A 57,671-nucleotide genomic window follows, 5' to 3' on the forward strand; every position below is an offset into this window, starting at 1 on the left:
AACGGGTTCTTTCTTTAAGTATCTTATAAACAATATACCGCACATTTGGGTTAAAATCTGTATCGCAAGAACAATAAAAACGGAGAAGTTCGCAGTTGAACTTCTCCGTTTTTTATTTATGTTTGCTTGTCAATCTGTTTACATCATGCCGCCCATACCGGGGTTTGCAGGCATAGCCGGAGTTTCTTCAGGCTTATCAACAACGATACATTCTGTTGTGAGGAACATGCCGGCAATTGAAGCAGCATTCTCCAAAGCCACACGAGAAACCTTAGCCGGGTCGATAACACCTGCTGCACGCAAGTCTTCATACTTATCGCTACGAGCGTTGTAACCGAAGTCGCCCTTGCCTTCGCGTACCTTATTGACAACTACTGCACCTTCTCCGCCGGCGTTAGAAATAATCTGGCGAAGTGGTTCTTCGATGGCACGGCAGATGATATTGATACCTGTCTGTTCGTCAGGGTTCTCTCCCTTAATGTCTTTCAACACTTCCTGAGCACGAATATAAGTAGTACCGCCTCCTAAAACAACACCTTCTTCGGTTGCTGCACGAGTTGCACAGAGTGCATCGTCTACGCGGTCTTTCTTCTCTTTCATCTCAACTTCAGAGTTTGCACCCACATAAAGCACTGCTACACCACCGGCAAGTTTTGCCAAACGTTCTTGCAGCTTCTCCTTATCGTACTGACTCTTTGTGTTTGCAATTTCGCTCTTGATGGCACTTACACGCTCTGCGATATTCTCTTTAGAGCCTGCACCGTCTACAATCGTAGTGAAATCCTTAGAAACAGTAACCTTTTTAGCTGTTCCCAGCATTTCGAGCGTAGCCTTGTCGAGTGTCAATCCCTTGTCTTCGCTGATGACAACGCCACCTGTCAGCACAGCAATGTCTTCGAGCATGGCCTTGCGACGGTCGCCGAAACCCGGAGCCTTGACAGCGCAAATCTTCAATCCACCACGCAAACGGTTTACTACCAATGTTGTCAGAGCTTCAGAATCGACATCTTCTGCAATAACCAACAATGGGCGACCGCTTTCAGCAGCAGGCTGCAAGATAGGCAGGAAATCCTTTACATTGGAAATCTTTTTGTCGTAAATAAGGATATATGGGTTCTCCATAAGAACTTCCATCTTCTCGGTATCTGTTACGAAATAGCTTGAAAGATAGCCACGGTCGAACTGCATACCTTCAACAACATCGATGGTTGTGTCGCGGGTCTTGCTTTCTTCGATGGTGATAACACCGTCTTTCGATACCTTGCGCATAGCGTCGGCAAGCAGTTTGCCAATTTCAGGGTCGTTGTTGGCACTTACGGTTGCCACCTGTTCTATCTTGTCGTAGTTGTCGCCAACAATTTCGGCACTTTCCTTAATGAACTCTACAACTTTATTGACAGCCTTGTCGATACCGCGCTTCAAGTCCATCGGATTGGCACCGGCAGCCACATTCTTCAAGCCTTCGGTAACGATAGCCTGTGTCAGAATGGTTGCGGTTGTTGTACCATCACCTGCGTCGTCGCCGGTTTTGCTTGCCACACTCTTAACGAGCTGTGCACCGGCATTCTCGAAACTGTCTTCAAGTTCTATTTCCTTTGCTACCGTAACACCGTCTTTTGTGATTTGAGGAGCACCGAATTTCTTTCCAAGAACTACGTTTCTGCCCTTAGGACCTAATGTAACTTTTACTGCATCAGCAAGTTGGTCTACACCGCTCTTAAGCAATTCGCGGGCATCTTTGTTGAATTTAATATCTTTAGCCATTTTGTTTTTCCTATTTTATATGTTCTGTTTTTCTATATTCTGTTTGTTGCAATGTTCCCATACAGCCCACTCCCCTATATATAATAAGGTGTAAATGTACAGAGAACCCGCATTTTTATTTTTTATTCTACAATAGCAAGAACGTCGCTTTGACGCATCATAAGATACTTCTCGCCCTCGTTTTCGATTTCAGTGCCGGCATATTTGCCATAGAAAACTTCGTCGCCGACTTTCAAAATCATATCTTCGTCTTTTGTACCGTTACCAACAGCAACCACTTTGCCACGCTGTGGTTTTTCTTTTGCTGTGTCGGGAATAATAATTCCACCTACTGTCTGCTCTGCCTCGATAGGGAGAATAAGCACTCTGTCTGCTAATGGTTTAATTGTCATAATTGTTTATATTTTTAATTGTACATTTTCGAATATATTGGAACACGCTTTTTTGCGTATTCGTCAATCCATATACGAAAACCGTGCCAAAAAAGAAATAAGATGGAAATAGCACCGTGAAAATGTAATATATATTGTTTGGCGGTGTAAAAGCAGCGTTCTCGCTTTGCAAAACAGCCGCTTTCGGACGGTAAAAGAGCCACTTTTACCCTGCAAAAACCACGCTTTCGGAACGTGGTTGTAAATATTTGATTATCTGATAATTACAGAGACAATTTTTAAATAAATATTGCTTACGGAACTATACCTGCATTTATACCCTGTTAGAAGAATTAGAACACGGCATGAAAGCACAAAAGAGGAATATAGAAACAAAAAGAAGTATCGGACAAACAGGAACGGATAGCAACGAAAAAAGCTACTGACAGTATTGTCAGTAGCTATATGTCAAAATTGGCAGAAATAGCTTTTAATGCTGAAGGGGAACTACGATTTAGTGTTTTGGTAAACGTAGCTGCCTTCCATATATATGTACTCTTCGGCAATAAGTTCTTCTAAAGTTGCCCGCAATGTGTCTTGATTGGTTACCGAGGCATCGGTATCCATTCCTTTCAGTTCGGTGATGTGGTGCTTTTTGCCATCTGCCAACAAGCCGAGTATGGTTTCACGCAACGACTTTTTCAGTTGTTTGTTTTCGCCCTTATACGACAAGCAAACATCGCAGCAAGCACAATCGGTACTTCGGTCTTCGCCAAAATAGCGCAAAAGCTGCCGACTGCGACACGTGTAGTCGTTTTGCATGTAACTTATCATTGCAGCAATGCGTTCTTCAAACTTTTCCTTTCGGTCTTCGTAAACAGCTTTTGAAATAACCAATTCTTCGCTATCGACACGGTCTTGAAGATATTTTATGACGGGAATATTCTTGCGCGGAATGAAGTTTATGATACGTTTCCTGCTGAGATTTTGCAGTATATGGTAGGTTTCGTTTCTATCCAAACCTACTACATCGGCTATATAGCTTTCGTCGATATAGCGATAATCGGTGAACAAACCTGAATAGTTGCGCAGCAATGCCGATATTACTTTCTCTTCTTCGTCCGTTTGTTCGCCTAATCTGTATAGCTCGTCGCGCGAAAGAATGAAGTGTATGCGTGCCTTGCTGTCGGGGTCGGGGTCGTAGTCGATGTAGCCTGCGCGGTTCAATATCTGCAAGGCTGCATTGACTTGGATAGGAAAATGATGGAAATAGATGCAGAATTTGTCGATAGGAAACTCGAAAGTGGCATCTCTCCCACTCTCTACACCTATCTGATAGAAGTACGCCAAATGTTCGTAAACAGTACGAATTTCTTCTTTTGTAGGGAAATTTTCTTTTATTCGCTTTCGTAAATTACGCTCATCATTGCCCTGTGTGTGTAGCAAAATGGCATACGACCTTTTGCCGTCTCTGCCTGCTCGCCCTGCTTCTTGGAAGTAAGCCTCGATGGAACTTGGCGGGTCGAGGTGTATTACCAAGCGAACGTTGGCTTTGTCGATACCCATTCCGAAAGCATTGGTAGCAACAATAACACGGATTTCGCCAGATTGCCACGCATTCTGACGCTTGTTCTTGTCGGTGTTTTCCAATCCTGCGTGATACCACGTTGCAGAAATGCCGTTCGTAACCAAGAAGTCTGCCGCTTCCTTTGTGCGCTTTCTGCTGCGGCAATATACAATAGCCGAACCATCTACCGACTGCAAAATATGAAGCATTTCGTTGAACTTTTCTTGCGTTGTGCGCAGAACGTAAGAAAGGTTCTTGCGCTCGAAGCTCATTCGGAACACATTCTCTTCGACAAATCCAAGCCGAAACTGAATGTCTTTCACAACTTCAGGAGTAGCAGTTGCCGTAAGTGCAAGCACCGGAACAGCGGGAAGTAGTTTCCTGATGTTAATGATTTCGAGATAAGAAGGGCGAAAATCGTAGCCCCATTGACTGATGCAGTGGGCTTCGTCTACGGTGATGAAGCTCACCTTTATGTGTTTCAGTTTTGCTTGAAAAAGTTCGGAACTAAGGCGTTCGGGCGATATATAGAGCAGCTTTATACCGCCAAAGATGCAATTTTCGAGCGTTGAGATGATTTCATCGCGCGACATACCCGAGTAGATAGCTGCTGCCTTGATGTGTCGGTGGCAAAGATTGTCTACTTGGTCTTTCATCAACGAAATTAAAGGAGTGATGACAATGCACACTCCTTCTTTTGCCAATGCAGGCACTTGGAACGTAATGGACTTACCACCACCCGTAGGCATCAGGCCCAATGTGTCTTTTCCGGCACCGATGCTCTCTATAACTTTGCTCTGAATACCTCGAAAATCGGGATAGCCCCAATATTTATGAAGGATTTCCTTGTAAGTCATAACAAAACCGTTACGCAATCAAAACTGTTTACCTATTCGTTTTCCGAAGGGCGAATGCCTTCTATTTGAAGTTGAACAGCACCACGCTTGAACACATTATCTTCTACTGTGTAAACTATATCGAACGACCGTTTAGACTTGATATAGCGTGCCGAACGACTTTGTCCGAAAGCAATACCATTCATAACGTTGTTAGAATTTGAATCGACAAGCTCCAACTTAATGTGCTCTTGCTCTCTGCCCACGACCTTGCTGGTACCGAAATCAAAAACATCTTTTGTACAAAATAATGGTTTTACATTCTCCGGACCAAATGGCGCAAAGCGTTTTAAATCGTTATGGAACTTCTTGGTGATGTCTTTAAAGTCTATAACGGCATCAATATCTAAAGTTGCTTCCGTTTGATAAGGCTCAATATGTTCATCAACATACTTCTGAAAACGGTTTCTGAATTCCTTTACATTCTCCCATTTCAATGTCAAACCGGCTGCATAGGTATGCCCCCCGAAGTTAATAAGCAAATCGCTGCAACTTTCAATCGCAGAATATAGGTCGAAACCGGCTGCAGTTCGTGCCGACTGTGGCTAAATCGCCTTCACGGGTAATGACAATGGTGGGACGGTAATAAATTTCGGTAAGGCGGGAAGCTACGATACCGATGACGCCTTTCTTCCAATGCTCGTCGTAAAGCACTATGCTGTTCTGGTGTTTCTGGCTCTCAAGTCGCTCAACAATTTGGTTTGCCTCCTCGGTCATCTGCCTGTCTACGTCTTTTCGCTTATCGTTGTATTTGTCAATATGCTTTGCTTCCAACAGCGCAGTAGCCAAATCGCGTTCCACAAGCAGGTCTACACTTTCCTTTCCGCTTTCCATACGACCGCTGGCATTGATGCGCGGACCTATCTTGAAGATAATATCGCTCATCGAAATCTCTCTTCCACTGAGTCCGCAAATATCTACAATGGCTTGTAAGCCCACACTTGGATTTTGATTTAGCTGTTTTAAGCCGTGGAAAGCAAGAATACGGTTCTCGCCTACAACGGGGACAAGGTCGGCAGCAATGCTCACAGCGCAGAAATCGAGCAACGGAATAAGACGCGAGAACGGTATATTGTTGTTCTTGGCAAAGGCTTGCATAAACTTGAAACCTACACCGCAACCACACAAATCCTTAAATGGGAAACTGTCATCGGCACGTTTCGGGTTTAATATGGCTACTGCCGGAGGCATATTATTATCAGGGACGTGGTGGTCGCAGATGATGAAATCAATGCCTTGTTCCTTTGCATAGCTAATCTCTTCGACTGCCTTTATACCGCAATCGAGTATGATGATGAGTTTCACTCCACTTTCCTTTGCAAAGTCTATTCCCTTTTTGCTTACACCATACCCCTCGTCATAGCGGTCGGGAATATAGTATTCTATATTAGAATAGAACTGCCGCAGAAATTTATACACCAATGCTACTGCCGTGCAACCGTCTACATCGTAGTCGCCATAGACCATAATGCGCTCTTTACGACCCATTGCATCGTTCAATCTATCGACTGCAATGTCCATATCTTGCATTAGAAAAGGATTGATAAGGTCGGAAAGCTGTGGGCGAAAGAAGCGTTTTGCCGCACTTTCGGTTGTTATTCCGCGCCTTATAAGCAACGAGGCAAGGATAGGACTAATGCCGAGTTTCTCGCCCAATTCCTTTGCTGTATTTGTCTGTTCAGATGTAGATGGTGTGTAGTTCCATTTTAATTGCATCTTTATTGTTTTTATTTCTGCTTGTAAAGGTACAAAAAAAAGCGTAAGTCTCAAAAAGACTTACGCTTTTTTAAATCTATATTACCATATTAAAGTCTTGACGAAACTTTAACAAGGCAATAATGGTTGGCTTTAAATTACAAGCCCATCTTTGCGCGAATGTCTGAAGGAATGGCATTCTTATTAACCATATAGTCCATTGTGTTTGCAGCAATGAAGTCCTTGGTCATATACCAAATACCTTTGTATTTGCCTGTTTCGCCCCAAGAGTTCTTAACCATATAGTACTCTTTGCCGAATTGGTCCTTGGCAATACCGAAGATAAGCATACCGTGGTCGTCTGTAAGCTCCCAATTATCGAAACGCTCTTGACGCATCTCCTGTGTAGGAGTTACTTCCGGAACCTTTGCACCGAGTTCGTCGATGAGGCTGCGTTGCTTTGCAGGAGAAAGACCCAACCAACGTGCCATGTCGCTACCTTGGAGGCTCTGAACCTTATTGCCGTCTACCATGTATGCAAGACCGTCGCGTGTGAAGCCGGGTTCGCTAACGTCGCCGCCCCATGCTACACAGTAACCGTTCATTACTGCGTTGTCGATAATCTTCATCATTTCGTCCATAGGTACGTTATGAGAAAGTGGCAAACGCCAGTTGTCTTGTACTTCTACTGCAAATGAAGTATAGAATGGGTGGTGTGTATAAGAAGTAACGGTTACATAGTCGCTCCAATTTAAGCCGAGGCTTGCAGCAAACTGCTTCGGAGTGTATGTCTTACCTTCGTATGTGAACTTCTCCGGGCACTTGCCAAGATAAGCATCAAGGATTCCTTGGAGTCCTATCTTCCACTGATTAGAGATTTTGCTTGCTTTATTTCTTGCAATTGCATTTACGTATGGTTCCAGCAAAGAGAAGAATTCATTGAAGTTGAACAATGAATCGCCTGTCAAAGAACCGGGGAAAGGCATTGCATCTTCCGGGCAGATACCATAATGCTCAAGACAATAAAGAGGGTCATAGCAAGAACCACCTTGAGCGAACTGAGCATCACCGTGCAGACGAACTACCTGAACAGCACGATCCATATAAGTTTTGTTTGCAACAAAACTCTCGCAAAGGTCGTAAGTCTTACCTGTTGCTTTCAGGATTTCTGCTTCGAAATAGCTCAATGTAGAATAATCCCAGCACGTACCTGAACGGTTTTGGTTCTTAATGCTTGTGATAGGATTTTCCTTAATCACTGTGAAGACAGGACTGTTGTCTACTTTCTTTACAGCCTTCTTAGGAGCTGCGTTAGCACCAGCTGCAATAACAGCAAAAAGTGCGAGCACTAAAGTTTTTTTCATAATTCTAAAATGCTTGCCAGTTTAGTTTGTACTCTGGCTCTCTTTAAAAATTTAAGTTGTTAATAAATATTGATGTTGTTCTTTTTATTCTGCATTAAGCATTATCAAGCATTCATAAATGCTTCTATATCCTTTGCGTGATAAGGAATGCGGTCTTTACCTATGAAGCGGCAACCGTCGGCTGTGATGAGTATATCGTCTTCGATACGAATACCACCAAAGTCCTTATATGTGTCGAGTTTATCAAAGTTCAAGAACTCTGCACAGTGCTTCTTGGCACGCCATTCATCTATAAGAGCAGGGATAAAGTAGATACCGGGTTCGTCAGTTACAACAAAACCTTCCTGCAAACGACGTCCCATACGCAAGCAGTTTGTTCCGAATTGTTCGAGGTTAGGTCGAGTTTCTTCGTCGAAACCTACATAAATCTGACCAAGTGCTTCCATATCATGAACATCGAGTCCCATCATGTGTCCCAGACCGTGAGGCAAGAACATTGCGTGAGCACCTGCTGCAACAGCTGCATCGGTATCGCCTTTTGCCAATCCGAGTTCTTTCATACGTTCAAAGATGATACGACAAACTGCGAAGTGTACATCAGCGTACTTTACTCCGGGTCTTGATAACTCGAGAGCAGCATCGTGTGCTTCTACCACTACATTATATATATCAAGCTGACGCTGTGAGAATTTACCGTTTACCGGGAATGTTCGTGTGTTGTCGGAACAGTAGTGGCTCATCGTTTCTCCACCACAGTCGCACAAGACGAGTCTGCCATCTTCCAATTCTGCCATTGATGGATTACCGTGCATGATTTCACCATGCTGCGATAATATGATTGGGAAAGACACCATTGAGCCATAAGAATTGGCAATACCTTCTACCTGACCGGCTACATACTTTTCCGTAAGTCCGGGTTTTGTGATGCGCATTGCTGTTGTGTGCATCTTATAACCTATGACAGCAGCACGTTCAAGTTCTTCTATTTCTTCTGCAGTCTTCACAGAACGCATTTTTACAACTGCGTTGATAAGCTCAAGGCTTGCTTCTTCTTTCTGCTTATAAGGGTGAATGCCGAGCAAATCGCTGATCTGAATCATAATATCAGCACGGTAAGGTGGCAAGAAATGTATCTTTCTGTTAGATGCCTTTGCCTTATCGCAGATATTTTTCAGTTCGCTCATAGGTGCAGAGTTCACAACTCCTACCTGAGCAGCGAGGTCGCTGACGGCATCAACACTTCCAAACCATACGATGTCTTCGATGTCAATGTCATTTCCTATCAGCATTTCTTTGTCTTCATTGACGTCGATAACGCCAACAAGACCATCGCGTTGCTGACCGAAATAGTACAGGAACGATGAATCTTGGCGGAAAGGTGAATACCCATTCGCAGGTGAATTTACCGGAGACTCGTTGTTGCCAAACAAGATAATAATGCCGTCTTTCACAAGCTGCTTAAGCTCGGCGCGGCGGGCTATGTACGTTTCTTTATTAAACATATTGCTTTCATATATTAGTTTAGCTGCAAAGATAATAATTATTTCCATAAATTCAGTAACTTTGCACTGTTTTTATTAAGTTTTTTAATGGAAGTCGATATAAACACAGGATTAGTATTGGAAGGTGGGGGAATGCGAGGAGTATTTACCTCCGGTGTTTTGGACGCATTTATGAAATACAACCTCTACTTTAAGTATATCGTTGCTGTCTCTGCCGGAGCTTGCAACGGACTTTCGTATATGAGCCGACAACCACGCAGGGCAAGGATTTCCAACATCGATTTGCTCGCAAAGTACGACTATATAGGCTTCCGCCATCTTGTTACGCAAGGTTGTATTTTCGATCCGGAACTTCTCTACAAGCGTTTTCCTTATGAGATTATTCCTTACGACTACGACACTTATTTTGAGAGAACAAGTTTAGGCTATACTTTTGAAATGGTTACAACCAATTGCGAAACCGGCAAAAGTGAGTATTTGCAAGAGCACGATGGCAACAGGCACAGGCTCAACGAGATTGCACGTGCTTCGAGTAGCTTGCCATATGTCAGCAAGATAGTAGAGATAGATGGTGTGCCTATGCTTGACGGCGGTATTATAGATTCTATTCCGCTCATGCGTGCCATAGAGACGGGGCACAATAAAAATGTTGTTATTTGCACACGCAGCAAAGGTTGGCGTGATACAGGAAAGGATTTAAAAGTTCCAAAGTTTATCTATAAGAACTATCCGCGTTTGCGCGTTGTGCTAAGCCATAGACTGAAGGCTTACAATGAGCAATTAGATATGATTGATGAATACGAAAAACGAGGCGATATACACGTGTTACGCCCCATAAAACCTGTTGAAGTGGGGAGAATGGAGAAAGATGTTACGAAGCTGGAAGCCCTCTACGAAGAAGGATTTAATGTAGGCGAAGAGTTTTCTAAACGTGTTGGCGAAATTAAATAGTTGCGAATACTTTTGTTTTCAGAAATTGAATAAGAGTAAAGAAACTAAGGCTCGGAAAGGCAAAAACATAGAAAAACATATTTTGCAGAGCCTGAAAAAGCATTACAGAAATACGGTATTATTGAACCTTTCGTAAGTAGTTGATAGTCAAAAATTACGCTTTTACGTCTCAAAAGCGGCTGTTTTGCAAGGTAAAAGCGTATCTTTTGCAACGCAAAACCTACGTTTTTGAAATGCCAAACCGTAGCTTTAAAAAACAAATGCGAAACGGGGCTTTTTCTGTAATGCTTTTTCGCAGAAAGACAGAAGACTATTTCAGCAAATCGGGACGCAACCGTTTTGTTCTTTCCATTGCTTGGTCGAACTCCCATTGATGAATTTTCGCCTCATGTCCACTCAATAACACTTCGGGCACTTCCCAACCTTTATAGTTTCGCGGACGGGTATAGATGGGGGCAGAAAGCATGTTGTCTTGGAAGCAATCGGACAATGCACTCTGCTCATCGCCAATTACGCCCGGTATAATGCGTACCACTGCATCGGCAATAATGGCTGCCGGAAGTTCGCCACCCGTAAGAACAAAGTCGCCCACCGATATTTCTTTTGTTATCAGGTGTTCTCTTACACGTTGGTCTACTCCTTTATAATGCCCTGCTAATATAATAAGATTGCCACCCATGGATAGGTCGTTTGCCATTTTTTGGTTGAATTGCTCTCCATCGGGCGACGTAAATATCACCTCATCGTATTCTCGTTCTGCTTTCAAAGCTGTGATACAACGGTCTATGGGTTCTATCTGCATCACCATACCCGCCTGTCCTCCAAACGGATAATCGTCTACACGACGCCACTTGTCTTGGCTGTAATCGCGAAGATTATGCAATCGAATTTCTGCTAAACCTTTTTTTTCGGCTCGTGCCAAAATGCTTTCATGGACAAAGCCTTCAAGCATTTCGGGCAATACTGTAATTATATCTATTCTCATATTGTAAGTACAAAGTTACCAATATTTTCAGTAAAAGGCACAAGCATTAAGATTTTTTGTAGCTTTTGTGTAAAAGCTATCTATTTTATCTATTGTTGTCATTCTTTGAGAAACGCTCTCCAACAAAGCCGGTTCCCTCTGTTCCTTCGCGAAGATTGAAGTGTCGGAGTATGGGCGGTGTGGGGCGAAGGTCGTAGTAATCCATTTCTTCTATGGCGAGTGAGAAATAAACCAATTTGTCGTAGCTGCTGTAAAGCCGTGGCAACACGGGGTTGTTATTGTAAATCCATTGTCGGCATTTGTCGTCCACGTCGAAACTAACCTTTCCCGAACAACGCACCGAGACGTCGTTTGCCATCGTAAGGATTTCCACATGGGGATTTTTCTGCAACTGTCGGTAGACTTCTTTCTGCGAGGAAGTGGCAAAATAGAGTGTTGTTGCTTCCTGTCGCATGATTTGAAAGATACGTATCTTGGGTTGGTTGCCTTCGTTTGTGGCAAAGACAACCTCCTTGTTTTGTTTCAAAAAATCAAGTGCGGTCTGCATAGTCTTTTACTTTATTTTAGTCCGTTGAATTTACCATTCCGTTTCGATGGCTTTGAGCACAGCAACAGCTTTCTCCGTTACTTGAAAGTTCAGCCCCATTTGTTACCTTGTTTTTATTCTCTGGTTGAATTGTTTTCTGTTCCATCGTAGTTTGTTTTTAATCTGTTGATATTCTATTTTCTTCTTTACAATGCAAATTTACTCAATAAATGTAGAACATGCAAGAAGGTACAAAAATGTTTGATACTTACTAAAATGTAGGAAATGTGTGGATTTCGTCTTTTCGAGAATATGACTTTAACAAACATTAAATCAGCCTCGGTTGAGAACTAACTTAGTTTTTATTATCTTTGCTTCAAAACTTATCTTTTATGACAACGAAGAATATAGACCCGTCCTATTTGGCTTGTCCAATCCGTCAAGTTATCAGTCGCTTCGGCGACAAATGGTCAATGCTCGTGCTTTATTCCCTTTATTCCAGCAAAACGGGCATATTGCGCTTTAACGAGCTACACCACCACATGACAGATTGTTCACAGAAGATGCTTTCGGCAACCTTGAAGAACTTAGAACAAAACAATCTGATTTGTCGCAAGGTATATCCTGTAGTGCCACCCCGTGTAGAATACTCGCTAACCGATATTGGAAAATCTCTGATGCCCTCCATTGTTTCGCTTATAGAATGGGCCAGCTTGCACTTTGACGACGTGGTTACCAAACAAATTATATAAGCGAAATTCGGCAGGCGAAGGTGTTGCATCATATTTATAACGTCAATCAATGTGCATTAAACTTCGGTTCTTTTGCAAATATTACAGCGATTTTACGTAACTTTGCAGTCAAATTCTAATGCAAATTTAAAATACTGATGAAAAAAATCTTTTCCCTCGCCATTACTTTTATGGCAGCTTTTGCAAGTGTTCAGGCACAAAACATGCAACTGCACTACGACCTTGGTCATAATCTTTCGGACGATTTGAAGGGTCGTCCTGCCGTTACAACCACTGTAGAAATGTTCAAACCCGATAAATGGGGTTCAACTTTCTTCTTCACCGATATTGATTATAAAAACGACGGAGTGGTCGGTGCTTATTGGGAGATAGCACGAGAGTTTGCTGTTTCTAAGAATAAGCGTTGGGCAGCCCACATAGAGTATGATGGTGGATCAACCACAGGCGAACTCCCGGCGGGCTACTATGGCAGCCGTTTCCAACACGCTGCGCTCGTTGGCGGTGCATGGAACTGGGCTAACAAAGATTTTTCAAAGACTTTCAGTGTGCAACTGATGTATAAGTACACTTTCAAAAACAAGCATACCGGCGCACACCCATTCAATGGTTTCCAACTTACCGAAGTATGGGGCTTGAACTTTGCCAAGGGATTGTGTTCTTTCAGTGGTTTCTGCGACTTATGGTACGACCCGAATATCAGCGGCAAACTCATCTTGTTATCTGAACCGCAATTTTGGTTTAACTTAAATACACTGAAGGGTATGAACGGTGTAAACCTTTCGTTGGGTACTGAAGTAGAAATCAGCAATAATTTTGTTTGGAACAATAAAGGCAAGAATAATAAGTTCTACGCTATTCCTACCATTGCAGCAAAGTGGACATTCTAATTCCTTGTTCACATTTTTAACTATTTCTAATCTGCTAAAACTGTTTGCTTCAGATAGAATTTGGGCTGAGCTCCTTGCAAGGAACTCAGCCCTTTTAGCATTCGGTAAATAAACTATACTGCCGCTTTCACTACTCATTTTACAGACAAAAAGCGAACCATAAAAGTGTAAAGATTTTTAGCAAGCATATCTTCTGCTTAACCATCTCGTTCTCAACGCTTTACAAAACCTATTGTTTTGCATTGCAAAAGCGGCTGTTTTGCACGGTAAAACCGTAGGTTTTGCAACGCAAAACAGCCGCTTTCGCAACGTCAAAGTGCTTTTATCACTTTTTAAGGGAATTATATTTACAAAATCAAGGCTATTTTCAGCTATTTTGTTCGTCAAGAAAAAGAAAGACTTTTCATCAAAGAAATCTTTACTGAATCTGTTTTTGTTGCACTAAAAGGTTTTCTTAAGCGAATGCCAATACTTTCTAACGAAAAAGAAAAAGCCACCTTGGCAGAAAGTGCCAAGGTGGCTTTCTTATTGTTTACAGCATTCCCCTACCCTTTTGTTTCCTTGCGTCTGACGACTGCTGAAACTGTTCTTAGAAAGGAGGGTTTGCTGTTATTCTATTTGTTTCATTCGTCGTAACCTCATTACACTTGAGATTATAACTCCGTTACGACGAATGGCGTTGTTCTATTATTTGTTTTCGTTTCTTACTTCATTACTTTATGTGTTGTTCCGTCGCTCATGCGAACGATGTTCACACCGTGTTGTAATTCTGTCAGTTTCTTGCCGTCAAGTGAATATATAGCCTCTACGGTAGCGTTGGTTGCGGTGTTTGGATTAGAGATACCGGAAGGATTTTTCTTGGTGAAATATCCTGTTTCCGGGTTTGCCATTGATACGTCTATCTTATATTCGTTGAATGGAACTGCACCTTTAAGTTTTGCACAGTAAGCAAACATGTTCTCTGAATTAGCACACGCCCATGTGTTATTGCAATAGATAGTAGTCATTTCCTCGCAGAATGCGAACATTGAACGCATGTCGCTTACCTTTTCTAATTTGAAGTTTGTAAGGTCGAGAGAAGTAAGCGCATCACAAGAGAAGAACATTGTGCTCGTATTGGTTACGTTATCAGTATTGAAATGTGAGATTTCGAGTTTAGATAGTTTTCTGCAACCAGAGAACATTGAACGCATATTCTCTACCTTTTCTGTGTTGAACTTAGAAAGATCGAGTGTTTCCAATTCAGCGCAATACTTGAACATAGCACCCATATCGGTAACATTCTTAGTGTCGAAACTTAATAAATCGAGCGAAGGTAGTTTCTCACAATAGAAGAACATGAAAGACATATCTGTTACCTTCTCGGTGTTGAAGTTAGGTATTTTGAGCGAAGTAAGCTGCCCACAGTATGCAAACATTCCGTACATATTGGTTACGTTCGGTGTCTTAAAGCTTGAAAGGTCAAGTGAAGTAAGCGCATCGCAGTGGAAGAACATTCCGTACATATTGGTTACTTTCTCTGTATTGAAGTTTGGAACCTTAATAGAAGTAAGCCCGGTGCAACCTGAGAACATTCCATTCATGGTCGTAACCTCCGATGTTTTGAAGTTTGAGAGGTCGAGCGAGGTAAGTGCCTTGCTGTCTGCAAACATTCCGTACATATTGGTTACTTTCTCGGTGTTGAAACTTGAGAGGTCGAGTGTGGTAAGAACATCGCAGTGAGCAAACATTGAATTCATGTCTGTTACGTTCGCTGTGTTGAACTTAGACACATTGAGCGAGGTAAGTGCAGAGCAGTTTGCAAACATTCCGTTCATATCCTTAACCTTTGCTGTGTTGAAGTGTGAGAGGTCGAGCGTAGGAAGAGCCGTACAACTTGAGAACATTCCGTTCATGTCGGTTACGTTTGCAGTGTTGAATTTAGAGATGTCGAGCGATTTAAGCTCAACGCAACCGGAGAACATACCCTTCATAGTGGTTACTTTCTCGGTGTTGAACTTAGAGAGGTCGAGCGAGGTAAGTCCCTTGCAGTAAAAGAACATTACGCTCATATCGGTTACATTCACTGTATTGAACTTAGACAAATCAAGCGAGGTAAGTGCAGGACAGCAAAAGAACATTGCGCGCATGTCGGTTACATTCGCTGTATTGATGTTAGAAAGGTCGAGTGTAGGAAGTGCAGAGCAGAAATTAAACATTGAGTTCATGTTCGTAACCTTCTCTGTATTGAACTTAGAAAGGTCGAGCGAAGCAAGTGTTTGACACTCTGAAAATAATGAACTCATATCAGTTACCTTTGCTGTATTGAAGTGCGAAAGGTCGATTGAAGGCAAAACTTCGCAGTGAGCAAACATGTGAGACATATTGGTTACTTCAGTCGTATTAAGGTTTTCCATACCCTTAATTTCCTTCAGAACCGAATAATAGTTAAACCAATAGCCGGTGCTTGTTGGACGGTAGTCCTTGAACGATGCATCGAATACAGCTGTAACAGTTGTTTTTTCCTCGCTTTGAGAGGTTCCTGCCCAAACCGGAATTTCTATTCCACTGGCCATGGTCTGCTTTTCATCGATGCCATACGTGATACCTTTTCGGCTCGACTTTTGCGCATCGTAATAGAAAGTGATAGTCTTTCCTTCGAGATTTTTCTCAACATAGGCTTCTTTCGTTTGCGCCTGTGCCTGCTGTGGCAAAGCAAACATTGCGATGAACAGCGCAACAATGGCTGCATACATTTTCTTAAATAGATTGTTTTTCATTGTTCTTCATTGCCTCTCCATGACTCCCTTTCGCAGAGGGGGAACGCCTTACCGAGGCCGGGGCGTTAGGGTTATTAATTATTAACTATGTTCTTTTAATATCTTTGATAACCATGCAGAAAGCTCCGCCTTTATCTCCTTGTTACAGAGATACTGACAGAGCCTTTAGTAGATGTTTTAGTCGGAAATTGTTCCGTTGGTTCTTTCACCATTATTTATTTTTATTGGTTTGAACGATTGTTTATTATTCGGCTGCAAATATAAGCCTTTTCTCTGAAAGTTGCAAGGGATTGAGCAAGAAAACTTCAATATTGCATTCTCAATTAGAGTTTTACTTTCTTCTTCTTCCCCGTACTTTCGTTCCCCATACGGTCGAGTGCGGTTACTATATAAGTATATTTTGTTTTGCCATCATTATAATTTAACCTCAATGCGGGTTGATAAGTTATGGCTACAATCTTTGCCGGATTCTCCAAATCGATATTTTCATCGGGAGCAAATCTGTAAACAACATACTTATGTGCTTCGTCTTTCCAATCTTTTCCCTTAGGAGCTTTCCAATGCAATATACAGCCTTCTTCCGACCAAGTTACTTTCAGCGAACGCGGTTTCTTAGGTGCTTCGTCGTCAATGAAAGGCATTAAAGGTTGCAAAGCAGGATAACGCCAATAATCGGCTTGAAGCATTTTGGCGTAATTACCCGGGTTTTCAACAACCGATGCAGCATACCATAAAACCGTACCTTGAACATTCTCTGACCTTTCGTGCAGCCGATGCTTTGCAGGTAATTGGTGTGATTTCGGATTTTGTGGGTCAGCGTGCTTCACGGTGCGCAAGACGTCCTCGCCAATATATAGCGGACGATTTCCTGCATAACGGTTCCACCATGTAATAAGTTCTTTATAGTCGGCGGCTTTATTTCCTATTTCCCAATAAATCTGCGGAACACAATAGTCCACCCAACCATTATTTACCCATTTTAATACATCGGCATAAAGGTCATCGTAGTTCTGCAGCCCATTGGTTTTGCTGCCAATGTTTGGTGCACTCTTTTCATTTCTGTAAATTCCAAAGGGCGAAACACCGAATTTGACCCAAGGTTTCACCCTATGAATGGTTTCGCCAAGTTGCTTTATAAACATATCGACATTGTCGCGACGCCAATCTTGAATACGGCCGAAGCCACCACCATAAAGGCTAAACTCTTTCAAATCGGGAATGCGTTGTCCCGCAGCAGGATAAGGATAGAAATAATCGTCAATATGTAAACCGTCTACATTGTATCGTTGCAGAATATCCGTTACGATATTGCAAATGTAATTCCTGTTTTCAGGAATACCGGGGTTAAGTATTTTAAGCCCATCGTAGTCAAAAACTCGTTCGGGGTGTTGAACAGCAATGTGATTTGAAGCAAGTTGCGTGGTATTCTTTGTCTTTGCACGATAAGGGTTTATCCATGCGTGAAGTTCCATTCCACGTTTATGACACTGCTCTATCATCCACTGCAAAGGATCCCAATAAGGCATAGGAGCTGTTCCTTGCTTTCCTGTCAGGAACTTACTCCATGGTTCATACTTGCTGGGATAGAGTGCATCGCACTCGGCACGAACTTGAAATATAATGGCATTGACACCCATTTGCTGCAACTTGTTGAGCTGGGAAATGAGTGTTTGTTGCATTCGTTCCGTTCCAATGGCTTGAAACTGACCATTGACACACTGAATCCATGCGCCTCTGAACTGACGCTTCTTAGGAGAGCTTGCAGAAAAAGAATAACTGCTTGTAAACAGTAAAAACAAGATTAAAGCTGCTTTTACAAATTGCAAACGATATAATTTCATTGTAAATCTTATGTATAAAATCTAAATGGATTAATGAACTTTATTATTGCTGTTGAATAGAATTAGCTACCTTTTCTTTGCAGCATTGCGAAAATATTTCCGATGGAAGTGTCGTTCGGCTTTTAGAACTTCACTTAGTTTCATTGCAGAAATTACATTCAACATCTTTATATGGTAGTTTTTTTCTATTTGTTTTATCTGTATGTGCAAATCGTCTATCTCCAATATCGCTTTTTTAGCACTATTATTATTCGCCGGGTGGCTACTTTGCAATTTGCGTAACTGGTCGTGAAGTGCACGCTGTTTGGTCATCATCTCATCGTAAATCGGCAAAAGCTTTGCAGATTCCTGTTCAGTTAGCTTTGCCGAAGTTACAATGTATTGATGCAGCTCTGCCTTAAACTTCTCAGGGTCGAACTTGTGTTGTGCAAACAAACTTATTGCACAGACACACGCTATAGTAATAATAAATATTCTTTTCATTATCAGTGTTTTGCAGAATTCGGTTCTATTAATTAATTATCAGCCAGATAAGCATACACATCGTCTTTATCAAGCATCATATATTCAGCCGCTTCGTCTAAGTATTCGGTATCCGCAGATTCTTCTTTAGCGGTCGTAGCCGTCGGCGTAGCTGCAATATTATTGTTTTGCTGTATATGCTCATTTCCTTGGAAGAAATGTATTGTTGCTGCACCAATAACAATCAACCCGATAAAAGAAGCTGCTATCAGCAATGGGCGCAAGCGTCCGGCAAAGGCTATATTGCGTTTTTTACTAATTTGCTTGTCTTCGGTGGTTTCAGTTTCTTTTGCAGTTATTTGCGACATAATTCGCATTTCCAAATTGTCGAAGTAGCCATCAGGCGACTTAAACGGTCGTCTGTTTCCAAATTCTGAAAGTAATTGTTTTTCTAACTCCATCACAATTGATTTTCTTTACTTTAGCTTGTTACTGATAGTTTGACGCAAATACAGGACTTTGGTTTAACTTGGATTCAGAAATTTATTCGTGTTCTTTTATATATTGCGATATTTTCTTTACTGCAATGTGGTAAGATGCCTTTAAAGCTCCTTCGCTCGTACCAAGAATTTCATGTATTTCCGGGTATTTTAGTTCGTTGTAATATTTCATGATAAATACGGTGCGCTGAACTTCGGGTAAAGCTGAAATAGCTTCTTGCAGCACTGCTTGCCCTTTGTTACCATCGAAATAGCTATCTGCTAAAAGCATATTGGCAACACCATTATAGGCATTATCGGAACTTATGGCAACTGTTTCTTTCTTGTTTCTCAAAAAATCTAAAGACTCATTGATAGCAATGCGATACAACCATGTAGATATTTTCGATTTCCCCTCAAAGCTTTCTATGTTTTTCCATACTTTCAAGAAAGTGTTTTGCAGTATATCATCTGCATCATCGTGCAGCAAAACAAAGCTTCGTATTTTCCAATACAAAGGCTTGCTATATTCGTTTACCAATAGGGCAAATGCCTTATTGCGTGTTTCAGGCTCTGCTAATGCTTTTAAGAGTTCAGCTTCTTCTATTCGATGCACGACAGAGGAGAGAGATTGTCAATGATATAGTAGAGTTATCGTATTGATATTTTACGAACCACTTTTCCTACCTTTACAATATAACAGCCTTTTGGCAGATTAAGATTGTAGCGTTTATCTTGTCCGTCTATTCTAATACTCATAACGCATACACCTGTTACATTGTATATTTGCAACATCTCATCGTTTGCTCCTTCAATGCGAAGGACAGAGCCGTAAACAGAAATAGAAACGTTATGAACGTCTTGCTCAATCATCTCTAACGAGGTATGAGCTTTTACTGTTGTCGGCAATGCAAAACCTAAAAGGGTTATAGCTAACAGAAAAGTATATATTTTCTTATTCATACGCATTATATCTTTCATATGCAAAGATAATAATTTTATTTCAAAAAATAGTTTTTTTAGCTAACTAAATTGGGTTTTAATATTTATTAAACATCAAGAGTGAAGGGAAAGAGGCTATCTCCTGCCGCTTCTTATCATCATTGAAGAAAATACATACCGGTATCTACGTTTTTAACGCAAGGTTATCTATAAGTAACCAATATTTGCGATGATGAATCGTATAAGGTTCGGTTTTCTGAATAAAAGCACCTTTTTAGCTTGTTGCATTATTGTCTCGACAACCCGATTTTGCAAGCGAAAAAAGTGCCATAAAATTGTAAACGTTTTTCACAAACGTATCTGTCGTATAATTATCTCGTTATCAAGGTGTTGCAAAACCTATTGTTTTGCATTCCAAAAGCGGCTGTTTTGCACGGTAAAACCGTAGGTTTTGCATCGCAAAACCTACGGTTTCGCAATGCCAAAACAAAATTATCGTTTTTTCTTGAAATTATCTTTACAAAGTTAAGCTATTTTCAGTGTCTGGCGCAAGCAACGGAAAAGAAAACTATTTCTAAAGAACGTTCTACTTCTGCCAATCCATATACCATTACGAAAAAGGCGTTACACCGATGGTATAACGCCTTTATAAGCTATATTACGATATATTTCTTCTTTTAATCGACAGGGATATTCTTGTTTACATTCTTGCTGCCTATCAAAGCGTAGAAGCACATATAAGCCACGCCGACGAGCGGAACAAAGTATGAAACAAGATAGCCAGACCGGTCAGCTACAAAGTTTTGCAGCAACGGAAGCAAGCCACCGCCTACTACCATCATCATAAATATGCCCGAAGCAGGCTCTGTATATTTTCCAAGACCTTCGGTTGCAAGGTTGAAGATGCACGGCCACATAACGCTGGTGCACAGTCCGCAAAGTACAAGCAGCAATGCAGAAACCGGTACAATTACCATATTAAAGGCTGAACCCGTGAACACAGGCATCGAAACAGCCGCACTTTTTCCTAATATAATGGCGGTAACGATGAGCACCATTGCAAAAATAGTGGTGCACGACATTAATGTCTTGCTCGAAATCTTGCTGGCAATGAAACCTGCAACGAAACGTCCTACGAGCATTAAGAACCAATAGGTTGCGGCAACCGAGCCTGCTATGGCGGTGGCAGTAGCCTTGGGAAGTCCGCCGCCGGCAGCAGTTGTATCGGAAAGATAGTAAATAAGTGTTCCGGGAATGCCGACTTCTACGCCCACATACACGAAAATAGCGATTGCACCTAATACGAAATGGCGGAAGTTCCACGGAGAATGCTCGAATGTAAGGTTGGTTCCTGCCTTGCTGTTCTTTGGGTCTTGGATAGGAATAAACGATAAAATAATGAATGCTACCACGAATACACCCATAGCAATGTAAAGAACCGGGTTTACATCAATGATAGATGTATTTTTTGTTACTTCTCCTATCAACGACCCAACAAAAAGCGGCGTAAGCGTTCCGGACAGCGAATTGAGCGTTCCGCCTATCATATTGAGCTGATTTCCACGATTTCCACCGCCTCCGATAAGGTTCAACATCGGATTAACCACTGTGTTCAGCATGCAAACACAGAAGCCTGAGATGAACGCTCCTAACAGATAAATAACAAATCCTGTAATTTTAGCATCGGTAAAGAACCCTGAGCAGAACTGAGTCAGTACTCCCAAGAAACCGATACCTATACCAATAAGTGCTGTTTTCTTGTATCCTACACGCACAAGCATCTTTCCTGCAGGTATTCCCATAAAGAAATAGGCAAGAAAGTTCATGGCATTGCCAAGCATACCCACCGTATTGGCACTTTCGCCACCAAAAATATTCTTCCAAATAACTCCGATTGGAGCTGCAAGATTTGTTACAAACGAAATCATTGCATAAAGAAACATCATTGTAATAATCGCAATAATGCTTCCATTCTGTTTCGTATTATTCATTATTCAGCAATTTTATTTTCTGCAAAGGAAACAAAAATAAACGATAATGACAAACTATTTCAGAGCAAAAGGAGGTTTGTTGTGTGTTAAAAACAATTAAAGACAAGATTAAGAAATCTTGCCTTTAATAGAATTATATTGCGATTAGAAGTTGCTTAAACCCCTATCGTTCATTAGCGTCCTTGACTGATTTTGTTCGATTGTCGAGCAGATGTGCTGCCGTTTCATCGAAGGCGTAGCGGGCTACGGCGAGATGTAATGGCTACGCAGATGCCGGCAAGCGGACGAAACCGGTAAGGAAGCATGGCGGTAATAACAAAGATAAGCAAATGCGTCCTAATAAACGATTGGGGTTAGAAAGTCGGCAACGATGTAGCTTGAGCCACCTACAAATATAAAATCGTCGCTTTCTGCGTCGCTTAATGCTTGCCGGTAAGCCTCTGCAACATCTGCAAACGTTCTGCCTTCAAGGTTATACTGCTTGCCTATCCTTGCCACCTTCTCAGCCGAGAACGCACGTTTTGTGTTGGGTTGTGTCCAGTAATAATGGGCATTGTCGGGCAAAAGAGCCATAACAGCCTCTATATCCTTGTCGTCTACCATACCAAAGACGATGCGCAGATTATGGTATTCTTGACTTTTAATTTGTTGCGACAAGTCTTTCCAGCCTGCTTCGTTGTGCCCGGTGTCGCAGACTACGGTTGGATTTTGCTGTATTTGCTGCCATCTACCCATTAATCCTGTAGCTTCGCAAACGTTTGAAAATCCTTTTGCAACGCTGTCTATGTTTCTGATTATCCGGTTATTGTAAAGCTGCATCACTGCCGTCAGCAACGTATTGGTATTCTTGTCTTGGTAAATTCCTCCCAATTCGCCTTCAATCGTACCGAATAAGCGAGTTTGGTATATGCGTCCTCCCTTCGGATTGACACTTGCCGATTGTACCATCGGAATATCTTCGGCAAACACAATCATGGCGTCCATTTTCTGTGCCTTTGCTTCAAACACGATACGGGTCTCGGGTATGGCTTCCCCGATAACTACAGGAGTGTCTTGCTTAATGATGCCTGCCTTTTCGTATGCTATCTTTGGCAACGTGTCGCCTAAGAATTGGGTATGGTCGAGCGAAATGTTGGTAATAACGGAAAGCAGCGGATTGATAATATTGGTGCAATCCAAACGCCCGCCCAAGCCTACTTCTACAATGGCAAAGTCTACCTGTTGTTCGGCAAAATACTTGAAAGCCATTGCGGTAGTCAGCTCGAAGAACGATGGGTGCAACGGTTCGAAGAAGTTGCGATGGTTTTCAACAAAATCAATTACGTATTGTTCGGAAATCATCTTGCCGTTTACTCTGATGCGTTCCCTGAAGTCTACAAGGTGCGGACTTGTGTAAAGCCCAACCTTATAGCCGTCGGCTTGAAGTATTGCAGCCAATGTATGGGAGCAAGAGCCTTTTCCGTTGCTTCCTGCAATATGGATAGAACGGAAGTTTTGATGCGGCCGTCCAAAGTATTCGTCTAATGCGAGGGTTGTGGATAAACCTTCTTTATAAGCAGAAGCACCCACGTGTTCAAAGACGGGGGTGCTGTTATATAAGTATTCTGTGGTTTCCTTGTAAGTCATTTTTATTACTTTTCAGTCTTTACAACTTAGCTGAATAGTTTCTTGAAGTTATCAAAAATAGTACGTTTTGTATAGCTGTCTCCCTTGAAGTTGTCGCTTTCTTGAAACTCTTCAATGGCTTTGCGTTCCGATTGCGATAATGTTTTTGGAACATAAACACTTATTTGCACGATAAGGTCGCCCATTCCTCTGCCATAGCCCTGCACGGCAGGAAGTCCTTTGCCACGTACACGAGCTATTTTGCCAGGCTGTGTGCCAGATTCAATAGGTATTTGAATAAAGTTCCCATCTATTGTTGGAATTTTAACCTGACCACCCAAGACAGCCGTAGGGAAGTCGAGCAACAAGTTGTAGATAACATTCTGTCCATCACGAATAAACGTATCGTTGTCTTCTTCTTCGATATAAACTTGTATATTGCCCGTTATACCGTTGTGTTTGCCGGCATTTCCCTTGTTCGGAACGTTCACAACCATTCCTTCGGCAACACCTGCGGGAATGTTGATTTCAACAACTTCCTCGCCTTTCACGACGCCATCGCCATGGCAGTGTGTACATTTGTTTTTTATAATCGTACCTTCGCCACCGCATACATGGCAGGTTGTTTGTGTCTGCATCATACCGAAGATGCTTTGTTGGGTACGAATTTCCATACCGCTGCCGTGGCAATTAGGACACGTTTCGGTGCCACTGCCGCCTTCGGCACCCGTTCCGTGGCAATGTTCGCATGCTACGTCTTTGCGCACCTTAAACTTCTTGGTAACGCCTGTGGCAACTTCCTGCAACGAAAGTCTGACTTTCAGGCGCAAATCGGCACCTTTATATTTAGGAGCCTGACGGCTTCCACCGCCGAAACCTCCAAAGCCACCACCGCCGCCGTGCCCACCGAATACATCGCCAAACATAGAGAAAATGTCGTCCATTGAGAAACCACCGCCACCAAACGGATTGCCACCGCCAAAGTTTGGCCCGTCAAATCCGAACCGGTCGTATTGCTGTCGCTTCTGTGGGTCGCTCAATACGCTGTATGCTTCTGCTGCTTCTTTGAACTTTTCCTCTGCTTTTGCGTCGTCAGGGTTTCTGTCCGGGTGATATTTAATAGCGAGCTTTCTGTACGCCTTCTTTATTTCGTCGTCCGAAGCGTTTTTTTTCAACGCCCAGAACTTCGTAGTAATCTCTTTTTGCCATTCCTTGATTGTTGTGAGTTTGCAAACTCTTGAATTTCTAAAAACCTTAAGGCTGTTTATGTGTTATTGTCCTACTGCAACCTTAGCATGGCGAATTACTTTATCGTTCAGCATATAGCCGGTTTGTACGCAATCGATGATTTTGCCTTTCTTATCGTCGCCCATTCCCGGCACCATCGCAATTGCTTCGTGATAGTCTACATTGAAATCCTTATCTTTTGTCTCTATCTTGCTTACACCGATACCCTCCAAAGTTTTTAAGAACTTCTTGAAAATAAGGTCGAAACCTTCTTTAATGGCTGTTGCGTCTTCTGTCTTATCTGCAATGGCACGTTCAAAATCGTCGAGAATAGGAAGAATAGCCGTAATGGTTTTCTCGCCTCCATTGAGTATAAGCTCTGCTTTTTCCTTTAGCGTTCGCTTCTTGTAGTTTTCAAATTCAGCGTAAAGACGAATATACTTGTCTTTCCATTCTTCAGCTTCTGCATTGCCGTCTTTCTGCTCTGCTTTGCCTTCTTCGTCGGTTTCAGCTTCCGGAGTTTCTTCGTTATCGGCTTCTGACGACGTTTCACCCTCTGAAGAAGTGTTTTCCTCCTGCACGGTTTCTTCTTCCTGCAACTTTGCTTCTTCGCCTTCTATCTCTATTTTCTTATTATTTTTGCTCATGATAATGTATTTTTGTCTACTTCAAACGTTTACAAATAACGTGCCAATATAGCAGCGACTGCAAACAAAACCTATTTATAAGCAGTCCGAAAACAATTGGTTTGCTAATTTATACTTGATACATCTTGGCTTTTTGTTCCTTTATCTGCTCGTCGTGAATGTACTCGTCGTAGCTCATAAGTTTATCTATCGTACCATTTGGAGTTAATTCGATGATGCGATTGGCAACCGTTCCGATAAATTCGTGGTCGTGCGAGCTGAAGAGAATATTACCCTTAAAGCCAACAAGGTTATTGTTAAATGCCTGAATGCTCTCCAAATCAAGATGATTCGTAGGAGTGTCGAGTATCAGGCAGTTGGCATTCTGCAACTGCATGCGTGCTATCATACAACGCATTTTCTCGCCTCCCGACAGCACATTTACTTTCTTTTCCACTTCTTCCTGCTTAAACAACATACGACCAAGGAAACCTTTCATCACGACTTCGTTGCCCTGTCCGTACTGCGAAAGCCAATCGACAAGATTTAACTCGCTGTTGAAGTATTCGGTGTTATCGAGCGGCAGATAAGCCGTTGTAATGGTTATGCCCCAATTGTAAGTACCTGCTTGTGCTTCCCGTTCGCCATTTATAATATTGAACAAAGCCGTCATCGCCTTTGGATTGCGCGACAAGAACACTACTTTCTGCCCTTTCTCCACATTGAAGTTTACGTGGTCGAATAAAACGGTTCCGTCTTCATCGACGGCTTTCAAGTCTTGAACTTCCAAGATTTGGTTTCCCGGTTCGCGTTCCATTTGGAAGATAATGCCCGGATACTTACGGCTCGATGGGCGAATTTCCTCCACGTTGAGCTTTTCAAGCATCTTCTTGCGCGAAGTAGTCTGCTTGCTTTTTGCCACATTGGCAGAGAAACGGCGGATAAATTCTTCCAACTGCTGCTTCTTTTCTTCGGCTTTCATCTTTTGGTTCTGCGCCTGACGCAAAGCCAACTGCGAACTTTCGTACCAGAACGAATAGTTACCGGCAAACACAGTAACCTTGCCGAAATCAATATCGATGGTTTGTGTACTTACGGCATCAAGGAAGTGGCGGTCGTGCGATACGACAAGCACTGTCTGGTTTTCTTCTATTTCGCCAAGATAGTCTTCCAACCATTCCACGGTTTCAAGGTCGAGGTCGTTGGTAGGCTCGTCGAGCAAAAGGTTGTCGGGCTTTCCAAACAATGCCTTTGCCAGCATTACACGCACCTTTTCAGTGTTCGACAGTTCGCCTACTCGTTTTTGGTGTGCGTCTTCCTGCACGCCTAAGTGTTGTAACAGCTGGGCAGCTTCGCTCTCGGCTTCCCAACCGTTCATTTCGGCAAACTTCAGTTCCAAGTCGGCGGCGCGGTTTCCGTCTTCTTCGGTCATTTCCGGTTTGGCATAAAGTTCCTCACGCTCCTTCATATTCTTCCAAAGCGGTTCGTGTCCCATAAGTACGGTGTCCATTACTTTAAATTCATCGTACTTAAAGTGGTCCTGTTCCAATACCGACAAGCGTTCTCCTGTTCCTAATGTAATAGTTCCCTTGTTGGGTTCCAAATCGCCCGAAATGGCGCGAAGCAGTGTCGATTTTCCTGCACCATTGGCTCCGATAACGCCATAGATATTTCCGGGAGTAAACTTGATATTAACGTCCTTGTACAGAACTCTTTTTCCGAACTGAACGGCAATGTTTGAAAGTGTAATCATTGTTTATTTAAATTCCTGTTTTCTTATTTGGGCGCAAAGGTACAATAATAATGTGATACTTGCAAGAACAACCGTTCTTAGTAGCAGTCAGAACACAAGAAACATGCCCCTACGGCAGATAATCCTCAATCGTTCATCAGCGTCCTTGACCGGTTTTGTTCGTTTTTCGGGCAGATGTGCCGGCGTTGCTGCAAACAGTCATACAAAAGAAAGCCCCCGCTCCGTGGAGAGCGAGGGGCAGTGCTGTAAGCAGCAACACTTTATGGGTGGCTTGGCGTTCCGCTTTCGGGTTCTTTCTTTTCTTTCCCTTTTTCTTCGCCTTTCCATTCTTCCCACTCAATGTCCACATCCGACAGACCGCGTGTAGACACACGACCTTTGCCGTTACCGCGATAGCGGGTTTCGGGCAGGAAACGCACACGCACACTCTTAATTTGGTTTGCCGATACTTCTTTCTCGGTAGCTACGCCGTTCTTGTTCGTAACTGCCGTAAAGTAGAACGAGCCTACACCTTCGAGCTTCACCGAGCGTCCTTGTGCCATAAAGTCGCCCATCACGCCGCCTAATGCCGTCAGCACCGCGCGCACATCGGCAGGACTGACCGTCGATTCGGCTGCTATGCGCTTTGCCACCTGTTCGGTTGTTGCCGGACTCTACCGACCTGCATTCAGCAAAGGAAGTATGCAGATAGTGTTCAGCCACTTAATTTCGGATATGATTAAGAATTACAACTGTGAACAATAGCTTTCGCATAGGAATATATACCTTTGTTAATAACTATATTTCTTCATAAAAAAATCCCTCTTGAACAACTATTGTTCCGAAATCCTCAGTAACTAAACAAGGGATAATCTCTTTGTCTACTACTTTCTCAATGACAGTATATGCTGGATGACCATAACTATTTCTGATACCAAAAGAACAAACCGCACTAGAAATTTTTCCAATTTTTAAAATAGACTCTTTAAAATTATGTTCGGAGCCATGATGTGGTACTTGTAGCGTTCCTATAAACTGAGAAACCCTATCTAATCTTTCCTTTATGTCTTTAATTAAACCTCTGTTTTTAAGATTAACATCTCCTGTATACAAACAACCACTTTGTAATTGATAAGGGTCTAAACAATAGGTATAAAATGGTCTATAGCGATAACACAAGAAACTATAATTATCTTTTAGGGGACCCGAATACAAAGCCATTGAGTTCCCATTAAGGTCTCCTTCGATAGCTTTATATGCATCGGTTAACTTATCTTTATATTCTTCAATATTATCTATTGTAATTTTCTTCAGTGGAAATTTTATCTTTCTTTTAAACTGATTTTTTCGTTCATTCTGTTTGTAATTATATGGAATAAAGACCCAATCAAGAAAACCATTTCTTTTATCTTTAAGAACTGTTCCACTCGATAAAGTTGTATTTTCCTCTATATTTGATATATCTATAGGGTCTACATCTTTTGGAGTAGAATCCATATCTACAGGATTAATTTTAATGATAATAGAATTTTCAAAATATTGTTCGGGAGTTTCTATAATCTCTTCACAAGAATCCTTTGTTTCTATATAGTTTGAAACTTTTAATATAATTTTCTCTTCATCATCAATTAGTGGCAAAACAACTTTTTTAATTCTGCAATGTTCTTTCAATGCTTCTATTCCATTGATATGGTCGGCATGAAAATGAGAAATAAATAGAATGTCTATCTGATGTCCTTTAGGGAAAACACCTTTTATTCTTTTCTTAAGTTCTTCTTGTTTGAGCGTTAATGAACCACAATCGTAAACTATAGTAAACGTTGAACCATTAGGTAGTTCAAACTTTTCCACGTAAAATGCGCCCTGTCCTACAGGATGAAATGTCCTTTTAAAATACATACGTCTCATTGATTTTTTATTTTTAAACCTTCATTGCTTTGAAAGTACGGATGATATGATGTTTTGAGATGACCGTACTTCATCGGTTAAAAGGTCATTTGGTTTATAATCTGTGATGAAATTATGGCGGAGCAACCACCATCGCAGGTAGTCGCTCCACCATCAAAATGAATTTACGGATGTTCGTTTCCTCCGCTTTCTCCACCACCTGTGCTCGGCTTCTTGCCTTTCTTGGGCTTGGCGGTTGTTTGTTCGTAGCTTACATCGGTAAGTGTAAAGTACTTGCGCGAGGGCGACAGATGGACAACGGGCTTTTCGATGTGCTTCTGCACGTTGAAAGTTTCTCCTTTGGGCACTACTTTACTCTTAAACGAGGGGTTGAGTGTTCCCAAGTCGCCAAACTCTACGATGTCGCCGTTAGACACGATGTCTTTGGCGATTTCCGTAGCATAGTTCAGCACGGCTTGTACTTCCTGACTGTTGAACGTGGTGGACTTTGCCACACGGTTGCAAAAATTGCGGAAGTCTACACGATGTCTGCCCGTAGGATGAGCTACTTGCACGATTTCTCCTGCGTGAGGACCGACATTCATCTTGCGTTCCATAAGAACGAACTGTAATGGTTTATTTGCCATGAGTAATAGATTTTCCTCCTTTGTTATATCTTCCGAAGTCGGAGGATTTCGCTTGCGGAAGACGGTCTTTCATAATGATAATGCAAAGGTAATTAATTTTTTATAAAAAACATACCGAACGAACGAAAAAAAGATACCGAGCAATCAAGAAAAAGATACCGAGCGATTTGAAGATTGCTCGGTATCTTTTGAACGTTCCCTCGGTATCTTTTAAATGTTCGGTCGGTTTCTTCTTTTCAAATGGTTCTGAAAATGGTTTTACAACATGTTCACACGCTTGAAAAAAGTAATACTTTTAAGCATCTTATAAATAATGTGAGTTCGATATAAGCTCTATGCAATTAGACTGCTCTTATCAATTATTTCTATATTCATTGCCGACTTCTTCGGCAGCAGATTGTATGCAATGAGCCCTGCTATCAGGTTTGTGGAAAAGTTATCAAAAGAGTGGTGTCCGGTGTGTTCTATCCGGCATACATTCTTTAGTTCATCGTTCACAATTTCAATCACGGCACGCTTTCTGAGCAGTATCTTATCATATAGGTTCATCAGGGAGTTCTAAAAGATTTTTTTTACAAGGTTAAACTGAAAAAGTCTCACTGTTCCATCAGGGGATTTGCTTAAAAAACATCTATAAGACAGCCTGCTTAACTGTTTTCTTATGCCGAACTTACATTGATGCTAAGAAGTTAAAAGCAAGCAAATAAGTAAGTGGTAAGAATAAAAAGTTGGACATTTCTTCTTTTTTATTTATAAAAAGGCGTATCTTTGTAAAGTACAAAAAACAATTTACTAAATCTTATAAATTATGGAAGAGAATTATTTTGCTCCATCAGAGTTAATTATTAACGAAGACGGAGGTATTTTCCACCTTCATTTAAAACCACAACAACTGGCAGATAAGGTTATTTTGGTCGGTGATCCGGGGCGTGTTGCTTTAGTTGCTTCACATTTTGACGGAGTGGAATGTGAAGTTAATAATAGAGAATTTAGAACCATAACAGGTAAATTTAAAAACAAGCGAATAACTGTATTGAGCACAGGTATCGGTTGCGATAACATAGATATTGTTGTCAATGAACTTGATGCTTTAGCTAATATTGACTTTGAAACAAGAAGAGAAAAGACCAACTTCCGACAACTTACCTTAGTACGCATTGGTACTTGCGGAGGTCTTCAAAGCAATACTCCTATCGGAACATTCATTGCATCAGAGAAAAGCATAGGTTTCGATGGTTTGCTCAATTACTATGCAAACCGCGAAAAGTTGGATATTGAGTTTGAAGAAGAATTCAAGAAGCAGGTAAAATGGCTGCCACAATTAGGCAATCCATACGTGGCAAATGCAGACAAAGAGTTGTTAGAACAAATTGCACAAGACGATATGGTACGTGGTGTAACCATCGCTTGCGGTGGTTTCTTCGGACCTCAAGGTCGCCGTCTGCGTGTTCCATTGGCAGACCCTCAACTTAATGAGAAAATCGTTAAGTTTGAATACAAAGGGCATAAGGTTACAAACTTTGAGATGGAAAGCAGCGCGTTGGCAGGTTTGGCACAGCACATGGGACATAAAGCCTTAACTTGCTGTATGGTAATAGCTAACCGCCGCCAAAAAGAAGCTAACGTTGGCTATAAGAATACCATTGACGGATTGATTAAAAAGGTACTTGAAAGAATATAATTTATAGTACTTTCGCAAATAAGAATAAAAGAATTAAGGAGTTTTAGCATGCTGCATCAATCGAAACGCAACCTGTTTCATTGCATAGGCGACAATGGCTTAACTCCTTAATTCCATTATATAACGCTTTAACTTCCCTCCATAATGCAAGCATACAACAATCTTCTCAATTCTTCTGAAACCATCTGCGCATTGGCAACGCAGCCGGGTGGCGCAATAGGCATAATCAGAGTGTCAGGCAGTAAAGCTATCGAAATTGTAGATTCCATCTTCTCACGGTCAATTCTGAATGCCCCCGCCAACACCTTGCATTACGGAGAAATACTTGATAAAGACCATCAAACCATCGACGAAGTAGTTGTTTCTATTTGGCGTGCACCGCATTCATACACCGGCGAAGACTCGGTAGAAATATCGTGCCACGGCTCAGCCTACATCTTAGAGCAGGTGCTCCACCGCCTAATCGAAAGCAACTGCCGACAAGCCAAGCCCGGCGAATACACTCAACGTGCCTACCTGAACGGCAAAATGGACTTATCGCAGACCGAAGCCGTTGCCGACCTCATAGCCTCTACCAACAAGGCATCTTACAAACTCGCTCTTTCACAACTCAAAGGGCACTTCTCTTCTGAGCTTTCCACACTGCGCAACCAGCTTCTAAAAATCAATTCGCTTCTCGAACTCGAGCTCGACTTCTCCGACCACGAAGAATTAGAGTTTGCCGACCGCACCGAATTGATTGCTCTCTCGGAGGAAATAGACCGTAAAGTAACAACTCTCGCACGTTCGTTCAAAACAGGACAAGCCCTTAAAAATGGCATACCCGTAGCATCATAGGCAAAACAAACGTAGGAAAATCCACTCTTCTTAACCGTCTCCTCCGCGATAATCGTGCCATTGTAAGCGATATTCACGGAACTACCCGCGATATTATAGAAGACACCATCAGCATTAACGGTGTAGATTTCCATTTTATCGATACAGCAGGAATACGCAAAACAACCGACTATGTTGAACAATTAGGCATCGAGCGTACCCTTGCCACCCTTGAAAAAGCCCAAATCGTGCTATGGGTTGTAGACAAAGAACCCACCGAAAGCGAGAAAAAAGAAATCCTCGCTCAATGTGCCGACAAGCATTTAATTCTCGTACACAACAAAGTGGACAACCTTACCGAGCAGCCTGCAAATCAACAGAACCGCACTTCCACTTCGAACAAATCAACTTACACCTATCACGAAATTGCAATATCCGGCAAATACAACTTGGGCATCAACCAACTTGAAGCCCTAATATATAAGGTAGCCGACTTGCCGGAAATTACAGAAAACACCACTATCGTTACCAATGCACGACACTACGATGCCCTTACTCGTGCCCACGCTTCCCTTCTCCGAGTGCAAGAAGCAATGGCGATAAATCTCAGTGGCGACCTTATTTCCGAAGATTTAAAAGACACTATCGCCATACTCGCTGAAATTACAGGCGACCAAATTACGCCGCAAGAAACATTGCATAACATATTTAAACATTTTTGTATTGGTAAATGATGAACGATTACCAACGAACAGCATTAACATCGTAAAGTATTTACAAACAATACTTTACGATTTTTATATTCCATCAATGCCGATTGATGAAAACATTTTCTGCCCCATACTTCCGTCCTGCTTACCAATTCACCCACTCTTAACTGCACATTCTAACTGTCTTGTTTCTTGATTATGGCTATACCGCAGGGCATTCTACCTTCTATTAACTCATAAGAAACATTTGTAAATCCAAGCTTTTCAAAGAACGCCTTGTATGTTTTCTCGTTAAATCTTCCTATAAATGTTTTTGTAAATCGATTAACAAACCACACAAAAAACTGCGAAACACTCCAAGTACGATTTACCAAATAAGTTGGAATAATCACTTCTCCACCCTTTTTACATACTCGTAGCAATTCTCCCAACGCAATTTCGGGGTGCTCCAACAAGTGAATAACGTTAGCTGCAATTACCTTATCGAAAGATTCATCAACATAATTCAATTGCAAAATGTTTCCTTTCTCAATCCTTACATTATCTAAATTCTTACACCGTTTATACGTCTGAACAAGCATACCGTCAGAAAAATCGGTGGCTGTAAGACTTTTACAGATTGCAGCAATATGAACGCTTATCATACCGGTGCCACAAGCACACTCCAAAACCTCATCATCAGGAGATATTCTTTCAGCAACTTTCCTGCATATCTCCCGATTAACTCTGCCATTATACAATTTCTCGAAGAATGTATAATATTTAGCTACCAAATCCCAAAACATAATTTCTATTCTTTTGTTCTGCTACAAAGTTAGGAAATAATTGCTGCAACTAAGTTGCAAAGTTATCCTGAACATTGGAATAATCTTAGTATCTCTTTTAGTTAATAATGCATAAATAGAAACCTTGATTGTTAAAAAACAAGCGTGAAACAATGGCAGGAAGGGCGATTTTACGAACAAAAGAAACATTATTCGCAAATAAGCGCAGCATTCGTGTGCAAGTATAACTATCTAAAAAGCAAATCCTTATATTTATTTGTGGGATATTTGTGCAACAAAACATTCTGTAAATACTCGCAAAACAAACAATAAAGGTAATATAAAGAACTGAAACAACGTTGTAAAAGCGGCTGTTTTGCAATGCGAAAGCGGCTGTTTTGCGATGCAAAACCTACGGTTTTACTTTCCAAAAGCGTAGGTTTGAGAAAACGGAAGCGATTTTATTGAAAAATAATGACGTTTTTATTGTTTCACGATTCTATTTCAACGATTTTACTCAAGTTTTTGAATTAAACATTTATATATACTTTTTAAGATTTTAATTAAACACTACACAAGACTTGTTTGGAATAAAAATAGTGCTTAACTTTGTAATATTAAAACATAAAGAATATGAGAATAGAACACTTAGCTCTTTGGGCAGACGACATAGAATTGCTCCGCAGCTTCTATATGAAATTTAGATCTTGTAGCAGTGTAGCGAGATATGGGAAGACGACTATTCCACATTGGTATTCAATATATTTCAGCTCGCTACAACAATTGTATCTCTTGTGAAAAATATTTACGCTTTTATAACCATCTTTCCCTTTATAAGTACAAGGCAGGGAATATATGAGAAATAGATTTGCAGCGTTTCTGAAAAAAGGCGTTATATAATTTTTCTTACTCAATAAAAAAGTGTAATTTTGTCCCAAACAAGATTATTAACATCAATTTAAGTTTATTTTCAGCTCGTCTGAATTTTACTGACATGAGAAAGAACATTCTATTTTTGTTGGCATTAGCCTTTTATTGGAGTGGCAGCAGCAGTGCCGGCAATCTTTACAATCTTCCCAAGAAAGATGTGAAGACGGCTGTAAAGCCTGAAACCCGTTACTTGAATTTCCTTTATAAGTACATGGCTTTACCCGACAAAACCGATTATAGCAAAGCCTTTTACGAGGAAAACATTGCTTTGGCATTGCAGGCGCGCCGTGAAATGCCGTGGGGAAAGACCGTTCCTGAACGCGAGTTTAAGCATTTTGTGCTGCCTGTTCGTGTGAACAACGAGAACTTGGACAATAGCCGCAAAGTATTTTATGCAGAACTGAAAAATCGTGTGAAGCATTTGTCGATGAAAGATGCAATTTTGGAAGTAAACCATTGGTGCCACGAAAAAGTAACCTACCGCCCGACCGATGCCCGCACAAGCAGTCCGTTGGCTTCGATTTGCACGGCATACGGCCGATGTGGCGAGGAGAGTACCTTCCTTGTTGCAGCCCTCAGATCGGTTGGCATACCTGCCCGACAAGTATATACGCCACGCTGGGCGCATACCGACGACAACCACGCATGGGTAGAAGCGTGGGCAGACGGCAAATGGTATTTCCTCGGAGCGTGCGAGCCTGAGCCTATCCTCAACTTAGGTTGGTTCAACGAAAGTGCCTCTCGTGGTATGCTTATGCACACGAAAGTGTTTGGCGATTACGACGGTCCTGAAGAGGTAATGAGCAAAACTCCGCTTTACACAGAGATAAATGTAATCAGCAATTATGCACCTACGGCAGAGCTGAAAGTAGTTGTTGTAGACGAAAAAGGCAAGCGTGTGAAAGGCGCAGATGTGGAATTTAAGCTCTACAACTATGCTGAATTTTACACCGTGGCTAAGAAGACGAGCAACGACAACGGTGTGGCTACGCTCACAGCAGGTAAGGGCGACATGATAGTTTGGGCGTCTAAAGACGGCAAGGTAGGCATTGACAAGGTTTCGTTTGGTAAAACCAAAGAACTGCGCCTTGTGTTAAAACGCAACGGATTGCCCCAAACAAAGACTTGGGACATTACTCCGCCGCCGGTAAGCACTGTTCTTCCGAATGTTACCGATGCGCAACGAGCAGAAAATACAAAGCGTTTAGCATACGAAGACTCTATCCGTCGGGCATACGAAGCTACGATGAAAGACAAGTCGCGTGGCAATTATGCCACCATTCAGACCTTCTTGCGCGAGGCAAAGAACAAGGAAATGGCACAGCGTCTTTTAGATGTTATTTCGGAAAAAGACCTTCGCGATGTGCCATTAGAGGTGCTGAAAGACCACGAAGTTGCCGAAACAAACACTTCGGAACTTTATTGCAAGTACGTAATGAACCCTCGTATAGAGTTGGAATGGCTGTCGCCTTATCGCCATTTCTTGGCAAAAAAGATGGCAAGCATAAAGACTCCGCAAGCTCTTATTGCATGGTGTAAGGCGAATATAGCAATCGACGAAACACGCAACCAGCAGCGTTTGCGCATGCTGCCTATGAGTGTCTGGCGCGAAAAGAAAACCGACAAGTTGGGCAGGGCTATCTTCTTTGTGGCTGCTGCCCGCAGTCTGGGCTTCCCTGCACGCATCAACGAAATCAACGGAAAACTGCAATACAATGCCAACGGTACTTGGGTAGATGTAGAATTTGAAAGCAAACAGGTTGAAAAGAGTGTGCCAAAAGGTACATTGGTGTTAGCATACAAAGCTACAAAGTATAACGACAATCCTAAATATTACAGCCATTTCACGTTGAGTAAAATAGAAAACGGCGTTGCACAGCTGCTTACTTATCCTGAAGAAGCTACGTGGAAAGACGATTTTGAGAAAGGTGCAGAGTTGGAAGAGGGCACCTATATGCTCACTACGGGTACACGTATGGCAAGCGGACAGGTGTTGGCTGAAACGCACTTGTTCACGATAAAGGCAGGCAAAGAAACACGTTTGCCGTTTACAATGCGCGAAAACGAAGATGCCGTGCAGGTGATTGGCAGTTTCAATGCCGAAGACATCTACCACGATATGGCAACCAACAGCGACAAGAGTTTGTTGTCTACGGCAGGCAGAGGCTACTATATGGTGGGCATTGTTGCACCGAACCAAGAGCCAACCAACCATACCTTGCGCGACATCAGCACTTATAAGGCACAGTTTGAGAAGTGGGGACGCAAGATGATTTTCCTTTTTGAAGATGCCGACCACCTTTCTCGCTTCAATTTCAAGGAGTTCGACAACCTTCCTTCTAACGTTGTTTGGGGCACGGATGTAGATAAGAAGATTGTAAGCGAAATACGCGAACAGATGAAACTAACAAGTCCGTCGCTTCCAATATTCCTGATTTGCGATAGCTTCAATCGTGTTGTATATGTTCAACAAGGTTATACAATTAATATAGGTGAGCAGATTTTGAAAGTTATAGGGAAGTTGTAAGTATCTGCAATATAGCCAAAGTATTATAAAAATAACACCCATCTTGCCGTTTTGCAGCAAGATGGGCGTTTTTTATATATGTCTTTATGGCGAACATGAGTTCGATATAAGAATTACGGCTCAGTGGATTTCTGAGCAGTATCTTATCGTATAGGCTCATCAAGGAGTTCTTCATGTTCTTCTTTATCTTGGTTATCAAATGGATATTGTCCACAAAGAGCATCTCGAAGAGGTTCTGACTGATACAGCCTCTGTCTGCAAAGAGCTTTCCAAACAACCTATCCGTGAAGCGTTTGTCCTTCAATGGTTTCCTGTCATCTACGTTGCCCGAAGTGAATTTCCACCGGATAATCTCTCCCCTTGTCATTGATGACAAGATGGAGCTTGAAGCCGTAGAACCAACCCATGGTGCACTTGCCCTTTGCCGCCCGACCTCTCATGGTTCTGTGCTGCCTTTCACGCTTGATGTGGCAGGAAGCCGGGGGTGTGAAATCAATGATGGATATGCCCGAGCACTTGCCCGGCGCACACGTCCGGAAGAACAGTAGCAGATGCAGTGCAACCTGTGCCTGACGCTCGACGAAGCGGTTGTAGGAGAGCGGATGCGGGAATTCACCACGCATGTGCCGGCAGATATAGCCCTGATAGAAGGACTTGGGGTCGCGGAAACGATGAGTATGGAACAGTACCGGAATGGTCATGATTTCACTGTCCGACATGCGCGAAGCACGGTTACGGTGCCGCTTGCCGGGTACTTCAAGTGTATGTTTTTTCCGGTTCCGGGGTAAAATACTTGCAAAATCGTCGAATATACAGAATACTTATATTAAATTTGTATCAGTCATAGGAGTGTATGTTTATTCTTAAACATTTGTTTTACAGGTATAAAGGCACGAAAAAGATACCACCCCTACAACTTTTTAAAAACCTTTCTTATATCGAATTCACGGTAAGGAAGTTCTCTTTACAAAACCAAAGGGGAACTTGGTATTTGCCAGCCTTATATAAACACAAAAAAAGACTGCAAATCTGAAATCAGGTTTGCAGTCTTTTTTATTCTTGTAAAAGAAGTTTTTAAGCCTCAGCAGGTGCTTCAGTTTCTTCTGCCGGTGCTTCAACCGGAGCAGCAGCTTCTGCTTCTGCAGCCTTTGCAGCTTCTTCCTCAGCCTTTGCAGCAGCCTTCTTTTCAGCTACTTTCTTAGCAATGGCTTCGTTAGCTTTCTTTTCTTCTTCGAGATTCTTCGCTATACTTGCCTTCTTCTCATCGGCAGCCTTCTTTGTCAATGCGTCTTTTGAAGATTCTTTTTCCTTCTTCCAAGCATCAAACTTCTGCTGACATGCAGCTTCATCGAATGCGCCTTTCTTAACACCGCCACGAAGGTGCTTCATCATATAAACGCCTTCAGCCCTGAGCAAGTTACGAACGGTGTCGGTTGGTTGTGCACCTACCTCTACCCAATAGAGTGCACGGTCGAAATTCAAATCTACTGTGGCCGGATTGGTGTTAGGGTTATAAGTTCCAATCTTTTCAGTAAATTTACCATCACGTGGTGCACGAACGTCTGCAATTACAATTCTGTAAACGGCATAGCCTTTACGACCTCCGCGTTGCAATCTGATTTTTGTTGCCATAATTTGTTTTTTATTCTTTTAATTAGGTTTGAATTTAATGCCATTATCTCGTAATAGCGGGTGCAAAATTACATTTTTCTTTTCTATCTACCAAACTATCTGACAATTATCTTACACATTTTTGCCATTTATCACAGTTTTTTCTTACTGTTCAGGCTTAGTCGTTGGCGCGGCGGCTTGCAATATCCAATTAATAGAAGTTATCTTTCCGTTTTGCATTTGCGCCTTAATTGTATATCTGTTAGAACCTGTTCCGCCTTTTCTTTCTATTACCAAACGAGCCGGAATTGTAATTGTCTGCAAAGTTCCACCACCTTCTTGCTTGTCGGTTGTAGCCTTTATGGCAGTTCCAAGATGCCACATTATGTTTTTAACATCTGCCTGATAAAGCTTTTCACGCATATATTTTGCCACATCAGCCGTTGTTGCACCACCTGCACCGAGGAAGTTAAACGAAGGTGCTACTACCTCTTCAATCTTGGAAGTGCTTTTGCTGTTGATGCCTTGCAGGAACTGTCGCACGGCTGCAACTGCCACTTTCTCTTCGCTTGGCGTCGATGTATTGTCGAGCATCACCTTCAATTTCTCGTCAGCCTCCTTGGTATGGATTCCTTTTGGAAACTTTTCTCTGTACCCAAGATAAGCAGCTTCTGTATTTAAACTTACAACTTCGTCCCAATACAGTTCTTCTATTTTCTTTTGAATTTCTTCCTTATGCGGTGTATCGGGGTGCGCTTCGAGGTATGCTTTGTAAGCTGCAATGGTGTTTTGCTGAACCACGTGTCCCCATTCTTCGCTTTTCTGCTTGTCTTGGCTCAATAAGTTCTTAATACTGTTGATATGTGCCAACGGAGCGTTAGGAAAGTCTTCCAAGAACTGTTCCATTACTTGTTGGTTGTTGCTCTTCAACGCTATTTCGTATTCGTCGGCTTCATGGCTCTCGTTACCTTTATTATAGAAGAACAGAAGAACGGCACACATAATGAATGCGATTAGCAAAGATACGAAAAGAGCAATATGGTTGTTCTTTGTTGCAGGTTGTACAGTGTCGTTTGTTTGCTTTCCTTCAACGGGCGAAACTTTCTTTTCCCGCACTTTCTGCTCTTGAACGGGCGTAGCTTTGGGGAGTTCTTCTTCGATGACAGGTTCTATCTTGATAGGGGTAACCGGCTCTTCGGTATCGTCAGATACGACTTCTGCGATTACTTCTTCCTCGTTGTTGTCAAACACTTCTACAATATCGCTTTTCGTTGTGCTGCCACTTACGGATTCGGAGTGGTGGCAATTCGGACAAACAACGTCTTCCTTGAGATAGATTTCCCCACAATGGAAACACTTTACGAGGTGCCCCGCAATTTCTACTCCGCAACTTGGACAAACCGGTGCTTTATCGCTGACTTGATGTCCACATTCAGGACACTTTATAATCATTGCTATTCGATTTAAATTTTACTGTATCGTTAGTAAGTCGATGTTTATGGGTTACTTCCTTATTCAATAGTAACGCACATTCGTTTTCCTTCGGGGGAAGCGAATTTCACGCATGCTATGCCGTCCCATCAGTCGGCTTTTGTCTACATAACCACGCACTCCGTTGATGTAACCCTTGCCCGTGTACTGCCATGCAAATATATCGCGACCATCGTTGAGCACCGGTTCCCGTTCTGTGTATTGCGCTATAAAGAGTTTATACCCTGTAAGAGAACCTATAAGATGTTTATTGTAGAAATTGGTATATGTATAAACCAATGGGCGAACGCCATATTCTTTTGTCATTAAATCCAAGAACTTCAGCAAGCTGTCTTGCAATGCATAGTCGCTCAGCCCACCTGTGGTCTCTATATCGACCATCGGTATCAGATCTTGGTCTTGCGGACGGCACTGCGCACGGAAGTTATGCAACTGTTCCAATTGCGGTGTCTGAGGGCGATAGAAGTGATAAGAGCCCACATTCATTCCGTTTCGCTTTGCAGCTTGTATATTCTCGTAGTACCTGCGGTCTATCAAATCCCTGCCTTCAGTGGCTTTCAGGTAAACATAGTTCAGCTTATGGTTGCTGTTGTTAGCCACTGTTTCCCACCACACATCGCCTTGGTAATGACTCATATCAAGTCCATGCACATGGTCGCACGTATCTTCACATTGTATATTATATTGCGCCTTGACTCCTAAAAACGAAAACATACATAGGACGACAAGTATATATTTTCTTCTTCTGCTCATATCTGCAAAGATACTATTTATAATTGGTTTGCGAAAGGCACACCGCTCTTAATTAATCGTTTACTGAAAATTTTAGTATTATTTTGCATGTAATTTGCACTCAAGACAACCAAACGGTGGCAACGAAGAAAATATACTTACTACACGCATCGGCTTCTAAACAAGAACATCACATTTAGGGAAAATCCTCCCCGTATTAGGGAAAATCCTTTTCGGCAATGAAAGAAAAAAACTTCCTTTGCATCATAAAAGCATAGGCATTGCCACACTATATAACGAAAAAAGAGAGGAGTAAGAATATGAAAAAGTACATAATTGCCTTAATGGCACTATTCACAATAGCAACATCAGCACATGCAATGAGCTACGAACAGGCTCGTGCACAGGCATTGTTCTTAACCGACAAGATGGCATACGAGCTTAATTTGACAGAAGAACAATACGAAGCTGCATTTGAAATAAACTTAGACTACCTGATGAGCATAAGCACAGCTGACGACCTCTACGGTGCATATTGGACGCATAGAAACCTTGACTTGAGCTATATACTGTTAGATTGGCAGTATCGCTCTTTCATCGATGCTTCCTATTTCTACCGTCCGCTTTGTTGGGATTCAGGCTATTGGCGTCTCAGTATCTATGCAAGGTACCCACGCCGAGACTATTATTACTTCAGCAGACCACGTGTTTACGCTGTTTACAGAGGCGGACACAGTTGGCGAACGAATGGCGGGCGCAGCTGGTATAATGGGCGCAGATACGTAAGCTACAACGATAGAGAACGCTATTTCGGTATGCGCGACAGCTACCAACGTGGATATTACGGACAAAGATACCAATATGTAAACAACAGTTATCCACAAACGGACAGAAGAAGGAGTTTCGGCAACCAACAAGAGAGAAACTTCGGCGGCAACAGAAACTATGGTTTCAACGATGCTCCGAGAAGAAGTTCAACACGTACAACCGTGTCTCATGGTGCAAACCGATTTGGAAACAACACAGGTTTCAACACGTTCGGAGGCAGCCGCAGCTTCGGCAGCACTTCTATCCGACCCGTTCCAAACAGGTCGTTCACCCCTTCAAGAAGCGGCAACCACTCGTTTGGAACACCAAGCAGTGGCTTCGGAAATTCAAACAGTAGCAGTTCGCAATTCGGCGGTCATAGATAAAAGCAAGCTTTACAGCTTGACTGTTCCCAGATATAAATAAATAATTGATAGGTAGTAATGTTTTTCAGCGACAAAAGAAAAGTTAAAGTCGCATTTACAAAAGGTTATGTAGAAAGGAACTCCATGCGATATGGCGTTCCTTTTATTTTTCATTCAAGTAATAAAACATACAGAACTGTAAAAGCACCGAACCGTTACAGTCGGTTTGCTGTCTTACATTGGGCAATAGAAAATTAATGGAAACAATCTATTTTATGAACGAAAAGAAGGCAATAAAAGTGTAAATATTATTCACAAACGCAGCTACAACATAACTACTTATTTATCAATGCATTACAAAACCTATTGTTTTGCGTTCCAAAACCGTAGGTTTTGCACGGTAAAAGCGGCTGTTTTGCATCGCAAAACCTACGCTTTCGCAACGCCAAATCGAAATTATCGTTTTTCTTCGGAATTATCTTTACAAAACCATTGCTTTTATGTAGGGGTACGATTTTCCGTCCGCTTGCCGGCAGCTGCGCAGCCATTACATCTCGTCGTAGCCCGCTACACCTTCGATAAAATGCCGGCACAGCTGCCCAACAATCGAACAAAATCAGTCAAGAACGCTAATTAACGATTGGGGTTAAACAAGGAAAAGAAAACCAATTCCCACAAAAATATCAACCGTTACCTCTACTCTATCTTCAAAATTCGCACATCGGCATTTTTCATAACAGCAATTTCGTTCATCGGTTTGCCATAGAACACACTTTGAACCGCTTTATTAATGATGCCGTGTCCTACGGCTAAAACCGTCTTATCGGGATATTCACACTTTATCCATTCTAAGAATTTTGCAGCTCGTTGCTTCAATTCCTCCAACGTTTCTATGTCGTCGGGCCATTTTGAAGGGTCGTTTAGGTTGGCAAGTTCCGGAATAAACTTTCCTGTAAAACTCCCCCAATCGCGTTCGCGCAATAATTTTGTAGTAACGATGAGTGCCTGCTTTTCGTTCCCAACCATCACACGGCAGGTTTCAATGCTCCGCTGAAGGTCGCTCGAAACGTAAGCATCGAAATGTACATCGGCAAGTTTTTGTCCCAATTCCTTAGCTTGCCGTATGCCGTTTTCGTTCAGTTGTCCCTGCGTTTGCCCTTGCATAATGCGTTTTGCATTATCAACGGTTTCGCCGTGGCGTACCAAATAGAGTGTTGTCATATATTATACTTATCTTAATACAAAAGTAATAAAAACTTGGTAGTTAGACTATAGAGTGCGAATTATTTCGTATATTTGCAATAGAAATATAAAGAAAAGACTACAACAGTCTTTATTTTAATAAGGTAAAGAAAACTATGAGATTAATTCAAAGCTCTATCATTCGTGCAATTGTTGCAATTGTTATTGGCGCATTGTTAGTAAAATACAGAGTGGAAACCATGACTTGGATAACCATTGCAGCCGGAATAATGTTCTTCGTATCGGGCGCAATCTCGTGCACAGTCTATTATTTTGAGAAAGAAAAAGCAGCAAAAGTTCCACCAACAGTCGATGAAAAAGGCAATGTTGTAAAGGCAAGTCGCCCTATTTTCCCCATTGTGGGCATCGGTTGCACTGTGTTGGGCGTTATCTTAACGTTGATGCCGGGCGGATTTATAACATGGGTGGTTTATATTTTTGCCGCAATTCTTATACTGGGAGCTGTCAATCAGTTTATGAACCTTGCAAGTTCACGCCGGTTTGCCCGCGTTCCTATTCTGTTTTGGCTCTTCCCAACAGTAACATTAGGTATCGGTATTTACATCATTGCCCAACCGATGGACGCTGCAACCTTACCTCTAAAGGTTATAGGCTGGTGCTTAATGTTCTACGGTGTAGTGGAATTGGTGAACGCTATCAAGATAAATCAAATGAAACGGGCATACGAAAAGATTGAAAACGCTAAAGTCGTAAACGGCGTTAAAATGCCTGCTGACGACAAAATCGAAGACGCCGAAATCATAGAAGAATAGGTTAAACCCCAATCGGTTCATTAGGAAGCATTTGCTTATCTTTGTTATTACCGTCATGCTTCCTTACCGGTTTCGTCCGCTTGCCGGTATCTGCGCAGCCATTACATCTCGTCGTAGCCCGCTACACCTTCGATGAAATGCCGGCACAGCTGCCCAACAATCGAACAAAACCGGTCAAGGACGCTAATGCCGATTGGGGTTTAACGTGAGTTCGAAAAACGATAGTACTTTTGAGATAAAACGATAGTACTGTCCTATAAAAGTGAAGTGGCTTCAAGGAAAAATATTATATAAAAAATAAGTGGATACTCATTAGAAATAGGGTATCCACTTATTATTTTTATCTATTATTCAGAAAATTAGAATGTGTAACGTAAACCTATCTGACCGCGCCAACGGCTGTTGTAACTGTCGTAATCTCGATTTACGTGTGTGCCATCGAACTTGAACAAGCCGTCGCCTTCATAGTTGAATGGACTGAAGTAACGGCCGAAACCATCGCCGTAGGTATGTCCCCAATCTTTGTTAAGCAAGTTTCCGACATTGATAATGTCAAAGCTAAGCTCCAAAGAATTAACTTGTCCGCCAACTTTAAAGCTATACTTCTGTGCTAAGTGAACATCGAAATGATGCTCGAAAGCAAGATTGTCGGCATAACGTTTGAAGTATTCGCCACGATGCTTGCTCATATAAGAGTCGTCGGCAATCCATTGTTTCAATAAAGCACGTTGTTGTTCTTCAGAAAGATTACCGCTATAGCCTGCACCCAATACTTTTGTTATCAATGGATAAGTGTTCTTGCTGTTGTTTACAGTTGTTGGCGCAAAACGCATTTGGTCAATTTGTGCATCGGTAGGAATGAACATAAGGTCGTTGCCACGAGCACCGTCACCATTCATATCGCCATACATTTCAATAACATACGGAGAGCCGCTACGTCCTTGGTAGATAACTCCGACGGTGGTTTGCCATTGCTTTCTTGCTCCATAACCTACATGATAGTAAGCACTTGCCTGAACACGATGAGGAACATTATATGCGCTGAAACCCAGTTCAGGGTCGTTAGGATTTCTGTAAGTAGTATTATACATCCAGTTGCTGCCTGCAACAGAAGACGTTCCGCTATTCACACTCATAGAACGTGTCCATGTGTAACTTGCCATTAAATCAAGACCGAAGTCGAAGTGCTTTTCACCTTTCAACGACAAGTTCACTGTATAGCCCTTGCTGGTGTTATACAATCCATATACGTATGCGTATGGAGTTCCCTTTGTAGTCTGTTCAAACATAGGGCGGTTGTCCCACGTATAACCGGTTTCTTGACCGAAAGTTCTACCTGTTTCTTCGATTGCAAGATTTTTATAGTAGATGTCGTTCAAAGTCTTTGAATAGATAGCTTCTGCTGTCCAATCTATTCCCAATGCATTAAAGTCGAAACCAAGATTGAATTTAAGCGTTTGTGTGAATTTAAAGTTATCAGAGAAAATATCAACTTCCTGACTTCCGGCTGATACTTTCAGCTTCTCAGCATTCTCCAATTGCTTGTTAGGGTCGAAGATTAGATTAAGCCCCTTTGGATTATAGACGTTGTATTTAGACATCTGAATGCCTGTATTCGTGAAATTGTTGCTAATCCAAACGTATGGAATACGCCCTGTAAAGACTCCCAAGCCACCACGAAGAATGAAGCGACGGTCGTTATTGATGTCCCAACGGAAACCTACACGTGGGCTCCACAAAGGAGTGCTTGACAATTTATGGTCTGTGCGAACACCCCAACCGCGACTTGCAGCATATTCATTGAACCCTGTATTGGCAGTAGGCGTATCGAAAAACAGAGGAATTTCCATGCGCAAACCGTATGTAAGCTGGAAAGAAGGAGTAGCGTTCCACTTGTCTTGAACGTAGAAACCTAACTGTCCTGCAGAGAATGGAGCTTTCCAACGTGGGTCTCCGGTTACTTCGGTATTAGCCATTCCAAAGCGGTATTGCCTTAGATAAACATAGTTAGGGTCAAGTTTGTCAGCCATAAAGTCTTCGTAATACTTATTGAAATGTGCTAAATCTGCAAAGTTATAAGTTCCATTTGCGTCTTGAATGAAAAGGTTTGCAAACTTATAAAACTCGTTGTGCGTACCAAAAGTAAAAGTATGGCTACCCTTATACCAAGTAAGGTTGTCTTCAACAGTATAAATATCTTGGTCAAGTTGGTTCGCCATAGACGAACGCTCGTTACCAATATTAAGCGTACCACCCGTTACCTGAAGAGAAATCATTGGGAAAGGCGATGTTACGGCACGCTGGTCGCGTACCCTTACGTAACTTGCACGCGCTTCGTTGCTCACTACTGCCGACAGACGGCTTTGTAATTCAGCGGTGAAAGAGTTTGTTTTGCTCTCAAATGGATAATAATAATGATTATCGTTCAACGAAGAAGCACCACTGACATTGTTTAATTGCTTTGCATCTACTAAGCTCCAACGGAACGAGAACTTGTTAAAGTCGTTGATATTCCAGTCAATCTTTGCACCAAACTTCTTACTCTTGGTATAAATATCAGGGTTACCGAATGCTCCTGTATAGTTGTATCCTTGCTTTGCAGCCATCTCCTTGACCTTTGCAAGCACATCGTCAGCCTCCTCTTTAAGAATACGTGAGCCTGTTTGCCCATAACCATTGATATTCGGATATTCTTTGTTGGCATCTTCAAAGTTAAAGAAGAAGAATAGTTTATCCTTGATAATAGGACCTCCAAACGTTACACCCCATTGGTATTCTTGCTGTTTCTGATACTTTGGCGCATAGCCCGTTCCGTCAGAATAAGGATAATGGCGGCCGATAAGGTTCTGATTATTGCCAAATCCATAAACACTTCCATGGAAATTGTTAGTTCCCGACTTTGTAATAGCATTGATTGCACCGCCGGTAAAACCACTTTGACGAACGTCGAATGGTGCTACATTGATTTGAATTTGCTCGATAGTCTCCATAGAAACAGGCTGAGTACCGGCTTGTCCACCATTAGAGCCATCGGCGGTAAGACCAAACACGTCGTTGTTCATAGCACCGTCAATCATAAACGAGTTGTAACGGTTGTTCGTTCCTGCAAACGACATTGCACCATTACTTGATGTTGTTAGCTGGGGATTTAATCTTGCTACATCAGCAATACCGTGTGTGATACTTGGGATTTCGGCAATTTGTTTAGCATTAAGGCTCTGTGCCGCACCCGTTTTTGTTCCATTGATTCCTGCTTTAGCCACCACAACAACCTCCTGCAACTCTTTTGATTCTGTTTGCAGTTTGCATGATAAGTCTTCCACTTCACCCAAACGAAGCGTTACATCGCTAAATGTTTTTGTTTGTTGGCCAATATAGGCAATTTCTACTTTGTAAGGTCCACCAACACGCATACCTTGAATGGTAAAACGTCCGTCTAAATTGGTCAAAGCCCGATAGACTGTCCCGGAAGGTTGGTGGATAGCAGTAACCGTAGCACCGATGACTTCTTCGCCATTCGACGTAACCTTACCGCTAATACCCGATGTGGTAATCTGTGCCATAACTGAAGAAGTTAAAGCAAGCAGCATTACAACAAGAGAAAGCAATCTTTTCTGCATAATAAATTAATGTTAAGACTTAATAACGTTATATTGTAATTATGGTGCAAATATAACTAAAATTTACCAAAACATCGTTATAATCTTGGTAAAAAAGAAGTTCTAACAAGAAAAAATTAAATCCGATGTGCCAAATTAGCCATCATGACAGCAGACAACCCTGCTGTTTCTGTACGCAAACGGCTATTTCCTAATGTTACGCTTCGATAGTTGTTGTTCATGGCTTGGCGTACTTCATCAATGGAGAAATCGCCTTCAGGTCCTACCAAAACGGTTATTTGATTGGCACAATCCGAACTATTCAATTCCGTAAAAAAGTCGGTTTTCTCTATTTCATTGTAGCAATGGCAGATAAACTTCGCCCCTTTTATATCTCTACACATAAATTGTTCGAATGTAATCATTTCGTTTACAATCGGTTTCCACGCCTTACGACTCTGCTTCATTGCCGACACGACAATACGCTCTATACGGTCCGTACGCAACACTTTGCGCTCAGAAAACTGACAATTCAGAAAGGAAATCTCATCAAAACCTATTTCCGTAGCTTTTTCCACCATCCATTCAATACGCCCTATATCCTTTGTGGGAGCAATGGCAAGGTGTAAATGTCCTTTCCACGTTTTATCCTGAGGCAACGATTGCTTTATTTCGTAAAAGCAATGCTTTTGGTTTGCCAATGTAACAACAGCTTGATAAAACGTTCCTTCGCCATTCATCAAGAAAATATCATCGCCACTTTTCAATCGTAAAACACGTACAGCATGAGTAGCTTCTTCGGTTGGTAATTCGTTATTGTCAGCTGCATCAGGAACATAAAAGTAACGTACTTCTTTCATTTCTTACCCCTTATACCGTTTCGTTTTTATTTCCTTTGCGTCGATTCAATTCATCGCGCAAGTTAGAAGCCAACTCGTAGTTTTCGTTTTCTATGGCTCTCTGCAAAGCATCTTCAAGCATTTCGGAAGTCAAGGCATTCAGAGGAAGTGCCACTTTGCTTTTCCCCGACTCGTAAGGCACACTCTGCCGCATAAAAAGTCTTTCTTCCATAAATATCTCTAATTGGGCTATCTGTGCTAAAAGTATTGCATCTGAAGCACGGATAGGTGTCATTTCAAACGTCAGTTTATTTATCAACACCACTTTATATTGCCCATCTTCTATGGAATTGAATAAGATTTCGTAATGTTCGGTATCCATATCAGGATTTATCCAACACAACACTTCAGGCAAAAGCTTGTGCCGAAGCGAGTTCTGTCCTATGCGAATATTCAGCTCATGTGCCATTGCCTTATCGCAGACAATGGCTATTTGCTTATCTTCCAATTGTTGGTAAGCACCAAGAGTCCCATCTTGGAACCACCAACTATTTCTGTCAATCCTTTAAAAAATACCTGTACTTTATTCATTAATGTTCTTTTGGACGGAATATTACAGCAAAGCTAACTGCAACAAGCAAAGCATAACCGGAAAAAATGAACCAGCAAGTTTGCCAATCGCCTACTGTCAGAATATTATCGCCAAACTTTTTCAATTCCGTATAATGATTAATAACGGCTTGAGCTGCAAGCGTTCCTACCGTAGCACCAATGCCATTGGTCATCAACATAAACAATCCTTGTGCCGATGAACGTATCGAGGGGTCTGTACTCTTATCGACAAAGAGCGAACCTGATATATTAAAGAAATCAAATGCAATACCGTAAACAATCATTGACAATACGAAAAGGAAAACTCCGGGTGTCCCCGGGTTGCCCAAACCAAAGAGTCCGAAGCGCAAAACCCACCCAAACATAGCTATCAGCATTACGTTCTTAATGCCATAACGGCGCATGAAGAACGGAATGAGCAAGATACAGCAAGTCTCGCTTATCTGTGAAAGACTTATTAATATATTGGCATGCTGCACACCAAAAGCATCAGCAAATTCGGGCTGCGCTGCAAAACTGAACAAGAATGGGTTTGCAAAACTGTTTGTTATCTGCAAACTTACGCCCAACAACATTGAGAAGATAAAGAAGATTGCCATTTTCTTTTGTTTAAACAGCGAGAAAGCTTTCAACCCGAGAGCATCTACCAAGCTCTTCTTTTCGTTACTCGTTGATATTTCGCATTTCGGCAATGTAAAGGTGTAGAGGAAAAGAATAATACCTACTACACCCGAAGTAACGAATTGATTTTGATTGCTTTGAAAACCTAATATATCGACCAGCCACATTGTCAATATAAAACCTATCGTACCGAACACACGGATAGGTGGAAAATCTTTCACAGTATCCATTCCGGCTTGTGTCAATGCCGAGTAAGCAACGGAATTAGCCAAAGCAATGGTGGGCATATAAAAGGCAACCGACATAGAATAAAGGCTGAAAATTATGCTAAAGTCTACGTTTGTGCCTGCTTCTACCCCATACCATGCCGTACCAAACATGAATAAGCCGGCTAACAAATGGCAATAGCCCAACAATCGTTGTGCAGGAATCCACCTATCGGCAACAATACCCATCAATGCGGGCATGAAAATAGAAACAATGCCTTGCATGGAATAGAACAAACCAATGTTTTCACCTATTCCAACATTACCCAAATAACGTCCCATAGACGTCAAGTATGCCCCCCACACTGCAAACTCCAAGAAGTTCATCAGTGCTAAACGTATTTTTAAATTCATCTCTTAGATTTTATTGTTGGCAACAAAAGTACAGATTTTATCACAAACTACCAAAACAAAGCAGAATATTTATGTAGGAACGACGTGAGTTCGATGTAAGAATTACACCAATATATTACATATAAGAAAGTTAAAGAAAGGAACCGGTTATGATTTAATATGCTTATAATCAAAAAGAAATGCAGTATCTTCGCTCTCAAATTCCTACACCGGACTCACGTTATTCATGAACGTTTTCGTTCAGCCAAATAAGCAATACCAAATTTTTTTGAGCATTGCCATGGCGAGAAAACGCACTTTTCGAGAAACGAGAAAAGAACGAAAATAAGGCAATAAAAGTGTAAACATTTTTCACAAACATAGCTGTCGCGTAACTATTTATTTATCAGTGCATTACAAAACCTATTGTTTTGCGATCCAAAACCGTAGGTTTTGCACGGTAAAACCGTAGGTTTTGCACGGTAAAACCGTAGGTTTTGCGTTGTAAAACCTACGGTTTCGCAACGCCAAAGCGAAATTATCACTTTTTAAGAGAATTATCTTTACAAGATTAGACGGAAAATCTCTCACTGCTTCATTAGAGAACTTGTCTGAAAAACATCTGCAAAATTACTTGTTTTACCTGCCTTCTTATGCCGAACTCACGTTAGGAACAAGAACAAAAAAATTGATTGTCTCGCGACAATCAATCTTTATTAACCTTAATAATCTAATACCATGAAAAACACGATGCAAAGTTAGGCATACTTACGCAAAGTTGCAAACTTTACAAATGCTTTCATTTGAAGATTAACACTATTTAAATGTACTTCCATTCCAATTAAGCTTTCTTTGCCTTAATATCGCTTGCATCTCCTTTTTATCGGTAGAAGAAAGCAAAGGAACGGAATAGTTTATTGTCAGACTATTATCTTTTGCCGATAATTGAAATTCGTTCATTGTAACGTTTGCCATATCCAACAATTCGCTGTAACGCTGTTGCGACATTGTGTCGGGCTTCACAAACATTGGAGAAACGTCTATACTGAGCGGTTTAGCCTCCCAATTACTTGAAAACAACGATAGTTTACTCTCGGCTAAAGGACCGCACCACGTCTGCACCATCGCTATCGTAGAGGTGTCCAAGCTCTTTATTTCCAACTTGGTAGCATTGCTTAACTGAACCAAAACATAGTCGTCGGTAAGTTTTTCTATACGTGTTGTATCGTGCAAAGCATTCACCACCTCCGACTTCATATCCATCGTAACATAGTCTGCCAATTCCGTTCTTAAACTTCTATTAAGATAAGCACTATCGAATCGGGCATTTCCAGCCATATCTGACGCATATTCTGCGCATTCAAAGGCAATAAACCGAAAGCAACCAATAAGATTAAAAATATTTTTTTCATATCAAGTAAAAGCGTAATACTGCATTTTTGAAGTGCAATATTACGCTTTTTTTAGCAAACAGGCAAGTTTATTTTCTAAAAAGATGCTTATTATTACGCTTTACAACAGCGAATCAGAAAAGGCCAAAACTTAACTGACAACTGTTTTTAAAGGTAGAAATCATCATCGTCATTCCGCCTTTTGTATCATATCCTACTACAAATTTCCCATCATCGAGGTTTTCCGAATAGGTCGTATTGTAGTTTTGCTCGTATTTCTTTGCCAATTTGTTCATTCGTGCAATAGCATTTTTCTTATTAGCACAATTTGTTTTTAAACGCAACTGGTTTAGTTTTCCTTCCTCATCGAAGAAGCATTCAGCCTCGTTATAGGTTTCTCCGTCAAAAACAACGTTCTTATACGTCGCTTTTCCACTGCCTAACAAATAAGGAGCACCGAATTTTTTCTCCAGCACTTCCATTGTTTTGGCTTTGTCCGCCATAAATTCAACACCACTAACTTGCCTTTGCGCCGATACATTCAATGCGAAAGCAAGTAATAAAAATACCATTCTCAATTTCTTTTTCATCATTTATACTATTCTATTTTAATTTGAACTGCAAAGATATACAAAAAAATGACAGTTTCCACACAAGTAGCAAAGAAAATTAAAACTGTTAGTTGGCTTCATATAGCTTTATCTTTTCCGAATAGGCAAGCCTTTTAATTCCTGCTCTGAAACTGACGAAAAGAAGGAGATAAAAGTGTAAATATCTTTCATAAACATAGCAATCAGCTAACAGTTTCATTATCAATACATTACAAAACCTATTGTTTTGCATTGTAAAAGCGGCTGTTTTACCGACCAAAAGCGTAGGTTTTGCGATGTAAAACCTACGCTTTTACAATGCCAAAACGCAATTATCACTTTTTAACAGAACTATCTTTACAAAATGGAAGCTCTTTTCTGTGTCTGCTCTCAGCAAGAAAAGGGAAAATCGTTCCTAAAGTGAAATTCTGCCGAATATTTAAAATTCAAGTTCAAAACCAATCATTAATTCTTCCGGTGCAAAGCGTAAACCAAAACCGTTGGTTCCTATTTCAGGTTCTTCGCCACCGAGATAGTCGTGCCGATAGCCTACAAAACCCATTCGCAAGCATAAGCAAAGTCCTTCTGTAAGGTCTACACAAGCTCCGGGGCGTACACCAACTTCAAAGCCATGGCGGTTGGTTTTGGTGTCGGCAACCTTTACTCTACCGAAATCGAACCCTACTCCACCATCTAAAAACAAATTGAAAGGACCTTTGTGCACATAATACCAACGTGCAAAAGGCGATATTTTAAAGGCTGTGGAATACTTTTTCAGCCCAGCTTCACGTTCTCTTTCATATTCATAGCCCAGCATTAAGCCCACTCCCCACGTATCGTTAAACAAGTAGCCGATTTCAGGAGAGAAGTCAAACTTCACAGATTTATCTTTCGGATCAGACCAAAATGTTACAGCTCCGCCCATAAAAGTGCGCGCCCCATGTTTGTCGTCGTTATGGGCAACTGTGTTTGGAAACGTTGCTTGCGCATAAGTAGCCATACTTCCAACAAGCAAGAATAGAGATAAGAATAGTTGTTTCATACTTTTTTCTAATTTGTTTTTTGCAAAATACTCCTTTTTTTCATTAATGCCAACAATATCCTGAAAAATTGATTTACAAAGTAAAAGATGTTGAATATCATTAGGTATGTCAGTTTTTTTTAGTACTTTTGCAGAAGATATACAACTGTTTTGAATGGATAATAAGAAAGCGACATTAGAGCTTGGAACTAAGCCGGTGGGCAAACTGCTCGCACAATATGCCTTGCCTGCTATCATTGCAATGACGGCAGCATCGCTCTACAATATTATCGACCGTGTATTTATCGGGCAAGTAGTAGGTCCGATGGCGATTTCGGGACTTGCCATTACGTTCCCATTCATGAATCTTGCGGCGGCATTCGGTGCTGCCGTGGGCGTTGGCGCATCTACAACGATTAGCGTAAAGTTAGGTCAGAAAGACTATGAGTCGGCAGAAAACATTCTTGGCAATACCATCACCCTCAACCTTATTATAGGTTTGGCTTTCGGAGGCATTTGCCTTTTGTTTCTCGACCCTATCTTGCGTTTCTTCGGGGCAAGCGATGCCACCCTTCCATACGCACGCGACTTTATGCAGGTGATACTTGCCGGCAATGTGTTTTCGCACATGTACTTCGGTATGAACGCTGTATTGCGGGCAGCATCGAAGCCACGAATGGCGATGTTTGCCACTATTTTCACCGTCGCTATGAATATTTTGCTCGATGTAGTGTTCATTCTTTGGTGGCATTGGGGCATTAAGGGCGCAGCTTTCGCCACCATTATATCGCAGGTTTTGGCACTCTGCTGGCAAATGAAGCTGTTTGCCAACAAAAACGAACTATTGCATTTGAAACGAGGTATATACAAATTGAAAGCCAATCTCGTCAGAAACATTGTCTCGATAGGCATTTCGCCTTTCTTAATGAATGCCTGCGCTTGCGTTATTGTCATCTTCATAAACAATCAGTTGGTACGATTTGGTGGCGATATGGCAGTAGGAGCATACGGCGTTGCCAACAGTATAGCAATGATTTTCGTAATGTTTGTTATCGGACTCAACCAAGGTATGCAGCCCATTGCAGGCTACAACTACGGTGCGCAGCAATACGGCAGAATGATGCTAGTAGTGAAATTATCCATCATTACGGCAACTTGCATTATGCTCACAGGGTGGGCTTTGGCTATGTTTGCACCCTACTATTGTGCCCGAATGTTTACAACAGACCCCGAACTCATTAATGGTTCCATCAAGGCAATAAAAATTATCATGATGATGTTCCCGCTTATAGGGTGCCAGATGGTAATTACCAACTTCTTCCAATGTATCGGGAAAGTGAAAATTAGTATCTTCCTGTCGCTCTCAAGACAGTTGTTGTTTTTGCTGCCGCTGCTCGTTCTGCTGCCTAACCTTTATGGCATCAACGGCGTATGGGCGTCAATGCCCACGAGCGACCTTATTTCCGTGATTGTGGCAATATCGATAATGACCGTCTATTTACGACGAATAAAGAAAGAAATGTAAAGCAAATTAGTCTGAAAAAATATCCTCGCTTATGGAAAAGAAACTGATAATCAACATTGGACGACAGCTCGGAAGTGGCGGACGCTGCATAGCGAAAGCCCTTGCAGAAGAGTTTAACTGTCAATTCTACGATAAAGAGATTTTAAACCTTGCAGCAAAGGAGAGCGGTTTCTCTGAAAAATTCTTTGAAGAGAACGATGAGCAGAAGGGATTTCTTAAGTCGCACTTCCATATTCACTTACCGCTTTTGGGCAATAACGACTTCTATAAGAACGATTTCTCACAAGAAGGACTCTATCAATTTCAAAGCGATGTGATACAAAAGGCTGCCGAAGAAAATCCACGCTGCGTTTTTGTAGGTAGAACAGCAGATTACGTACTGCGCGATAACCCTGACACCATAAACATTTTCATTACTGCAAACATCGGTTTCAGAGCAAAAAACGTAAGTGAACGCCGGGGGTGTACAATGGAAGAAGCCCTTAAATTCATTGAAAATAAAGAAAGTGAACGTGCCAAATATTACAACTATTACACGGGAAAGACATGGGGACAGGCTACGAACTACGACCTTTGTGTGGACGCAAGCATATTGGGAACCAACGAAACAAAAGACTTTATAGCTTGCTTTGTACGAAAGAAGTTATCGATAGATTAAATTCCGTATGAAGAGAGTTGGTATTATAAGCGACACGCACGCCTATTGGGACGAGAAATACAAGTTTTATCTGAAAGACTGCGATGAGATTTGGCACGCCGGCGACATAGGTTCGTTGGAGGTGGCAGACAAATTCGAGGCAATGAAACCAATCTTTCGAGCAGTTTACGGCAACTGCGACGGTTACGATATTCGTGCCCGATACCCCGAAATTTTGCGTTTTAAGTGTGAAGATGTAGAGGTTTTGATGAAGCATATTGGCGGCTACCCGGGGAGATACGACTACTCTGTGCGCAACATACTTTATTATTCGCCACCCAATCTTTTTATAGACGGGCACTCACACATACTGAAGATAATGCCCGATAAAACATTAAATCTGCTCCATATCAACCCCGGTGCAGTGGGTTTACAGGGTTTTCACAAAGAAAGAACCATCGTAAGACTCACCATCAAGGGCAATAAAATGAGCGATTGCGAAGTTATTACATTAACAAACAATAGAAACAAATAATTTAAAACAAAAATATTAGCAACTTATGAAAACTTATTTGGTAACCGGTGCAGCCGGTTTCATCGGTGCAAACTACATTAAGTATCTGCTTCACAAGAAGTATGCGAACGAAGATATTAAGGTTATCGTGCTTGACGCATTAACTTACGCCGGCAATCTCGGTACTATCAAAGACGACATCGACGACAAACGTTGTGTTTTCGTAAAGGGAGATATACGCGACAGAGAATTGATTGACAAGCTGTTTGCTGAAAACGACATCGACTATCTTGTGAATTTCGCAGCCGAAAGCCACGTAGACCGCTCGATAGAAGACCCACAACTATTCTTGAATGTAAACATATTGGGTACTCAAAACCTTATGGACGCCGCTCGCCATGCATGGGTTACAGGCAAAGACGAGCAGGGTTATCCTACATGGAAGGATGGAAAACGTTACCATCAGGTATCTACCGACGAAGTTTATGGCTCGCTTGGAGCTGACGGATACTTCACTGAAGAAACTCCGCTATGCCCTCACAGCCCTTATTCGGCAAGTAAAACCAGTGCCGATATGTTTGTTATGGCATACCACGACACATATCACATGCCTGTCAGCATTACACGTTGCTCGAACAACTATGGACCTTACCACTTCCCGGAGAAGTTAATTCCATTAATTATCAACAACATTCTTGCAGGCAAACCGCTTCCTGTATATGGCGAAGGCTTAAACGTTCGCGACTGGTTGTACGTAGAAGACCACTGCAAAGCTATTGACATGGTGGTTCGTGAAGGTCGTGTAGGACAGGTTTACAACGTTGGTGGACACAACGAAATGAAGAATATTGACATTGTAAAGCTCACTATCAAAACCATTCACGATATGATGGCTGAAGATAAAGCTCTTCGCAAGGTGCTGAAAAAGCAGGTCAAAGACTCTAATGGCGACATTGACATCTCGTGGCTCAACAACGATTTGATTACACACGTGGCTGACCGGCTCGGTCATGACGCACGTTACGCCATCGACCCTACAAAGATTAAGAACGAATTGGGCTGGTTTCCTGAAACAATGTTTGCCGATGGCATCGTGAAAACAATAAAATGGAACTTGGAAAACCAATCTTGGATTGAAGAAGTAACAAGCGGCGACTATCAGAAGTACTACGAAGAAATGTACGGAAACCGATAAATAAAACTTTCCCCCTGCCCTTTCAAACAGGTCAGGGAAAGTTTTCCAACTCACAAATATGGCAAAAATAGGGAAGATAATAGAACTGCCTAAACGATTAGACCACCGTGGCAACCTTACCGTAGCAGAGGAAATGAAAGATGTTCCTTTCAATATCTCGCGCGTTTATTGGGTTTACGATGTACCGGGGGGCGAAAATCGTGGCGGACACTCGCACAAGCACTGTCGCGAATTTATTGTTGCGGCAAACGGTTCTTTCACTGTTACACTCGATAACGGCACAGAAAAAGAGTCGTTCTTGCTCAATCACCCCTATCAAGGTCTGCTTGTAAACACAGACACGTGGCGAACACTCGAAGATTTCTCCTCCGGTGCAGTCTGTTTGGTGCTTGCCGAAGACCCGTTTGACGAAGACGACTACATCAGAGAGTACGATGAGTATTTAAAAATCATCGGTAAAACAAGATAAAAACTATATGGGAAATAGGTTCGGGACGAAAGTTGATACGTGGCTTTCAAAGCATAAATCCTGAAATTTCGTATATCAAATAATACCATTATATGATTGAAATTAAACAATACAACCTTGATGATGCAGCGAAATGGAACGAATTGGTAACC

General features: G+C 41.7%; 45 protein-coding genes and 7 pseudogenes (1 of these 52 running past the window's edge). 15 read left to right on the forward strand and 37 right to left on the reverse strand.

Annotated features, from left to right (window positions below; all coding sequences use genetic code 11):
* Positions 1–138: 138 nt before the first annotated feature.
* The 6 genes and pseudogenes from groL to JCM15124_RS03000 all read right to left on the reverse strand — a co-directional run bounded on the left by groL (position 139) and on the right by JCM15124_RS03000 (position 9,159).
* Complete coding sequence (groL, locus tag JCM15124_RS02975; protein WP_024998231.1) at positions 139–1,764, reverse strand: chaperonin GroEL; 1,626 nt, start codon at positions 1,762–1,764, stop codon at positions 139–141.
* 122 nt (positions 1,765–1,886) lie between these two features.
* On the reverse strand, positions 1,887–2,156 hold the full coding sequence (locus JCM15124_RS02980; protein WP_024998232.1) for a co-chaperone GroES: 270 nt from the start codon (positions 2,154–2,156) through the stop codon (positions 1,887–1,889).
* A gap of 486 nt (positions 2,157–2,642) precedes the next feature.
* Positions 2,643–4,559, reverse strand: coding sequence for a RecQ family ATP-dependent DNA helicase (locus tag JCM15124_RS02985; RefSeq protein WP_024998233.1), 1,917 nt, complete (start codon positions 4,557–4,559; stop codon positions 2,643–2,645).
* A 32-nt stretch (positions 4,560–4,591) separates the two neighbouring features.
* A pseudogene (gene recJ, locus JCM15124_RS12985) lies at positions 4,592–6,314 on the reverse strand (single-stranded-DNA-specific exonuclease RecJ).
* 137 nt (positions 6,315–6,451) lie between these two features.
* Entirely contained in the window at positions 6,452–7,657 is a 1,206-nt protein-coding gene (locus JCM15124_RS02995) for a C1 family peptidase (protein ID WP_024998234.1), read from the reverse strand.
* A gap of 104 nt (positions 7,658–7,761) precedes the next feature.
* Positions 7,762–9,159 (reverse strand): aminopeptidase P family protein, encoded by a 1,398-nt coding sequence (locus tag JCM15124_RS03000; RefSeq protein WP_024998235.1) that lies wholly within the window; start codon positions 9,157–9,159, stop codon positions 7,762–7,764.
* An 87-nt stretch (positions 9,160–9,246) separates the two neighbouring features.
* Between JCM15124_RS03000 and JCM15124_RS03005 the strand changes: the two genes are divergently transcribed.
* Positions 9,247–10,110, forward strand: coding sequence for a patatin-like phospholipase family protein (locus JCM15124_RS03005; RefSeq protein WP_024998236.1), 864 nt, complete (start codon positions 9,247–9,249; stop codon positions 10,108–10,110).
* 310 nt (positions 10,111–10,420) lie between these two features.
* Here the strand turns inward: JCM15124_RS03005 and trmD are convergent, their stop codons facing one another.
* Together trmD and JCM15124_RS03015 are read right to left on the reverse strand one after the other, a co-directional pair.
* Positions 10,421–11,095, reverse strand: coding sequence for a tRNA (guanosine(37)-N1)-methyltransferase TrmD (gene trmD, locus JCM15124_RS03010; protein WP_024998237.1), 675 nt, complete (start codon positions 11,093–11,095; stop codon positions 10,421–10,423).
* A gap of 85 nt (positions 11,096–11,180) precedes the next feature.
* Positions 11,181–11,621, reverse strand: coding sequence for a pyridoxamine 5'-phosphate oxidase family protein (locus JCM15124_RS03015; protein ID WP_232220059.1), 441 nt, complete (start codon positions 11,619–11,621; stop codon positions 11,181–11,183).
* 392 nt (positions 11,622–12,013) lie between these two features.
* Here JCM15124_RS03015 and JCM15124_RS03020 point away from each other — a divergent pair, with 392 nt between their 5' ends.
* Both JCM15124_RS03020 and JCM15124_RS03025 read left to right on the forward strand, forming a co-directional pair.
* On the forward strand, positions 12,014–12,373 hold the full coding sequence (locus JCM15124_RS03020) for a winged helix-turn-helix transcriptional regulator (RefSeq protein ID WP_024998239.1): 360 nt from the start codon (positions 12,014–12,016) through the stop codon (positions 12,371–12,373).
* 137 nt (positions 12,374–12,510) lie between these two features.
* Positions 12,511–13,260, forward strand: coding sequence for a nucleoside-specific channel-forming Tsx family protein (locus JCM15124_RS03025; RefSeq protein ID WP_024998240.1), 750 nt, complete (start codon positions 12,511–12,513; stop codon positions 13,258–13,260).
* A 704-nt stretch (positions 13,261–13,964) separates the two neighbouring features.
* On the opposite strand, the gene JCM15124_RS03040 is transcribed toward JCM15124_RS03025, so the two are convergent.
* The 15 genes and pseudogenes from JCM15124_RS03040 to JCM15124_RS03115 all read right to left on the reverse strand — a co-directional run.
* On the reverse strand, positions 13,965–16,019 hold the full coding sequence (locus JCM15124_RS03040; protein ID WP_024998242.1) for a BspA family leucine-rich repeat surface protein: 2,055 nt from the start codon (positions 16,017–16,019) through the stop codon (positions 13,965–13,967).
* 323 nt (positions 16,020–16,342) lie between these two features.
* Positions 16,343–17,860, reverse strand: coding sequence for a glycoside hydrolase family 10-like protein (locus tag JCM15124_RS03045; RefSeq protein WP_024998243.1), 1,518 nt, complete (start codon positions 17,858–17,860; stop codon positions 16,343–16,345).
* A 66-nt stretch (positions 17,861–17,926) separates the two neighbouring features.
* Entirely contained in the window at positions 17,927–18,343 is a 417-nt protein-coding gene (locus JCM15124_RS03050) for a hypothetical protein (RefSeq protein WP_024998244.1), read from the reverse strand.
* A gap of 32 nt (positions 18,344–18,375) precedes the next feature.
* Complete coding sequence (locus tag JCM15124_RS03055; protein ID WP_232220066.1) at positions 18,376–18,783, reverse strand: hypothetical protein; 408 nt, start codon at positions 18,781–18,783, stop codon at positions 18,376–18,378.
* An 82-nt stretch (positions 18,784–18,865) separates the two neighbouring features.
* Entirely contained in the window at positions 18,866–19,417 is a 552-nt protein-coding gene (locus tag JCM15124_RS03060; RefSeq protein WP_024998246.1) for an RNA polymerase sigma factor, read from the reverse strand.
* A 35-nt stretch (positions 19,418–19,452) separates the two neighbouring features.
* Positions 19,453–19,764, reverse strand: a complete 312-nt coding sequence (locus tag JCM15124_RS03065; RefSeq protein ID WP_024998247.1) for a T9SS type A sorting domain-containing protein — start codon at positions 19,762–19,764, stop codon at positions 19,453–19,455.
* A 656-nt stretch (positions 19,765–20,420) separates the two neighbouring features.
* Positions 20,421–21,734, reverse strand: a complete 1,314-nt coding sequence (locus tag JCM15124_RS03075) for an MFS transporter (RefSeq protein WP_024998249.1) — start codon at positions 21,732–21,734, stop codon at positions 20,421–20,423.
* A 336-nt stretch (positions 21,735–22,070) separates the two neighbouring features.
* Positions 22,071–23,360 carry a bifunctional folylpolyglutamate synthase/dihydrofolate synthase gene (locus JCM15124_RS03080; protein WP_024998250.1) on the reverse strand — a complete coding sequence of 430 codons (1,290 nt, stop codon included), beginning with the start codon at positions 23,358–23,360 and terminating at the stop codon, positions 22,071–22,073.
* A gap of 26 nt (positions 23,361–23,386) precedes the next feature.
* Positions 23,387–24,548: pseudogene (gene dnaJ / locus JCM15124_RS12990) on the reverse strand (molecular chaperone DnaJ).
* Positions 24,549–24,610: 62 nt separating this feature from the next.
* Positions 24,611–25,213, reverse strand: coding sequence for a nucleotide exchange factor GrpE (locus JCM15124_RS03090; RefSeq protein WP_024998251.1), 603 nt, complete (start codon positions 25,211–25,213; stop codon positions 24,611–24,613).
* A gap of 109 nt (positions 25,214–25,322) precedes the next feature.
* Positions 25,323–26,945: an ABC-F family ATP-binding cassette domain-containing protein gene (locus JCM15124_RS03095; RefSeq protein ID WP_024998252.1), complete on the reverse strand. Its 1,623-nt coding sequence runs from the start codon at positions 26,943–26,945 to the stop codon at positions 25,323–25,325.
* A gap of 260 nt (positions 26,946–27,205) precedes the next feature.
* A pseudogene (locus tag JCM15124_RS12995) lies at positions 27,206–27,598 on the reverse strand (HU family DNA-binding protein); the annotation flags it as partial.
* A gap of 124 nt (positions 27,599–27,722) precedes the next feature.
* Positions 27,723–28,775 carry an MBL fold metallo-hydrolase gene (locus tag JCM15124_RS03105; RefSeq protein ID WP_198019116.1) on the reverse strand — a complete coding sequence of 351 codons (1,053 nt, stop codon included), beginning with the start codon at positions 28,773–28,775 and terminating at the stop codon, positions 27,723–27,725.
* A gap of 221 nt (positions 28,776–28,996) precedes the next feature.
* Positions 28,997–29,458, reverse strand: a complete 462-nt coding sequence (locus JCM15124_RS03110) for an HU family DNA-binding protein (RefSeq protein ID WP_024998254.1) — start codon at positions 29,456–29,458, stop codon at positions 28,997–28,999.
* A gap of 333 nt (positions 29,459–29,791) precedes the next feature.
* Positions 29,792–30,016 (reverse strand): annotated as a pseudogene (locus JCM15124_RS03115) (transposase); the annotation flags it as partial.
* 250 nt (positions 30,017–30,266) lie between these two features.
* Between JCM15124_RS03115 and JCM15124_RS03120 the strand changes: the two are divergent.
* Together JCM15124_RS03120 and mnmE are read left to right on the forward strand one after the other, a co-directional pair.
* Positions 30,267–31,139: a nucleoside phosphorylase gene (locus JCM15124_RS03120; RefSeq protein ID WP_024998256.1), complete on the forward strand. Its 873-nt coding sequence runs from the start codon at positions 30,267–30,269 to the stop codon at positions 31,137–31,139.
* A 144-nt stretch (positions 31,140–31,283) separates the two neighbouring features.
* A pseudogene (gene mnmE / locus JCM15124_RS13000) lies at positions 31,284–32,689 on the forward strand (tRNA uridine-5-carboxymethylaminomethyl(34) synthesis GTPase MnmE).
* 152 nt (positions 32,690–32,841) lie between these two features.
* On the opposite strand, the gene JCM15124_RS03130 reads toward mnmE, so the two are convergent.
* Positions 32,842–33,450, reverse strand: a complete 609-nt coding sequence (locus JCM15124_RS03130; RefSeq protein ID WP_024998257.1) for a class I SAM-dependent methyltransferase — start codon at positions 33,448–33,450, stop codon at positions 32,842–32,844.
* Positions 33,451–34,423: 973 nt separating this feature from the next.
* Here JCM15124_RS03130 and JCM15124_RS03135 point away from each other — a divergent pair.
* The gene (locus JCM15124_RS03135; protein WP_024998258.1) at positions 34,424–36,886 is read left to right on the forward strand and encodes a transglutaminase family protein; all 2,463 of its coding nucleotides are present in this window, start codon (positions 34,424–34,426) and stop codon (positions 36,884–36,886) included.
* 130 nt (positions 36,887–37,016) lie between these two features.
* On the opposite strand, the pseudogene JCM15124_RS13005 reads toward JCM15124_RS03135, so the two are convergent.
* The 4 genes and pseudogenes from JCM15124_RS13005 to JCM15124_RS03165 form a co-directional block, all read right to left on the reverse strand.
* Positions 37,017–37,698: pseudogene (locus tag JCM15124_RS13005) on the reverse strand (IS982 family transposase); the annotation flags it as partial.
* Between the two features lie 262 nt (positions 37,699–37,960).
* Positions 37,961–38,518: a 30S ribosomal protein S16 gene (locus JCM15124_RS03155; protein ID WP_024998262.1), complete on the reverse strand. Its 558-nt coding sequence runs from the start codon at positions 38,516–38,518 to the stop codon at positions 37,961–37,963.
* A 144-nt stretch (positions 38,519–38,662) separates the two neighbouring features.
* A complete protein-coding gene (locus JCM15124_RS03160; RefSeq protein ID WP_024998263.1) occupies positions 38,663–39,949 on the reverse strand; it encodes a zinc ribbon domain-containing protein in 1,287 nt (428 codons plus the stop codon).
* 63 nt (positions 39,950–40,012) lie between these two features.
* The gene (locus JCM15124_RS03165; protein WP_024998264.1) at positions 40,013–40,741 is read right to left on the reverse strand and encodes a glycoside hydrolase family 25 protein; all 729 of its coding nucleotides are present in this window, start codon (positions 40,739–40,741) and stop codon (positions 40,013–40,015) included.
* A 299-nt stretch (positions 40,742–41,040) separates the two neighbouring features.
* On the opposite strand from JCM15124_RS03165, the gene JCM15124_RS03170 reads away from it, so the two are divergent.
* Positions 41,041–41,913, forward strand: coding sequence for a hypothetical protein (locus JCM15124_RS03170; protein WP_024998265.1), 873 nt, complete (start codon positions 41,041–41,043; stop codon positions 41,911–41,913).
* A gap of 675 nt (positions 41,914–42,588) precedes the next feature.
* On the opposite strand, the gene JCM15124_RS03175 is transcribed toward JCM15124_RS03170, so the two are convergent.
* A complete protein-coding gene (locus tag JCM15124_RS03175; protein ID WP_024998266.1) occupies positions 42,589–43,113 on the reverse strand; it encodes a histidine phosphatase family protein in 525 nt (174 codons plus the stop codon).
* Between the two features lie 137 nt (positions 43,114–43,250).
* On the opposite strand from JCM15124_RS03175, the gene JCM15124_RS03180 reads away from it, so the two are divergent.
* A complete protein-coding gene (locus JCM15124_RS03180; protein WP_024998267.1) occupies positions 43,251–43,907 on the forward strand; it encodes an HdeD family acid-resistance protein in 657 nt (218 codons plus the stop codon).
* Between the two features lie 41 nt (positions 43,908–43,948).
* Complete coding sequence (locus JCM15124_RS15725) at positions 43,949–44,116, forward strand: hypothetical protein (protein WP_156930623.1); 168 nt, start codon at positions 43,949–43,951, stop codon at positions 44,114–44,116.
* Between the two features lie 150 nt (positions 44,117–44,266).
* On the opposite strand, the gene JCM15124_RS03185 is transcribed toward JCM15124_RS15725, so the two are convergent.
* From JCM15124_RS03185 to JCM15124_RS03220, 8 genes and pseudogenes are all read right to left on the reverse strand, one after another.
* Positions 44,267–47,527: a TonB-dependent receptor gene (locus tag JCM15124_RS03185; protein WP_024998268.1), complete on the reverse strand. Its 3,261-nt coding sequence runs from the start codon at positions 47,525–47,527 to the stop codon at positions 44,267–44,269.
* A 116-nt stretch (positions 47,528–47,643) separates the two neighbouring features.
* A complete protein-coding gene (locus JCM15124_RS03190) occupies positions 47,644–48,366 on the reverse strand; it encodes a 16S rRNA (uracil(1498)-N(3))-methyltransferase (RefSeq protein WP_024998269.1) in 723 nt (240 codons plus the stop codon).
* A 10-nt stretch (positions 48,367–48,376) separates the two neighbouring features.
* Positions 48,377–48,936, reverse strand: a pseudogene (locus JCM15124_RS13015) (bifunctional nuclease family protein).
* Complete coding sequence (locus JCM15124_RS03200; RefSeq protein ID WP_024998270.1) at positions 48,936–50,198, reverse strand: nucleoside permease; 1,263 nt, start codon at positions 50,196–50,198, stop codon at positions 48,936–48,938. Before JCM15124_RS03200 ends, JCM15124_RS13015 begins: the two are co-directional and overlap by 1 nt.
* Before the next feature lie 795 nt (positions 50,199–50,993).
* Positions 50,994–51,458 (reverse strand): DUF3256 family protein, encoded by a 465-nt coding sequence (locus tag JCM15124_RS13020; protein ID WP_232220060.1) that lies wholly within the window; start codon positions 51,456–51,458, stop codon positions 50,994–50,996.
* A gap of 8 nt (positions 51,459–51,466) precedes the next feature.
* A complete protein-coding gene (locus JCM15124_RS16395) occupies positions 51,467–51,589 on the reverse strand; it encodes a DUF3256 family protein (RefSeq protein WP_232220061.1) in 123 nt (40 codons plus the stop codon).
* A gap of 113 nt (positions 51,590–51,702) precedes the next feature.
* A complete protein-coding gene (locus JCM15124_RS03215; protein ID WP_232220062.1) occupies positions 51,703–52,140 on the reverse strand; it encodes a hypothetical protein in 438 nt (145 codons plus the stop codon).
* A gap of 457 nt (positions 52,141–52,597) precedes the next feature.
* Positions 52,598–53,200 carry an outer membrane beta-barrel protein gene (locus tag JCM15124_RS03220; protein WP_024998272.1) on the reverse strand — a complete coding sequence of 201 codons (603 nt, stop codon included), beginning with the start codon at positions 53,198–53,200 and terminating at the stop codon, positions 52,598–52,600.
* A gap of 154 nt (positions 53,201–53,354) precedes the next feature.
* On the opposite strand from JCM15124_RS03220, the gene JCM15124_RS03225 reads away from it, so the two are divergent.
* From JCM15124_RS03225 to JCM15124_RS03250, 6 genes are all read left to right on the forward strand, one after another.
* Complete coding sequence (locus JCM15124_RS03225; RefSeq protein WP_024998273.1) at positions 53,355–54,704, forward strand: MATE family efflux transporter; 1,350 nt, start codon at positions 53,355–53,357, stop codon at positions 54,702–54,704.
* 31 nt (positions 54,705–54,735) lie between these two features.
* Positions 54,736–55,362 carry a cytidylate kinase-like family protein gene (locus tag JCM15124_RS03230; RefSeq protein WP_024998274.1) on the forward strand — a complete coding sequence of 209 codons (627 nt, stop codon included), beginning with the start codon at positions 54,736–54,738 and terminating at the stop codon, positions 55,360–55,362.
* A 7-nt stretch (positions 55,363–55,369) separates the two neighbouring features.
* Positions 55,370–55,876 (forward strand): metallophosphoesterase family protein, encoded by a 507-nt coding sequence (locus JCM15124_RS03235; protein WP_024998275.1) that lies wholly within the window; start codon positions 55,370–55,372, stop codon positions 55,874–55,876.
* A gap of 25 nt (positions 55,877–55,901) precedes the next feature.
* Complete coding sequence (gene rfbB / locus JCM15124_RS03240; protein WP_024998276.1) at positions 55,902–57,050, forward strand: dTDP-glucose 4,6-dehydratase; 1,149 nt, start codon at positions 55,902–55,904, stop codon at positions 57,048–57,050.
* A gap of 58 nt (positions 57,051–57,108) precedes the next feature.
* Entirely contained in the window at positions 57,109–57,519 is a 411-nt protein-coding gene (locus tag JCM15124_RS03245; protein ID WP_024998277.1) for a sugar 3,4-ketoisomerase, read from the forward strand.
* Positions 57,520–57,611: 92 nt separating this feature from the next.
* Positions 57,612–57,671: the beginning of a GNAT family N-acetyltransferase gene (locus JCM15124_RS03250; protein ID WP_024998278.1), read on the forward strand. 885 nt of this gene lie beyond the right edge of the window; 60 of the gene's 945 nt are visible here — the first part of the coding sequence; its start codon is at positions 57,612–57,614; the stop codon falls past the right edge of the window.

The sequence above is a fragment of the Prevotella falsenii DSM 22864 = JCM 15124 genome, from assembly GCF_000613945.1.
Taxonomy (GTDB): Bacteria; Bacteroidota; Bacteroidia; order Bacteroidales; family Bacteroidaceae; genus Prevotella; species Prevotella falsenii.

Bases quoted from the DNA above. Each gene is read 5' to 3' on its own strand.
- JCM15124_RS03095 (WP_024998252.1), bottom strand. From the start codon at position 26,945: ATGATTACACTTTCAAACATTGCCGTTCAGTTCGGAAAAAGAGTTCTG.
- JCM15124_RS03025 (WP_024998240.1), top strand. From the start codon at position 12,511: ATGAAAAAAATCTTTTCCCTCGCCATTACTTTTATGGCAGCTTTTGCA.
- JCM15124_RS03245 (WP_024998277.1), top strand. From the start codon at position 57,109: ATGGCAAAAATAGGGAAGATAATAGAACTGCCTAAACGATTAGACCAC.
- JCM15124_RS03090 (WP_024998251.1), bottom strand. From the start codon at position 25,213: ATGAGCAAAAATAATAAGAAAATAGAGATAGAAGGCGAAGAAGCAAAG.
- JCM15124_RS02980 (WP_024998232.1), bottom strand. From the start codon at position 2,156: ATGACAATTAAACCATTAGCAGACAGAGTGCTTATTCTCCCTATCGAG.
- JCM15124_RS03170 (WP_024998265.1), top strand. From the start codon at position 41,041: ATGAAAAAGTACATAATTGCCTTAATGGCACTATTCACAATAGCAACA.
- JCM15124_RS03075 (WP_024998249.1), bottom strand. From the start codon at position 21,734: ATGAATAATACGAAACAGAATGGAAGCATTATTGCGATTATTACAATG.
- JCM15124_RS03175 (WP_024998266.1), bottom strand. From the start codon at position 43,113: ATGACAACACTCTATTTGGTACGCCACGGCGAAACCGTTGATAATGCA.
- JCM15124_RS03065 (WP_024998247.1), bottom strand. From the start codon at position 19,764: ATGAATAAGAAAATATATACTTTTCTGTTAGCTATAACCCTTTTAGGT.
- JCM15124_RS03020 (WP_024998239.1), top strand. From the start codon at position 12,014: ATGACAACGAAGAATATAGACCCGTCCTATTTGGCTTGTCCAATCCGT.
- rfbB (WP_024998276.1), top strand. From the start codon at position 55,902: ATGAAAACTTATTTGGTAACCGGTGCAGCCGGTTTCATCGGTGCAAAC.
- JCM15124_RS03225 (WP_024998273.1), top strand. From the start codon at position 53,355: ATGGATAATAAGAAAGCGACATTAGAGCTTGGAACTAAGCCGGTGGGC.
- JCM15124_RS03110 (WP_024998254.1), bottom strand. From the start codon at position 29,458: ATGGCAAATAAACCATTACAGTTCGTTCTTATGGAACGCAAGATGAAT.
- JCM15124_RS03190 (WP_024998269.1), bottom strand. From the start codon at position 48,366: ATGAAAGAAGTACGTTACTTTTATGTTCCTGATGCAGCTGACAATAAC.
- JCM15124_RS03000 (WP_024998235.1), bottom strand. From the start codon at position 9,159: ATGTTTAATAAAGAAACGTACATAGCCCGCCGCGCCGAGCTTAAGCAG.
- JCM15124_RS03200 (WP_024998270.1), bottom strand. From the start codon at position 50,198: ATGAATTTAAAAATACGTTTAGCACTGATGAACTTCTTGGAGTTTGCA.
- JCM15124_RS03185 (WP_024998268.1), bottom strand. From the start codon at position 47,527: ATGCAGAAAAGATTGCTTTCTCTTGTTGTAATGCTGCTTGCTTTAACT.
- JCM15124_RS03180 (WP_024998267.1), top strand. From the start codon at position 43,251: ATGAGATTAATTCAAAGCTCTATCATTCGTGCAATTGTTGCAATTGTT.
- JCM15124_RS03120 (WP_024998256.1), top strand. From the start codon at position 30,267: ATGGAAGAGAATTATTTTGCTCCATCAGAGTTAATTATTAACGAAGAC.
- JCM15124_RS03165 (WP_024998264.1), bottom strand. From the start codon at position 40,741: ATGAGCAGAAGAAGAAAATATATACTTGTCGTCCTATGTATGTTTTCG.
- JCM15124_RS03230 (WP_024998274.1), top strand. From the start codon at position 54,736: ATGGAAAAGAAACTGATAATCAACATTGGACGACAGCTCGGAAGTGGC.
- groL (WP_024998231.1), bottom strand. From the start codon at position 1,764: ATGGCTAAAGATATTAAATTCAACAAAGATGCCCGCGAATTGCTTAAG.
- JCM15124_RS03040 (WP_024998242.1), bottom strand. From the start codon at position 16,019: ATGAAAAACAATCTATTTAAGAAAATGTATGCAGCCATTGTTGCGCTG.
- JCM15124_RS03050 (WP_024998244.1), bottom strand. From the start codon at position 18,343: ATGAAAAGAATATTTATTATTACTATAGCGTGTGTCTGTGCAATAAGT.
- JCM15124_RS03135 (WP_024998258.1), top strand. From the start codon at position 34,424: ATGAGAAAGAACATTCTATTTTTGTTGGCATTAGCCTTTTATTGGAGT.
- JCM15124_RS03055 (WP_232220066.1), bottom strand. From the start codon at position 18,783: ATGGAGTTAGAAAAACAATTACTTTCAGAATTTGGAAACAGACGACCG.
- JCM15124_RS03220 (WP_024998272.1), bottom strand. From the start codon at position 53,200: ATGAAACAACTATTCTTATCTCTATTCTTGCTTGTTGGAAGTATGGCT.
- JCM15124_RS03155 (WP_024998262.1), bottom strand. From the start codon at position 38,518: ATGGCAACAAAAATCAGATTGCAACGCGGAGGTCGTAAAGGCTATGCC.
- JCM15124_RS02995 (WP_024998234.1), bottom strand. From the start codon at position 7,657: ATGAAAAAAACTTTAGTGCTCGCACTTTTTGCTGTTATTGCAGCTGGT.
- JCM15124_RS16395 (WP_232220061.1), bottom strand. From the start codon at position 51,589: ATGAAAAAAATATTTTTAATCTTATTGGTTGCTTTCGGTTTATTGCCT.
- JCM15124_RS03005 (WP_024998236.1), top strand. From the start codon at position 9,247: ATGGAAGTCGATATAAACACAGGATTAGTATTGGAAGGTGGGGGAATG.
- JCM15124_RS03235 (WP_024998275.1), top strand. From the start codon at position 55,370: ATGAAGAGAGTTGGTATTATAAGCGACACGCACGCCTATTGGGACGAG.
- JCM15124_RS03160 (WP_024998263.1), bottom strand. From the start codon at position 39,949: ATGATTATAAAGTGTCCTGAATGTGGACATCAAGTCAGCGATAAAGCA.
- trmD (WP_024998237.1), bottom strand. From the start codon at position 11,095: ATGAGAATAGATATAATTACAGTATTGCCCGAAATGCTTGAAGGCTTT.
- JCM15124_RS03215 (WP_232220062.1), bottom strand. From the start codon at position 52,140: ATGGTATTTTTATTACTTGCTTTCGCATTGAATGTATCGGCGCAAAGG.
- JCM15124_RS03080 (WP_024998250.1), bottom strand. From the start codon at position 23,360: ATGACTTACAAGGAAACCACAGAATACTTATATAACAGCACCCCCGTC.
- JCM15124_RS02985 (WP_024998233.1), bottom strand. From the start codon at position 4,559: ATGACTTACAAGGAAATCCTTCATAAATATTGGGGCTATCCCGATTTT.
- JCM15124_RS03130 (WP_024998257.1), bottom strand. From the start codon at position 33,450: ATGTTTTGGGATTTGGTAGCTAAATATTATACATTCTTCGAGAAATTG.
- JCM15124_RS03045 (WP_024998243.1), bottom strand. From the start codon at position 17,860: ATGAAATTATATCGTTTGCAATTTGTAAAAGCAGCTTTAATCTTGTTT.